Source organism: Prolixibacteraceae bacterium (assembly GCA_019856515.1).
Classification (GTDB): domain Bacteria; phylum Bacteroidota; class Bacteroidia; order Bacteroidales; family Prolixibacteraceae; genus Halosquirtibacter; species Halosquirtibacter xylanolyticus.
In genome coordinates this window covers 1,499,459-1,557,129 of sequence record CP082230.1, presented here as the reverse complement: position 1 = coordinate 1,557,129, position 57,671 = coordinate 1,499,459, and the positions used below count along the sequence as shown (strand labels likewise).

The 57,671-nt window shown below is 35.5% G+C and carries 38 protein-coding genes (2 of these 38 running past the window's edge); 18 read left to right on the top strand and 20 right to left on the bottom strand.

The window, feature by feature from the left end; all coding sequences use genetic code 11:
- Together K5X82_05295 and K5X82_05290 are read right to left on the bottom strand one after the other, a co-directional pair.
- On the bottom strand, window positions 1-1,344 hold the 5' portion of the coding sequence (locus tag K5X82_05295) for a DUF4954 family protein (protein ID QZT38319.1). The gene continues 648 nt to the left of window position 1, outside the view; the window shows 1,344 of its 1,992 coding nt (coding positions 1-1,344); it begins with the start codon at window positions 1,342-1,344; its stop codon lies off the left edge, out of view.
- A gap of 64 nt (window positions 1,345-1,408) precedes the next feature.
- Complete coding sequence (locus K5X82_05290; protein QZT38318.1) at window positions 1,409-2,047, bottom strand: HDIG domain-containing protein; 639 nt, start codon at window positions 2,045-2,047, stop codon at window positions 1,409-1,411.
- Window positions 2,048-2,083: 36 nt separating this feature from the next.
- Between K5X82_05290 and K5X82_05285 the strand changes: the two genes are divergently transcribed.
- Genes K5X82_05285 through K5X82_05275 form a run of 3 tightly spaced genes read left to right on the top strand, consistent with a single transcriptional unit; the run spans window position 2,084 to window position 3,480 of the window.
- Window positions 2,084-2,629, top strand: a complete 546-nt coding sequence (locus K5X82_05285; GenBank protein QZT38317.1) for a sigma-70 family RNA polymerase sigma factor — start codon at window positions 2,084-2,086, stop codon at window positions 2,627-2,629.
- A gap of 1 nt (window position 2,630) precedes the next feature.
- Window positions 2,631-3,017 carry a hypothetical protein gene (locus K5X82_05280; protein QZT38316.1) on the top strand — a complete coding sequence of 129 codons (387 nt, stop codon included), beginning with the start codon at window positions 2,631-2,633 and terminating at the stop codon, window positions 3,015-3,017.
- Window positions 2,983-3,480, top strand: coding sequence for a hypothetical protein (locus tag K5X82_05275; GenBank protein QZT38315.1), 498 nt, complete (start codon window positions 2,983-2,985; stop codon window positions 3,478-3,480). The genes K5X82_05280 and K5X82_05275 overlap by 35 nt, the downstream gene beginning before the upstream one ends.
- Window positions 3,481-3,659: 179 nt before the next feature.
- Here K5X82_05275 and K5X82_05270 read toward each other — a convergent pair whose 3' ends face one another.
- Together K5X82_05270 and K5X82_05265 are read right to left on the bottom strand one after the other, a co-directional pair.
- Entirely contained in the window at window positions 3,660-5,432 is a 1,773-nt protein-coding gene (locus tag K5X82_05270; protein ID QZT38314.1) for a leucine-rich repeat domain-containing protein, read from the bottom strand.
- 143 nt (window positions 5,433-5,575) lie between these two features.
- Complete coding sequence (locus K5X82_05265; GenBank protein ID QZT38313.1) at window positions 5,576-7,189, bottom strand: leucine-rich repeat domain-containing protein; 1,614 nt, start codon at window positions 7,187-7,189, stop codon at window positions 5,576-5,578.
- A gap of 76 nt (window positions 7,190-7,265) precedes the next feature.
- Between K5X82_05265 and K5X82_05260 the strand changes: the two genes are divergently transcribed.
- Window positions 7,266-7,571, top strand: coding sequence for a transposase (locus K5X82_05260; protein ID QZT38312.1), 306 nt, complete (start codon window positions 7,266-7,268; stop codon window positions 7,569-7,571).
- Window positions 7,529-8,443 carry an IS3 family transposase gene (locus tag K5X82_05255; GenBank protein QZT39085.1) on the top strand — a complete coding sequence of 305 codons (915 nt, stop codon included), beginning with the start codon at window positions 7,529-7,531 and terminating at the stop codon, window positions 8,441-8,443. Before K5X82_05260 ends, K5X82_05255 begins: the two co-directional genes overlap by 43 nt.
- Here K5X82_05255 and K5X82_05250 read toward each other — a convergent pair.
- Window positions 8,440-8,943 carry a winged helix-turn-helix domain-containing protein gene (locus K5X82_05250; protein ID QZT38311.1) on the bottom strand — a complete coding sequence of 168 codons (504 nt, stop codon included), beginning with the start codon at window positions 8,941-8,943 and terminating at the stop codon, window positions 8,440-8,442. The two genes, K5X82_05255 and K5X82_05250, sit on opposite strands and share 4 nt — an antisense overlap.
- Before the next feature lie 19 nt (window positions 8,944-8,962).
- Window positions 8,963-9,184, bottom strand: a complete 222-nt coding sequence (locus K5X82_05245) for a hypothetical protein (GenBank protein QZT38310.1) — start codon at window positions 9,182-9,184, stop codon at window positions 8,963-8,965.
- Window positions 9,185-11,518: 2,334 nt separating this feature from the next.
- Between K5X82_05245 and rpsA the strand changes: the two genes are divergently transcribed.
- Both rpsA and K5X82_05235 read left to right on the top strand, forming a co-directional pair.
- Complete coding sequence (rpsA, locus tag K5X82_05240) at window positions 11,519-13,345, top strand: 30S ribosomal protein S1 (protein ID QZT38309.1); 1,827 nt, start codon at window positions 11,519-11,521, stop codon at window positions 13,343-13,345.
- 95 nt (window positions 13,346-13,440) lie between these two features.
- Complete coding sequence (locus K5X82_05235; protein ID QZT38308.1) at window positions 13,441-14,361, top strand: ribonuclease Z; 921 nt, start codon at window positions 13,441-13,443, stop codon at window positions 14,359-14,361.
- A gap of 96 nt (window positions 14,362-14,457) precedes the next feature.
- Here the strand turns inward: K5X82_05235 and K5X82_05230 are convergent, their stop codons facing one another.
- Complete coding sequence (locus K5X82_05230) at window positions 14,458-16,248, bottom strand: hypothetical protein (GenBank protein ID QZT38307.1); 1,791 nt, start codon at window positions 16,246-16,248, stop codon at window positions 14,458-14,460.
- A gap of 166 nt (window positions 16,249-16,414) precedes the next feature.
- Between K5X82_05230 and K5X82_05225 the strand changes: the two genes are divergently transcribed.
- Together K5X82_05225 and K5X82_05220 are read left to right on the top strand one after the other, a co-directional pair.
- Window positions 16,415-17,032, top strand: coding sequence for a MarC family protein (locus K5X82_05225; GenBank protein ID QZT38306.1), 618 nt, complete (start codon window positions 16,415-16,417; stop codon window positions 17,030-17,032).
- Window positions 17,033-17,577: 545 nt separating this feature from the next.
- Complete coding sequence (locus tag K5X82_05220; protein ID QZT38305.1) at window positions 17,578-18,195, top strand: MarC family protein; 618 nt, start codon at window positions 17,578-17,580, stop codon at window positions 18,193-18,195.
- Window positions 18,196-18,265: 70 nt separating this feature from the next.
- Here K5X82_05220 and K5X82_05215 read toward each other — a convergent pair whose 3' ends face one another.
- Together K5X82_05215 and K5X82_05210 are read right to left on the bottom strand one after the other, a co-directional pair.
- On the bottom strand, window positions 18,266-18,796 hold the full coding sequence (locus K5X82_05215; GenBank protein ID QZT38304.1) for a carboxymuconolactone decarboxylase family protein: 531 nt from the start codon (window positions 18,794-18,796) through the stop codon (window positions 18,266-18,268).
- 22 nt (window positions 18,797-18,818) lie between these two features.
- Window positions 18,819-19,322 carry a sel1 repeat family protein gene (locus K5X82_05210; GenBank protein ID QZT38303.1) on the bottom strand — a complete coding sequence of 168 codons (504 nt, stop codon included), beginning with the start codon at window positions 19,320-19,322 and terminating at the stop codon, window positions 18,819-18,821.
- A gap of 62 nt (window positions 19,323-19,384) precedes the next feature.
- On the opposite strand from K5X82_05210, the gene K5X82_05205 reads away from it, so the two are divergent.
- Window positions 19,385-20,434 (top strand): DUF3810 domain-containing protein, encoded by a 1,050-nt coding sequence (locus K5X82_05205; GenBank protein QZT38302.1) that lies wholly within the window; start codon window positions 19,385-19,387, stop codon window positions 20,432-20,434.
- Between the two features lie 555 nt (window positions 20,435-20,989).
- Here the strand turns inward: K5X82_05205 and K5X82_05200 are convergent.
- From K5X82_05200 to K5X82_05185, 4 genes are all read right to left on the bottom strand, one after another.
- The gene (locus K5X82_05200) at window positions 20,990-22,132 is read right to left on the bottom strand and encodes a DUF418 domain-containing protein (protein QZT38301.1); all 1,143 of its coding nucleotides are present in this window, start codon (window positions 22,130-22,132) and stop codon (window positions 20,990-20,992) included.
- Entirely contained in the window at window positions 22,129-23,241 is a 1,113-nt protein-coding gene (locus K5X82_05195) for an acyltransferase (protein QZT38300.1), read from the bottom strand. The genes K5X82_05200 and K5X82_05195 overlap by 4 nt, the downstream gene beginning before the upstream one ends.
- 67 nt (window positions 23,242-23,308) lie before the next feature.
- Window positions 23,309-23,899: a Crp/Fnr family transcriptional regulator gene (locus K5X82_05190; GenBank protein ID QZT38299.1), complete on the bottom strand. Its 591-nt coding sequence runs from the start codon at window positions 23,897-23,899 to the stop codon at window positions 23,309-23,311.
- Window positions 23,900-23,973: 74 nt separating this feature from the next.
- A complete protein-coding gene (locus K5X82_05185) occupies window positions 23,974-25,986 on the bottom strand; it encodes an SGNH/GDSL hydrolase family protein (protein ID QZT38298.1) in 2,013 nt (670 codons plus the stop codon).
- A gap of 500 nt (window positions 25,987-26,486) precedes the next feature.
- Between K5X82_05185 and K5X82_05180 the strand changes: the two genes are divergently transcribed.
- Window positions 26,487-27,161 (top strand): Ig-like domain-containing protein, encoded by a 675-nt coding sequence (locus K5X82_05180; GenBank protein ID QZT38297.1) that lies wholly within the window; start codon window positions 26,487-26,489, stop codon window positions 27,159-27,161.
- Between the two features lie 136 nt (window positions 27,162-27,297).
- Window positions 27,298-27,972 (top strand): Ig-like domain-containing protein, encoded by a 675-nt coding sequence (locus tag K5X82_05175; protein ID QZT38296.1) that lies wholly within the window; start codon window positions 27,298-27,300, stop codon window positions 27,970-27,972.
- Window positions 27,973-28,022: 50 nt separating this feature from the next.
- On the opposite strand, the gene K5X82_05170 is transcribed toward K5X82_05175, so the two are convergent.
- The 3 genes from K5X82_05170 to K5X82_05160 are packed head-to-tail and all read right to left on the bottom strand — an operon-like array spanning window position 28,023 to window position 32,819.
- Window positions 28,023-29,237: a GTP-binding protein gene (locus K5X82_05170; protein ID QZT38295.1), complete on the bottom strand. Its 1,215-nt coding sequence runs from the start codon at window positions 29,235-29,237 to the stop codon at window positions 28,023-28,025.
- 49 nt (window positions 29,238-29,286) lie between these two features.
- Complete coding sequence (locus tag K5X82_05165) at window positions 29,287-30,495, bottom strand: T9SS type A sorting domain-containing protein (GenBank protein ID QZT38294.1); 1,209 nt, start codon at window positions 30,493-30,495, stop codon at window positions 29,287-29,289.
- A 50-nt stretch (window positions 30,496-30,545) separates the two neighbouring features.
- Complete coding sequence (locus K5X82_05160) at window positions 30,546-32,819, bottom strand: DUF1566 domain-containing protein (protein QZT38293.1); 2,274 nt, start codon at window positions 32,817-32,819, stop codon at window positions 30,546-30,548.
- Between the two features lie 210 nt (window positions 32,820-33,029).
- On the opposite strand from K5X82_05160, the gene K5X82_05155 reads away from it, so the two are divergent.
- Together K5X82_05155 and K5X82_05150 are read left to right on the top strand one after the other, a co-directional pair.
- Window positions 33,030-33,503 carry a hypothetical protein gene (locus tag K5X82_05155; protein ID QZT38292.1) on the top strand — a complete coding sequence of 158 codons (474 nt, stop codon included), beginning with the start codon at window positions 33,030-33,032 and terminating at the stop codon, window positions 33,501-33,503.
- A 101-nt stretch (window positions 33,504-33,604) separates the two neighbouring features.
- Window positions 33,605-34,288: a porin family protein gene (locus tag K5X82_05150; protein QZT38291.1), complete on the top strand. Its 684-nt coding sequence runs from the start codon at window positions 33,605-33,607 to the stop codon at window positions 34,286-34,288.
- Between the two features lie 110 nt (window positions 34,289-34,398).
- Here K5X82_05150 and K5X82_05145 read toward each other — a convergent pair whose 3' ends face one another.
- Window positions 34,399-37,341, bottom strand: coding sequence for an insulinase family protein (locus K5X82_05145; GenBank protein QZT38290.1), 2,943 nt, complete (start codon window positions 37,339-37,341; stop codon window positions 34,399-34,401).
- Between the two features lie 757 nt (window positions 37,342-38,098).
- On the opposite strand from K5X82_05145, the gene K5X82_05140 reads away from it, so the two are divergent.
- From K5X82_05140 to K5X82_05125, 4 genes are all read left to right on the top strand, one after another.
- Window positions 38,099-38,947: a porin family protein gene (locus K5X82_05140; protein QZT38289.1), complete on the top strand. Its 849-nt coding sequence runs from the start codon at window positions 38,099-38,101 to the stop codon at window positions 38,945-38,947.
- Window positions 38,948-39,298: 351 nt separating this feature from the next.
- On the top strand, window positions 39,299-40,507 hold the full coding sequence (locus K5X82_05135) for a glycoside hydrolase family 88 protein (GenBank protein QZT38288.1): 1,209 nt from the start codon (window positions 39,299-39,301) through the stop codon (window positions 40,505-40,507).
- 425 nt (window positions 40,508-40,932) lie between these two features.
- Complete coding sequence (locus K5X82_05130; GenBank protein ID QZT38287.1) at window positions 40,933-42,147, top strand: glycoside hydrolase family 88 protein; 1,215 nt, start codon at window positions 40,933-40,935, stop codon at window positions 42,145-42,147.
- Between the two features lie 139 nt (window positions 42,148-42,286).
- A complete protein-coding gene (locus tag K5X82_05125) occupies window positions 42,287-43,402 on the top strand; it encodes a 4-hydroxybutyrate dehydrogenase (protein ID QZT38286.1) in 1,116 nt (371 codons plus the stop codon).
- Between the two features lie 63 nt (window positions 43,403-43,465).
- Here the strand turns inward: K5X82_05125 and K5X82_05120 are convergent, their stop codons facing one another.
- From K5X82_05120 to K5X82_05110, 3 genes are all read right to left on the bottom strand, one after another.
- The gene (locus K5X82_05120; protein QZT38285.1) at window positions 43,466-47,572 is read right to left on the bottom strand and encodes a hypothetical protein; all 4,107 of its coding nucleotides are present in this window, start codon (window positions 47,570-47,572) and stop codon (window positions 43,466-43,468) included.
- Window positions 47,532-53,864: a hypothetical protein gene (locus K5X82_05115; protein QZT38284.1), complete on the bottom strand. Its 6,333-nt coding sequence runs from the start codon at window positions 53,862-53,864 to the stop codon at window positions 47,532-47,534. Before K5X82_05115 ends, K5X82_05120 begins: the two co-directional genes overlap by 41 nt.
- Before the next feature lie 280 nt (window positions 53,865-54,144).
- Window positions 54,145-57,671, bottom strand: partial view of a hypothetical protein gene (locus K5X82_05110; protein ID QZT38283.1) — the 3' portion only. It continues 3,037 nt past the right edge of the window; the window shows 3,527 of its 6,564 coding nt (coding positions 3,038-6,564); its start codon lies beyond the right edge, outside the window; its stop codon occupies window positions 54,145-54,147.

Here is a 57,671-nt window from a genome sequence, read left to right as displayed (position 1 = left end):
GCTCATATAATGGTAACTCTCACTTGTAACACCCGAGACGGTCTGCAACTGCTTAAGTATCGAACGACCATTGTACATCTTGTTGATAGTAAATGGACTTAAAAGATTACAGTTTATTAAATCTAATTTATTGGTATCTGTACGCTTATCCCTCTTCGGCCATTTAACTGCATCACGAATGGTTCCCACACTCATAATATTTACAGCAGGTGCTAAGTAACTTTCATCATTTTTCTCAATCAAGTAGCTAAAAGGAAGGTCACTTGTATCTGAGTTCTTATAGTGTCGTCCCATAACCAAGGTGAATGGTCCAATCTTTGCCGGCCATAGAATATAGGAATCAGAGGCCGTCTTAGATCCGCGTTGCATAATCCCTGCATGTATTGGTCCTAATTTATACATGTGATTACTTTGATTAGAACCACTACCAGCATTCATGAATGAGTATAGACCTGCAATTAACAAAGTGGATTTATGGTGTGTAACTGTATATGGTCCTGCAAAAATAGAACAAGCCTCGCCATGGTATCCCTGACAGTTTGCAAAGAATAATGAATTTTCTGCCGAATAGTGTTTGCTTAATTTACACCCTTGTCCAACAAAGCAGTGATCCAAAATCGCACTATCACTAATTTCTGACCCCGATGCTACGATGAAATTGCTCGCAATAACTCCAGAACCAATCTTAACAGGTGCTTTTTTAACACTATTAATCGACCCATTACATAATCTATGGGTATTATTAATGGTGGTATATTTGCCAATCTTAGTATTCTTAATCTCTTTGCAGTTTTCAATGACTGTCCATTCCCCAATCGTACCCACAGAAGCTCGTTGCTTTTCAGCGTACTTCTGGATCATCTCTTCTAATTCACGCACTGCTAGATCTCTATGGCGATAAAGTGCAATGATATAGGCTAAGTGAGCTGATAGCTGGTCAAAAATAGGAACTTGTCGTCCTCCTGTTTCATCTAAAACAGAAACTTTAACGCCGTTACCAAAAGTAGTGTCTCCCTCCACCTCTAGTGTGTTAAGAGACTCGATGCGAACATGACTTTCAATGGTATAGTTCGCAATATAATTTTGTATATTATTTATTCTACAGTTATCTCCAATAGTACAGTTTGAAAGGGTCGCATAGTATATTCCAGATGGCCTATTAATACCATTTTTTAGAATGAACTGATCTTCAAATACCCCTAAACGTATGTTGCCATGAAACTGCACATGCTTTATACGCTCGCAGTCAAGTGGCTGTTTAACAAGCACTCTTTTCCAATCGGAGGAGGTACACCCATTGTCCTCAAGGGTGTTGATTTGATCGACTGTTAGATTTTCGTACATTATTATTGTTCGTTTGTTTTCTCGGAATTTAAAAGTAATAAAAAAAAGCATCTTAGCAGTGCTATTAGGAGGATATAATGTGATATGTTTTTATCCAATCTCTGAATTTTACCCCATCTATAACATTATGCTTCTCAATTAATCGAATGATTTGATCTATACTTTTTTCTTTGTGTAGTGAACGAGGATTTTTACTGAAAAATTTATCTGCAATACAGACAATAATTTGTTCGTCTGTTTTAGGGATGTAGTCGTGACATGGAATAGGTATTTGTTGTGTCATAATTGACTCTTTTGACAGACCAACTCCAGTGTGATTTTCACTAAACTCGGCAAGATTATCTAACCCTTCATCTCTAAGTAATTGACCTCCTAAATATCCATGACATACGTATGGTGCTTGTCCATAACAACCTATTTCTGGGGCATCTGTCTTGAAAATACCTATATCATGTAACATTGCTCCTTGTTCAATGAGATCAAGGTCTAAATCAAGATGTGGGTTGCGTGATGCTATATCTAATGCCTTTTTACAAACTAATTTACTGTGTATTAATAGAATATTATGTGCAGTAGGTGTGGCATGATAGTATTTATTAATTATATTTAAAATATCAACCTTTTTCATTTTTTTTGTAATCTGATTAAACCTTCGTTCATAATCTATGTCTAATATAATAGATTTGGAATTAAGAATAATCATCGATGATTGAGATAGATAATAATATTTGATTTGGGAATGGCTAAAGAAGATGTAATTAAGCAGCAATTGAAGGTCCCAACTCAAAAGAAATATGCATTTCAGATGTTGGTACAATTGTATCAAGAGCGTCTATACTATTTTGCAAGAAAAATGGTTGTGACCCATGATGATGCAAACGATGTGCTGCAAGATAGCTTTTTGAAGGCTTGGAAAGCCATTGATCGCTATCGTGGGGATGCTTCGCTCTATACGTGGCTCTATCGTATTGTGATTAATGAGTCTATCTCTTTGATCGAGAAGCGTAAGAGAGAGGTGAAAATGTTCAACCAAGAATCCATCGATTATAGGGTTGCACACATAAAAACGGACCCTTATTTTAATGGTAGTGAGATTGAACGAAAATTGCATGAAGCTGTCTTGAAATTGCCTGAGAAGCAACAGATGGTTTTTAATATGAAATATTTTGACGAGCTAAAGTATGAACAGATATCTGAGATTCTAGAGACATCTGTAGGAGCATTAAAAGCATCCTATTTTCATGCAAAAAAGAAAGTTGAAGAAGAAATGTTAAGATTAGTTTGATATGTTAGATCTTGATAATATAAATAAAGATAATAAAGAGTGGAGAACTCCCGATGGGTATTTTGATCAACTTCCTTTTGATATAATGGAAAAGATTGAGGAATCTGAAATGGAGCGTGAAATCATTCAGAAGAGCACTACTCGCTTCTCATGGTGGGGGTATGTGGGAGTTGCAGCATCCATTGCTTTATTGGTGATGAATATCTTTTTGATGTCAGAAAATCGACAGATGATGGATAGAGTAGAGCAATATGTTTCTGAAAATAATCAGACCCCAGTTCTAGATGAAGAGTGGTTGTCTGAAGATGAAATTCAAGATATTCAAGAATATTTAGTGGACAATAAAATGATTTATGATGCAATATATAGCGAAGAAGTGGAAGAGTAAGGTTATCCCAATCTTCCTTATCTGTTTGGCCATAATGGCTATGGTGGCACCTCATGATGCTTGCGCTCAAAAATGTATGTCAGGAGACCTGAAAGCGGAAAAGATAGCTTATCTAACGGACTATCTATCTTTAACGCCTCAAGAGTCCCAAGAATTTTGGCCTCTTTATAATGAGTATCGTGACAAAAGACATGAGATACACGACCTTTTAAAGAGTTATTTTAAACAGATTAAGGAGATGCCAAAAGATGCTTCTGATAAAGAAGTGGATTCGTTATCTGAGAGTATACTAAAGACCGTAGAGAGAGAGAACACCCTACTTCGACTTTATCAAACAAAGTTTGCAAAAGTATTAGGTGGTCATAAAGCGCTTAGGCTCTATCTCGCAGAAAGGAATTATCGTATGTACCTCATGAAAAAATATCGTAGAGGTAGCGGAAAAGGAAGAGGACCAATGCATTGATTTCAATAAAGTAAAGTTTGTGTGAATAAAAAGAGAGCCTATTGATTTAGTCTCTCTTTTTTAAATGTTTACGATACCCTCTTTATCCATGTATTTTCATAGAAAACATACGAATTCAAGCAATCTATTATGAGGGAGGATTTTTTTATCCGAACTAAAGTGTTTTAGCCTCTCGTTCTCTAAATCAACTTTTCAGTGTATATAGTTTTATCTTTACATACGATCTTTACCACCACCATTTGATTTTGATAAGATTTAGTTGTAACAAACGTACTGTTCCCATTATCGATATGGATCAAACGACCTTGGATGTCGTAAAATCGTATCTCTTTGATCTTTGAGGTGTCTATAATACGTATGCCATGACGAGATGTTATCACCTGATATGGCTTCGTGATAAGTGACAGATCAACAGCTGTCGGAATAATTTCTTTAATCTTTGTAAACCTACTCCACAAAGGAGCTGCTCTGTAGACATCTACAAATCCCTTCGGTACAAAAAGTGTTGCGTTATCATATGCTTCGTCATCAAAAACAATAATTTCATCAGGTGTTTTTCTTCTTAATATATTGAAGCGTTTGTCTACCCACATCTTTACAATTGGAGGCATTTCAGCAGATATTGTAATCCTTTTTAATTGTTTCGTTGTACCGATAAAGGAACGTTCACTAATTTCATAAAAATTCTCTGGGAGTGTGATCGATTTTATTTCTCGTGCGCCATCTGCAGGATCTCCATTAAATGCAAAATAATCAATGAAATCTATTTTGTCAGGAATGATTAGATTTTGTCTATAAGCACTGCTATTTCTAAAACACTCTTCAGGTATGGTATATATGTTCTCTGGCATTAAGCTGCCTGGTTGAAAATTCTTACAATCATAGAATGTAAATCTACCAATATCCGATAAGTTATTGGGGATTTGTAACTCTCCAGTGAAGTTTGTATTTCTGAAAGCAGCATCACCAATTGATTTTAAATTCATTGGTAGAGTTAATGTTCCATTAAGACCCGAACAATTTAAAAATGCACTATTTCCGATGGCAGTTACTCTTGATGGAATAGTGACATCACCATTCAGATTAGTGCACCCAGAGAAAAGTCCAGTAGATATTTTTGTGATGTTTACCGGTAGAGTAAGCGTTCCATTCAAACCAGAGCATTTATTAAAGGCTGAATATTCAAGTTCTATAAGGGTATTTGGTAATACTAAATTTCCTGATAGACCACTACACTCCTCAAAAGCAAAATACCCGATGTGTGTCACTTCAGTAAGATGAAACTTTCCTACTAAATTGCCACATCCTGAAAAAGCTCGACTACCAACTTTTTTAATATGTGGGGAAACAAGATCTGAGAAATTGACATGTAAATTTTTACATTCAAAAAATGTTTCACTTTTAATTTCATCTACACTATCGGGTATCGAAGATACCCAAGATAGTTCTTCACAGTAAGCAAACGCGTGGTCTCCTAATGTCGTTAGAGACGATGGAAAGGTGAAGCTTGATATTTTTGACCCTACAAATGCATATCGTTCAATAACTTTTACGCTGTTGGGTAGTTGGACACTAAATGAGATGTTATTGCAATTATTGAATGTGGATGAGCCAATAACAAGTATTCCATTATCGTGAGCCTCAAAAGACCTGACTCTGGTATTGGGACTAGTGTTCTTTTGTCCAAATAGTCCTGCTGAACCACCTTTTTTATAACATAAAGCGATGATGTTTTTTCCATCTATCGATTTTGGTACTCTTACATGAGTCCCTTTTCCTTTATATAGATTTAAGCTAATGCCATTAATCCCGTCAATTGTGACCTCTGAAAATTCCCAATCTGTTTGTGTCTTTGATAGATCTTGTGCCGACAATAAGCTCGATGTCAATAATATTATTAACGTCAATAGATGATTGGCCAGAATTCTAATACTAAATATTTGACAATTCATGTATGTGATAATTATGCAATGTTTGTTGTTGTGTATTGTTTCATATAAGATTTTACCTAGACGACCTCTAGTCATCAGATAGAAATAACAAGATTATTTCTATCTGATTCTCTCTCTTACATCTAATATTTGTCCATCTTGGATTAGATAAGCTTTTCAGTGTATACCGTTTGATCTTTACATACGATCTTCACCAATACTATTTGATTCTGATATGCTTGAGTTGTGATAAACTCACTGTTTCCATTTTCAATATGAATCAAACGACCTTGGGTGTCGTAAAATCGTATCTCTTTGATCTTTGAGGGGTCTATAATACGTATACCATGACGAGAAGTTATCACCTGGTATGGCTTCGTGATACTTGACTGATCAACCGTTGTAGGAATAATTTCTTGAATTTTTGTAAACCTACTCCACAAAGGTGCTGCTCGGTAAACATCTACAAATCCTTTGGGTACATAAAGTGTTGTGTTATCATATACCACGTCATCAAAAACAATGATTTCATCAGGTGTTTTTCTTCGTAATCGATTAAATGGCTTATCTACCCACTTCTTTACAATTGGTGGTGTCTCCGCAAAAATAGTAACTCTCTTAAGTTTCTTTGTCGAACCTCGAAATGATAGTTCGCTGATTTCGTAGAAATTTTTAGGGAGAGTAATTGATTTTATCTCTCTGAAATCTTCTGTTGAATATGCCTTAAATGCTGAATAATCGATGAAGTCGATTTTTTCTGGAATATTTAGATTTTGTCTGTATGCCTTACTGTTTTTAAAACAATCTTCAGATATCATATAGAGATTGGTTGGAATAAAACTACCTGGTGCGAAATTTTGACAACCCTCAAAAGCGGATTTTCCGATAGTAGAGACTTGATTCGGGATACGGAGTTCTCCACTAAAATTGGTGTTTTGAAATGCGGAGTTTCCTATTGTCTTTAATCCATCAGGAAGTGTTAGTGTTCCATTAAGATTGTTACAGTCTACAAATGCAAATGACTCTATTGTTGTTATTTTATCTGGGATAGTGATATCTCCTGTTATATTTGTACATCGAGCAAAAGTACTAGAGTATATTGTGTTGAGATTCTCTGAAAGAGTTATGTTACCATTTAATCCTGTACAAGAATCAAAGGCGCTATGTCCGAGATAGGTGAGGGAGTTGGGTAAGACTAGATCTCCTGTTAATCCTGTGCAAGAGTCAAAAGCACTGTTCCCTAGATGGATAAGAGTGTTGGGTAGAGCTAAATTCCCTGATAAGCTTGAACAATTATAAAATGCATTATATTCAATGTGGGTTATCTCTTCGAGTTGTATGCTTCCTTTTAGATTAATACAACCTGAAAAAGCATGATCCTCGATCTTCTTTATATGGGGACGTACAAGATTAGAAATATGAACCTGTAGTTCATCACAATCTTGGAATGCGCCACTCGTAATCTCAGTAACTCCATCGGGAATAGTGGATGTCCATCCTAAATCACTACAGCCAGAAAATGCATGGTTGCTGATCGTTTCAAGTGATGTTGGAAAACTAAAGTTTACAATTTTGGAACCTGCAAAAGCATAACTGCCAATTTCTTTAACACTATTGGGCAGATCTACTTCAAATGACCTATTTATGCAAAAGTTAAATGTTGCGACACCAACAATAAGCAAATTAGCATTGTAACAGTTGACTGATCGGATTGTAAGATTATGTTTAAAATTTGTCTGTCCAAATAGACCTGCATATACTCCTTTCTTATGGCACAAGGCCAATATGGAATTGCTACATTTGACCGGAGATAAGGTTAAGTCCTTAGTAATCTATATTTTATATATTTGCATTATGACACAAGGTAAACAAAGACAAGGGTATGATAAGGAGTTTAAGCTGATGGTTGTCAATCAAGTATTGAGTGGCCGTAGTTCAACTCAAGTTGGAGAAGAGCATGGGCTAGATAGCTCTATGATTCGTCGTTGGGTTCGTCAGTTTAAAAAGTATGAGGATAATAGTTTTCAAGGAAATGGTAATATTGTTGAAACAGAGGATGAGAAGCGTATTCGCATTTTAGAACAAGAACTTAAGAGGGTTAAGATGGAGCGCGACATATTAAAAAAAGCGGTGGGCATATTCTCCTCGACAGACAGTTAATATATGAGTTCATCGTTAGTCATTCGATGGTATTTCCTGTTGAGATTATGTGTAAAGTATTAGGTGTTAGCAGCTCATCTTATTATGAATGGAAAAGTGGTCGTATATCTAAGAGAAAAGAAGCCTTACAACGAGATACAGGATTAATACTTGATATATATAATAAATCAAAACGGCGATATGGTAGCCATAAAATTAAGGCCCAGTTAGGCCGAATTGGTGTGAGTACATCAAGAAATAGAGTAGCAAGAATAATGCAAAGTCAAGGGATTAAGAGTTGTATTTGTAAATCCTATAAACCACAAACAACCACTTCCAATCATGGTAAAAGAGTAGCGTTGAATCATCTTAATAGAGAGTTTACGACTGGTGCACCGACAAAAGTTTGGGTCTCAGATCTAACCTACATCCCGACAGACCAAGGTTGGCTTTATTTAACGACCATCATGGACCTATTTGACCACTCTATTGTTGGATGGTCCATGTCAAAGGATATGACTGCGGAAAATACAATTATGAGGGCTTGGAATATGGCTAAGACAAATCGTCCTCCCCAAAAAGGAATGTTATTTCACTCTGATCAAGGAGTCCAATTTGTAGCAGATGTATTTCAAACAGATTTAAAGAAATATAAGGTGATTCAAAGTATGAGTAGAAAAGGGAACTGTTGGGATAATGCTGTGGCAGAAAACTTTTTTAAGATCATCAAATCAGAACTAATTGACCATAAGCACTATCACTCTTTCTCTCATGCTAAATCCGATATCTTTGATTTTATTGAGGTATGGTATAATAAGAAAAGATTGCACTCAGTTTTAGGTTACAGAACACCATCTGAGTTTATGGAAGAGTATATTAAAAATGTGGCTTAATATTTTATCCGGTAAAAAGTTGCATATCCATCTTCATCTAGCCACTTTTGAACAGCTACAGAGTTTTGCTCATAAGCTCTCTTTTTTGGCTTTTGTGGGGTAAATCCCCAACGACGTAGATAGTCGCCAGTAGTAGTTATTGCTATAACTATACCAAATTGATCTAGAATAAGTTCCTGTACAGCCTTTCTTGTCCATAAAGCAAAGTTTAGCTTTAACTGGTCGGGCATCTTATCAAGAATTAGACTCTGTATTAGTTTTTCTTGTTCTAGGGTAAGCAACTTTAAATCTTCTGATTTTACACCTTTCTTCTTTGATTGTAATCCTGAAAGACCATTAGCTTTGTTTTTCTTTACCCAAGAAGATATTGTAGTGGCTCGAACTCCAAGAAGTTTTGCTACATCTTGCTTCTTTTTACCCATTTTTATTAAACGAATCGCATTCTTTCTTTGAATGAGGCGTTCCGATTCAGGTAGTGTTCGATAGTCTATTTTTTCCATGGAATAAAGATAGTAAATATTATCGATATAATACCGTCGGGTTAATAAGAAACTCCCCTAAGGTCCCACGATGAATGATACCACTATACAAAAGATAGTAGTAGCCATAGTGACAAATTGTCCCAGTCAGAATAATATTTAAAATACCATTCGGAAGGTTGCGATATTTTTTTCGTAGAAGCGTAAGTTGTAACCCTACAATTTGAATACAACAAATAATGATAAAGAGTTGGATATTCATTGGTTTGTCTACTTTTGGTTCTTCTACAAAAATAGCTTTTTATCAAAAAAGTAGAATAAAGATAAACCTATAAGCAAGCCATCTTACCACCTTTTGAGTCAATTAAGAACGATAATGAATAAGGTGCTTTTCTTCCCTTCAATTGATAATCATGAATCGAGGTTGTTTTAATGAACGCAAATAATAAAACGTTTGAGAGTTTGACCTTTTGGTAAAATGAAGATAACCTGTTGCATTAAGACTCTATAATTTACACTATAGATGAAAAAAGAGTCCCTAAAAATAGAGACTCTTTTTTTATATGTTACGTCAGTAATGGTATTGAGTAAAACTCCTAATAACAGGATTTGAGTGCCTGATCGGTCAAACTTCCAATGAATCACCATGTGATTACTCCGAAGAGTTGAGGCCTGCTTTTGCAATCAATAAGCTTTCTCGTTTAAATTGTAAATGTTAGTTTACCAAAAACGTATTACCAACGTAAAAATCTTAATATTCTAAGAGTAGCTATCATAAGATAACCTAACTCTTTAAATGTTGCGTTAGCACTCTATTGAGTAAAACTCCTAATAACAGGATTTGAGTGCTTGACCGGTCAAACTTCCAATGAACCACAATATGATTACTCCTAAAGAGTTGAGGCCTGTCTTTGCGGTCAATAAGCTTTCTCGTTTAAATTGTAAATGTTAGTTTACCAAAAAGACGAAATGCCAACGCAATTAATATTAATATGGGAGAGAGGTCTTTTCTGAAGGCTTCTCTCCTTATTGGGTCGCGTCAGCACTGTATTGAGTAAAACTCCTAATAACAGGATTTGAGTGCCTGATCGGTCAGACTTCCACTGAATCACAGTGTGATTTCTCCGAAGAGCTGAGGCCTGTCTTTGCAATCAATAAGCTTTCTCGTTTAAATTGTAAATGTTAGTTTACCAAAAAGACGAAATGCTAACGCGATTAATATTAATATGAGAGAGATGTCTTTTCTGAAGGCTTCTCTCCGTAATGGGTCGCGCTAGTAAAGGTATTGAGTAAAACTCCTAATAACAGGATTTGAGTGCCTGGCCGGTCAGACTTCCACTGAATCACCATGTGATTACTCCGAAGAGTTTGAGGCCTGTCTTTGCAGTCATAAGCTTTCTCGTTTAAATTGTAAATGTTAGTTTACCAAAAAACGTATTACCAACGCGATGTATTTTAAAGAACTTTTTTGCTTTGCTTGTAATACAAATGTATGTTTTTTTTACTTACGTGATACTCGAATTATGAAAAAAAATAAAAAAAAAGTGTTTTAACACCTTCCCATATAATGGGAAGCTTTTGTAATACAATGATTTCAAGTAACTCTTTATTTTTATAAACAAATGTCCTTATGAAATGTTTCTGTCATTATTGTTAAATTTAGTTTTTACCTGATTTGTGTAAATGAATAAAATTACTGGAAGATATATTTTAGAAGAAGTGAGTCAATATCGTAAGTGTCTCAATAAAATCTCCCTGCTCTCACTACTTATTTATAACGAAGCTTGATTTTTGATCTATATCAAACTCCTTACCCCCACGCATCCTAGTCCTCTAAAATTATACGAAACTTGATTTTAGATGTGAACAGGATATATTAGTTGAATGTCTACACTCCCAATTGTCTATCTACTCCACTCTCTCGGTATTCTCAATTCAATCCCCTTTATTCTCCTCCTTGCAGCTACTTTACCAATGATAAGAAGCTACTTTCCCAAGCTTTAACTCGATCTTAAATCGGTTTCAATACGGTTCCAATACGGTGATAGTTCATAGTTGCTTCATGGTTCATTCGAAGTTCATTCGAAGATTTGGCTTTTTTTATGAGCCAATGGTGAATGAAGTTTGAGCTGTTTTTGAAAGTGCACCGTATTGGAATCGTTTTGGGTCCGTATTAAGCCCCTGTTTGTTTGCTGTTTGTTTGCTGCTTGATTACTGTTTGATTGCTTTTTAATTTTTGGTTGGTGGCAGGTTAGTCGTTGTTTGATTGTTGGGATGCATATTGACTTAGTGGCTTTGTGTTTTTAGTCGGTGTTAAGGTTGATTCGCTGTGTTTTGATGTAATTTTGTTAGTTAATATGTCTATGTGTTAGTTGTTTGTGGTCGTTTTTGTGTGCTTGTTTGTTCTGGGGGATGTGTTGCATTGAAGTTGTATTTGGTCGGTGGTGTGTAGGTTGCTATTGAATTTTTAGAGATAAAAGCGGTTTTGGGTCAAAAATAAGAGAATAAAAGTTGTGAGGTTTGGGATAAATGCGTAATTTTGCCGCGATTTAACACTATATAAAGTCTAATTTATTAATAGAATTAAGAAAATTAAATGAGCGAAAATTTAGAAAACAAGGCTGTTGAGGCAACTGAGGAAGTTAAGACTCAGGTTGTTGCTCACGAGGAGTTTGATTGGGATGCGTATGAAGCTGGTGAAGTAGTAGTTGCTGATAAGGAACTAGAAGCTATGTACGATAATACTTTGTCTGCACTACAAGAAAAAGAAGTAGTTGACGGTAAAGTTATCGCAATGAACAAACGTGAGGTTGTTGTAAACATTGGCTACAAGTCTGATGGTATCGTTTCTTTGAACGAATTCCGTTATAACCCAGAATTAACTGTGGGTGACGAAGTAGAGGTTTACGTTGAGAGCCTTGAAGACAAGAAGGGCCAATTGGTTCTTTCTCATAAAAAAGCACGTTCTCTACGTAGCTGGGATCGTGTAAATGCTGCTCTAGAAAACGACGAGATCATTAAAGGTTTCATCAAATGTCGTACAAAAGGTGGTATGATCGTTGACGTATTCGGAATTGAGGCATTCTTGCCAGGTTCTCAAATCGACGTGAAGCCTATCCGTGACTACGATATCTACGTAGGTAAAACAATGGAGTTCAAAGTTGTTAAAATCAACCACGAGTTCCGTAACGTTGTTGTATCTCACAAAGCACTTATCGAAGCTGAGCTTGAACAACAGAAGAAAGAGATCATCTCTAAGCTTGAAAAAGGACAGGTTCTTGAAGGAACTGTTAAGAACATCACTTCTTACGGTGTATTCATCGACCTTGGTGGCGTAGACGGACTTATCCACATCACTGACCTTTCATGGGGTCGCGTGAACCACCCAAGCGAGATCGTAGAGCTTGATCAGAAGATTAACGTTGTTATCCTTGACTTCGATGATGACAAGAAACGTATTGCTCTTGGATTGAAACAATTGACTGCTCACCCATGGGATCAACTAGATACTGAATTGAAAGTTGGTGACCGTGTTAAAGGTAAAGTAGTTGTTATGGCAGACTATGGTGCATTCGTAGAGATTGCTCCAGGTGTAGAAGGTTTGATCCACGTATCAGAAATGAGCTGGAGCCAACACCTACGTTCTGCTCAAGACTTCATGAAAGTTGGAGACGAAGTAGAAGCACAAATTTTGACTCTAGATCGCGACGAGCGTAAGATGTCTCTAGGTATCAAACAACTTAGAAACGATCCTTGGGCTCAAATCGAAGAGAAGTATAGTGTTGGTACTAAGCACGCAGCGAAAGTACGTAACTTCACTAACTTCGGTGTATTCGTAGAGATCGAAGAGGGAGTTGATGGATTGATCCACATCTCAGACCTAAGCTGGACTAAGAAGATCAAGCATCCATCTGAGTTCACTTCAATTGGAGCTGAAATCGAGGTTGTAGTATTGGATATCGACAAAGATAACCGTCGTCTAAGCCTAGGACACAAGCAACTAGAAGAGAATCCATGGGATGTATTCGAAACTATCTTTACTGTTGATTCAGTACATGAAGGAACTGTAATCGATATCTTCGATAAAGGTGCTGTTATCGCATTGCCTTACGGAGTTGAAGGATTCGCTACACCACGTCACCTTGTAAAAGAGGACGGATCACAGGTGACAGTTGATGAGAAATTAGAATTCAAAGTAATCGAGTTCTCTAAATCAGCTAAGCGTATCATCCTTTCTCACTCACGTGTATTCGAAGATGTTAAGCGTGCAGAAGATCGTGCTAAGAAATCAGCAGCAGCAAAAACAGCTAAGAAAGGTATGCAACAAGTGAAAGATAACTTAGAGAAAACAACTCTAGGTGATATCACTGATCTAGCAGCTCTTAAATCTCAAATGGAACAAGACGAAAAAGGAGATAAGTAATCCTTTGACTTCTATGTCCGACTGGATTTATAGATAATATTAATAGGTTGTTTCTTTCGAGAGGCAACCTATTTTTTTTGATTAAAAAGTAGATTATGAGAGAACCCATTACGGTTACGATTTTAGGCTCAGGTTCTGCGGTTCCTACGCCTCGTAGAAATACTTCGGCACAGATTCTTTCGGTAAATGAAGTGCCATATTTGATAGATTGTGGGGAAGGAACACAGACACAGATGTTACGCTATGGAATAAAGCAGTCGAGAATAACTGCCGTGTTTATTTCTCACCATCATGGAGATCATATTTTAGGTCTGTATGGAATGCTGTCAACGTTTAATTTGATTGGTCGAACGAAACCTTTGCATATCTATGCTCCTTCGGAAGTTCATCGCTATTTTGTGCTGCAGAAAGAGTTTTTTGGTGAGGTGTTTGATTATGAGATAGTGTTTCATCCATTGAGTTTTAAAGGGGTAAAGAAAATTTATGAGGATAAGCGTATTGAGGTTCGATCCTTTCCATTAAAACATAAGGTAGGGTGTTGTGGTTTTCTTTTTGAAGAGAAGGGTAAGGAGGCTAACATTAAGAAATCGGCTATCGAGACCTATGAGTTGTCTATCGCAGATATTGTAGCGGTCAAAGCTGGTGCCGATCATGTTTTGGGAGATGGTCGTGTGATCCCTAATGAGCGAATGGTTGTTCAGCCAGAAGCATCTAGACGTTATGTGTATTGTACGGATACAGCCCCATGTTTGGATCAATTTGACGAATTGAAAGGAGTCGATTTGTTGTATCATGAGGCTACGTTTGATAAAAAACAGGCTCTTTTGGCCAAGAAGACGGGGCATAGTACAACGACTCAAGCAGCGACGGTTGCTCGTAATTTGGAGGTGAAGAGGTTGATTTTAGGGCATTTCTCAAGTCGTTATAAAGATCTTGCACCACTATTAGCAGAGGCAAAATCTGTATTTTCTGAGTGTTCTTTAGTTCAAGATGGTGAGACCTATCTTATTGATTGAGTGTTTACTACTTTCTGATTATTAGATCAAACTAAATAAATTGCATCTTAATACTTTGATGATGTTAAGATGCAGTTTATTTAGATTTATTTGTGGTTACTGATCGGTTAGAAATATCTTTTCAAGTAGGTAGCTGGCATTCATCTTTTCTGTTGCTCCTTTTCTTAGGATATAGTCGAATATGATCTTCTCGTCTTGGTATTCAAATTCGAAACAGAAGTTTTTAAAATGAGTTGGAAAGGTCTCCTCTAATTTTTTTAACTCCAAATCGTGTGTCGCAACTATTCCAGAGGCAGGGTATTCAAGAATTTTCTCCAATACAATTTCAGATCCTTTAAGTTTATCTTTAGAGTTTGTTCCTTTCAAAATTTCATCCAAAAGAATGAATGTGTTTGAGTGGGTTTGCATATGCTGCTTCATCTGCTTAAGACGAAGTAGTTCGGCATGAAAAAATGATATCCCCTCGGATAGCTGATCTGAACTTCTCATGCTTGAGAATAATGCAGACGGTTTGAAGGTCATGTAGGAAGCAAAGACGGGAGCTCCTACGGAAGCAAATATAAGATTTGCGCCAACTGTTCGTAGATAGGTGCTTTTCCCAGCCATATTTGCACCGGTAATAATATGTATTAAATGATCTTGTTTGATGTGAAGAGGGTTTCCTATTGCTTTGGTTTTGAATATAAGTGGGTGAATCATCTCTTCTGTATCCATAATTGTGCTACTAGATGGTGTAGGGTAGGCTGTTTCTGGATAGTGGTATGCAATATGAGATAGGGCACAAAGTGCATCTAATTCGGCTAAGTTTTTTGACCATATCTCAATCTGATGTTTGTTTTTCTTGAACCAACGATCGGTGCGATGGGTTACCCAAAAATCTCTTAAGTATAGTCCATTTAATAGAATATTAACAACAAGGTTACTTCTTTGGTCAAGCGCTGAGAGAATTTTATTTAGCTCTTTCACTTCGGTGATAAAGCTATTGTTATCATTACATAACGGTTCCGTAATTCGCTTGAGCTTATGTGATTTGAAGAGTGGTGCTTGATGGTGAATAAGCATTAAGATCTTGTGTATACTCATCATGGATTTATATGTCCCATCGATAAATAGCAATCGTTTGTTCATTTGGGCTGTAATTAGGCCCGTTGCAAGCAATAGGGAAAGTACAGTGATAATGGCAAAGGCTGGATTGATTAGAGAGAAGCTGGATAAAAGAATGATGGTTATGTTTGTGGTCGTTAGGAAGGTGGCTGCAATGATTTGCCAACGGTGTTGTATTATGCTTTCGTATTTGTTGGCTGATTCGATCATTGGAGTGAGTGCAACCTCTTTTTTCCAGCTAGGGATACGAAGTTGATGTCTCCACTCGATCAAAGGCGAAAGCTCTCTATTAGCTTCCTGAAGTTCTATGATCTCTTCTTCACTTCTTAATGTGGTTTCAAGAAGTTTTGCTAGGTTTTCAGCCCCTTCTTTGGTTGCAGTTCTATTGATAAATTGGAACAGGGAATTGGGACCAAATATTTCTAGATCGTGACTGTATTCGTGTTTGTGGTCAGTGAATTCTTTACCATCATAATGATTAGAAAGGTCTCCGTCTAAAGAGTTGATCTCTGTCTTTAGTATATCGATGAGTGTGTCTAGATCATCACTATAGGCTTGAAATTTGATGTCAAATAGATGTAGGGCAATATAGGGGATTATCGAGAATAATATGATCCAAGGGCTTGTTTCGTTAGCTATCAGGTATATGCTGTAGCAAAAGAATAAGAATAGTAGCATTCTTATCACTCCAATCCATCTGCTTACTTTCCGTGCTTTATTCGATTTTTGCTCATTGGATCTAAGTGTGTTTGTGTAATACTCTCTTGGGTTATGCTGTTTCATATTATTAATCGAATGAGATATGGTTTGTGATTTAATGGTAAAGATATTTAGCTTTTGTTATATATTAAAGAAAAGTGGATGAATTGTCTCTGTTTTTATGAATGTATCGAACTTAATCATTGGTTTTCTGTTAATGATAAGAAAGTATAAGTATAAAAAAAACACTATGGCACATCCTGAACTTACGTATATAGTCTCTGTATTTACTGGTTTTTTTGCAATCATGAATCCTATTGCCAATACCACTATTTTTTTAAGTTTAACTGATGGAATTAGTGATAAGGATAAGAAGTTGATCGCTTACAGATCAACATTCATTGCATTCTTGATTACTAGTTGTTTTGTTGTAATGGGAAATCTAATCTTTCGTGTTTTTGATATCACTATACCTGCTTTTAAGATTACAGGAGGGGTACTGCTATTTTATGTCGGCTTTGGGATGTTGGAATCAAAAAGTAGTTATGGAAGTAGTACTGTAGCTTCTGATGATGTGACAAGTATTGCTGTTTCTCCTTTAGCAATCCCAATTTTGGCTGGACCTGGTACTTTGGTGACAGGTATAAACTTTGTGAGTGATGGAAGTTGGATTCACATATTGTTGACCATCTCGGTATATGCATTTATTTGTTGGGTAACTTATTTGTGTTTTCAAGGAGCAGATAAGATTGTCTCTTATTTGGGAAAGAACTTAATATCTGTTTTTGGTAAGATTATGGGATTAATCCTAGCTGTAATGGGAGTAGATATGGTGATAAATGGGATTAAATTGGCTTTCCTTAAGTAGTGTTCATGAACTAATGGTGTTGGGAAGAATATAGTTGTTTATCGCTGGTGCTTGGTGTTATAAAATGAGAGTGTTATTCATTACCCTTGTAGCGTAAATCTATTGATCTTATTTTACTTATGTTTTGTGTGGGGTGTATGGTACCAAAACTACTTTATTTAAAGTAATATGTGTGTAGAGTAAGAGATGCTTGGTCACACGTCTATCTATTAATAATGTGGGTTCGAACTTTTATCCTATATCATTGTCTTTCCATTAAGTTTCAACTCTTCAAACGGAGTTGTACAATGTAGTGTTCTTCGATTTGTTGCACTTCTCTGTAGCCAACTATGGTCTGTTTTTGTGATCTATACAAAAACAGGGTGTTATATCTCTTTGTGCTTAGGAAGAAGATTAGTGTTGTCCGTTTAAGTTCACGGGTATAAATTATGTGTTAATTTTATTTATGTATATACTTGCTGTTGTTATAAAAATGATATTCATTTGTTTATGATAAGGTAGGAGTAAAAATGTAATTGCCTAATTACGATAAATACAATAAATAAATGATACACGAATTAGTTACTTTTGGTATAAGTGTTTTGACTGGTTTCTTTGCGATAATGAATCCGATAGCCAATACGCCAATATTCATGGGTATTACAGATGGCTTAGGAGATATAGATAAAAAACGAGCAGCAAGGAAGTCAACTTTTATTGCATTTATAATCACGAGTTGTTTTGTACTAACTGGACATTTTATTTTTAAGATCTTCGGAATAACAATACCTGCTTTTAAGATTACCGGTGGGATTTTACTCTTTTATGTCGGGTTTGAAATGTTAGAGTCAAAAAAGAGTAAAGTTCACCATAGCATGACAGAAGATGATGTGTCAAGTGTTGCTGTTTCACCTTTGGCTATTCCGATTCTAGCAGGTCCTGGAACTTTAGTTACAGGAATTAATTTTGTCAGTGATGGTAATATGCTACACATGCCCATTGTAATCATAGGGTTTGGAGTAATGTGTTTTATTTCATATTTATGTTTTAGTGGAGCAAATAAAATAGTTGCTTATCTGGGGAGTAACATGATTGCTGTACTAGGTAAGATCATGGGGCTTATTTTGGCTGTGATGGGAGTTGGAATGGTTGTTGAAGGAGTAAAGTTGGCTTTTCTGAAATAGAATGTATAAGGCTGCCTTTCATAAAGACAGCCTTATATCAGTATTTTGTTTTAAAATTGAGATGACTTGTTTATGGTATTGGAAAGTCAATATCAATATCTGTCATGTTGTGTACGTAATTCGTTACGGTCATACCCAATATGATTCCAATGAAATCCATTAGATCTTTAAGATCATATCCTAATGAAAAGAATACGTTGACATCATCTTTATCTAGATGGCCTCCGTTTTTAGCTGCAGTTGCAGCCAAACAACTTAATGGACCTAGTTTCTTATCTGTCGAACTACAGTGTCTTGCTTCTAAGATCTCTTCGTCTGTCATTCTAATGACATTTTTAGCAATATAACTATGTGCTGCAATGCAGTATGTACACCGGTTGGTTTCCGCTACAGATAGCTTGATGTACTCCTGCTCTTTGGCTGTAAATTTACTTTGTTTCCCTACTGCATCCATCTTGAAATAGGCTTCAAGTAAAGCAGGAGATGTTGCAATCGTTAAGATAATAGCAGGTATGCGACCCATCTTTTTTTTCAATGGTTCAAGCATGTCTTGTGAAGCTTTTGGAAGTGCTTCAAATGCAGGAGCATAAATTTTTTCCATAATATAAATAGGTATAATTTGTTTATTGTATTTGAGAAGACTTTTCGTATTCCCATAATTTATTTTTTTGCCAGAAAATCATAGCATCTTCATTTCCGTAGTTGTACGCTCTTTCAATATAGTAAAGGGCTTTTTTAGAGTCTTTGTCTGTCCCAATTCCATCTAAATACATTCTTCCTAAATAGAACATCGCTTCGGCATGGTTGTTAAGGGCTGCTTTTTCACACCATTGAAAGCTTTTTGTAATATTTTTATTAATACCATTCCCTTTGTAGTAGAGCATGGATAATAAGAATTGCGAGTTACTATCTCCTTGTTTTGCAGCTTCAAGACACCAAAAGAAGGCTTTATGAGTGTTCCTTAATACTGTTTGGTTGCCATAGTAGTACCAACGCGTAAGTTCTATCTGCGCATTGAGATCACCTGATTGTGCTTTATGGATCATTGAGTCTAGATGGTTCTTTTTGGCAGAAAGCTTTAGTCCGCAACATAATAGTAGAAATATATAAATGATTCGTATTTTCATTATCACAAGTTTTATTACATTAGTAAAACAGTTAATCTATCGTGATTGTTTATTTTAGAGATATGAAGTTATTTATTAAGCGTAATCGAATATATTTTGGGTTACTCAGCCTCCTTTTAATACAGGTATTGTTTTCGATAATGAATAGTGCCAATGTGGTTTCATTTTTTTATTTACCGTATGTATACCATTGGATTGGGAATGTTATGGCGTGGGTAAGTGGATTTATAACTGTCTCTTTGTGGGATATCTTTTGGCTTCTATTGGTGGTGTACCTTGTTTTTGGATCTATTGGTGTACTCTTTTTCCGACGTTATAGAAAACGTTATGTTCGTACTCTATTGTTAGTTGTTTTGATTGCAGCCAATTGGTTCTATATCTCATGGGGATACTGTTATGGAAGATCGCCGATCGATAAAGAGTTAAATATTGAAGTTGAAGGTCTACAAAATGAGGATTTTGTTGCTGCTTATAATAAAATTGTATCAGATATCTCTAATATGGATAGTGTGGATTGGAATACCATGTCAAATGATTCATTAATTAGAGTATATAGAGATGGCTTGTCTCGTTTGTCCATACCGTTATTTGTTACTCCTCGTAGGATTAAAACGATGACCTTTAGTCGACTCTATATTCAAAGTGGTGTGTTAGGTTATTTTGGACCTTTCTTTAATGAAGTACATATTAATGGATATCTTTATGAGAAGGATTATCCTTTTGTTGTGTTTCATGAATTATCTCATCAACAAGGGGTCGGATCTGAGAGGGATTGTAATTTTATTGCATTTGCTTTATCCTGTGATCATCCAGATCCATCCATTCGTTATAGTGCCTATTTGAATATCCTTCCCTTTTTTATTAATTACTTCTATTCTTTTCCGAAAGAACAACGGAGAGGTCTATTTGATCAGCTCCCTAAATATGTAATTGAAGATTTGAAATCGAGACGAAAATGGTATAATGAGCAGAGTAATGAGGTTGCAAGTACAATACAATCGAAAGCCAATGATGTATACTTGAAGTCAAATGGAGTTACGGATGGAGTAATGGATTATGGTCGTTACTTTGGAATGGTTGTGAGTTGGATAAACAGATATAAACACCAATAGTGTGGTTTTGTTTAGACTAGATAAATATATCTGAGTTAAAAAATGTATATCGCACATAATGATTACCATAATATTTGCATAATATTATCTCTATGTTAACTTTGTATCAACGAAAATCGAAATGTCCATTTGGACATCGATGTTTTAAGTTGAAAACTAGTATCCGCCGTAATGACTTGGTTTTGGGGGAAGTCTGATTTTTCAGATATTTAGTCTTACGGCAATAGAGCAGAGATCAATTATATAGTGAACTTATTCAGCGGAATCTAGGTAGCAATTGTCTCATACTAAGATCGCTCTTTGGGGGAAGAGTTAAACAGAGTTTTGGAAGTTGTATTGTTCATGGGCAACTTCTTATTTTGAGTGGTTCTCTGTTGATCTGACTTTTATAGTATGGGTGTCCAAAGAATTTTTCATGGATCTCGCTCTATTTTTTTTATATAACAAACAAGGAGTAAAAAGACACAGCATGGTAAGGTTTTTGACTTAGCTACTGTGTCTTTTTTATGTTCCCATCTCACTGAGTCATTCTCATTTCTTCATTGTCAAAATAACCTATTTAAAAAACATATAAGTCATTCGATGCCATATAAACTCAAATGGTCCGTACTTGTGTCTTTTGAGCCATTGATAGCTAAATATGATTTGTGATAAAGCAATTAGAGTTGCGATGACAACGCTTCCAGTTGTGCCGATTCTTGTAGATAGGTTTAATCCATACGGGTAAAAAATGAATGTTCCGATGATTGACTGAAAGATGAAATTCGTTAGACTCATTCTACCATATATCTGTAATGCCTGAGATTGTCTATTGAAAAAAAAGGTTCTATACAGTAGTATGAAGCTTGAGATCCACATAAATGTAAATGATAAATTATACCACATTTTAAGTGTGATCATCATCGCTTCGATGCCAATTGTAATATTTGATATAAAATAAAGAGTCGGTGTGATGATTAAATTGATAATGAATAGACGCTTCCAAAATCTTGTTGTGATATCTGAGAATTTATTGTTTCGGTATAAAAGCAACCCGACAATATATAATCCGAGTGTTTGTGATGCTCTGCCATATTCTATGGCCCAACTTAAACAGGCTTTTATTCCTGTTGTGATATTCGATTGAACCATTGCTAAGAAATCTCCATTTGTTGTCGTTACTTCTAACTGCTTGTATAGTGCTGCTATATTATTTGAGAATGTAATTTCAGAATTAAAACATTGTGTTAGCCCTTTAAATAGTTCGATTGGCTGTAAGAAAAGCACAATAGATATTGCTATTAGAGATTTTGACCTAAGGTGAGCAATAAATGGTAGAACTAGGGCTACTATAGACATAAATATTAATGGATCTCCACCTGAAAAGAAAGCAGCATTCATAAGGCCAAAGCTGGCTAATATCATCCATCTCCAAAGGAAGAAAAGCTGGTATGTGTCGGTTTGCTTTTTAACTTTGTTGTATTGTATCCCAAAAGTAAAACCAAATAGGACTGCAAATATACCATAAGCTTTCCCTTCAAAAAGAAAATATAAGATATTCCTTAGTATTTGATCTATCTCATAAAGCCATGAGAACTGTGTGGGGTATATAGGTTGAATATCATATAAGAAATGATTTGAGCTATGTATTAGAAAGATGGAAATAATGGCAAATCCACGTAAGGAATCAACTGCTTCTATTCGTTTCGTTGCTATCATCCTATGATGTATTCTGATTTCGGTAAGTAAGATAATGCTTTAACGATAAGATAGGAACCGAAAAAAACCAGTAGAGCCATTAGAGGTTGTTGTATCCATGAGTTTAGGATTCCATTCATCTCATATGTTTTTAGACAATGTATCATCCATATGGTGATAAAATAGTGTACAAGGAAAATGCCATAACTGTATTTTGAAAACTCTCTGACTACTTTGTAGAAGAATCCTGTTAAAGTGATCTTCTGAAGTATCATAAATAATCCAGCAGTCATCATAATGACATTTATAGAAAGATTATTGATGAAGAATTCAACTTTTTGTCCTTCTGTTAGAATCCAAGTCATTCTCTCTGGTTGGGATAGGGAGAAGAGTAACCCTTTGTATGTAAAATAGGCTCCAGTTAACCAAAGTGCTGAGCCGAATAGTATGGACCTTACTTTTGTTAGTGTATTGTATTTATGTAGAAAAAAACCAAGAACAAGATAACCTAGGTAACCACTAAAGTTGTATAACATTCCATATTCGTTCCAATCACAAACCCCATGAATCTGAGGGAACCATATTTTTGCGTAATATAGAATAGTTGTGAGTACCCATATGAATAAAAAATAGGACAACCCTTTGGATGTCGTTTTTTCAAACCAAGGAGAGATTATTGGCATAAATAGATACAGTCCAATAATAGTGTAAATGAACCAAAAATGTACATTGACCCACGTGAAGTTGATTGGGATCATTAAAAGGCTTTTAATCCAGGGGGCAAGTGCACTTGCTGTCAGTGTGTTCTCTAGTCCACCGAAATTTATTTTTGAAGGCGTTGGAAGGAATACATATAATATCGACCAAATTAGGAAAGGGATAACTACCCGGGATACTCTTCTTCTTAAAAAAATAGAGGTTGTGTCTTTTAAGGGTAAAAGAAGTATGGCAGAGATCATGATAAATAGAGGAACACACGGGCGTAAGGTGGCAATAAAAAATTGAGTTGCACTATCTGTTTTTAGATCAAAGGCGGAACGAACATGAATCATCATGACCATAAAACAAGCCAACACTCGAATTAGATCTAGATAATGAATTCTTTGTCTTTTTGATAAATATTGAACCATAAATAAGTTGTAGTTTTTCAGTGTAGTCAAACTTATATAAATTCAATCATTAAAAATTTAATGTAGATTAAAAAATAGGATTTATATCGTTAGACGATGTGTCGGCTCTCATTTTACTTAGATGTTGTGGTGTCATTCCTAGATATGATGCGAGATAGCCTAGTTTTACGCGAGAGAATAAATCCGATTGCTCTTCTAGAAGAATCTCATAGCGAGCTTTTGCCGATTTTTGTAGTCGTTCGATACGACGTATTTGTAAACTCAATACACATTCTTGATGAGCGATTCTTGACCAATTTGCAATTTCTATATTGGTCGTATACAATTGGTTCAGATCATCAATATTAATTGCATACATCGTTGTGGGTTCTAATGTTTCGACATATTCGAAACCTGATTTGTTACGATACAATGTGAGTAGGGCAAAGGTAATATCTCCTTCTCGACTAAACCATGTTGTCACTTCTTTATCATCAACAATACAATAGGATCTGCAAAGACCTTTTTCAATGAAATAGAGATAATTATTCATCTTTCCCGCCTCGATAAAGAGATGGTTTGCTGGAAGTTTTATTTCGGTGAATAGATCCGTCAATTCTTTGATTGATTGATCTGAAGTTGGGTAAAAACGACGAATGCTATCTATTGTGTTCTTCATTATAATGGCTGTTCTTTGAGGTGTAGTTTACTAGCTTATAGTCAGAGGAATCTCCAACTATAAGCCTTTTCATATTATTGATTTGTAATAAAGTATCTTATTCTACAAGCATGTCCTTTACTTGCTTCATTCTTCTCTTTGGAAACTCTTAGATAGAGTGTATGGTTCGTATTCTCTAATTCTGGTTCTAGTACAAGATACCATGGAAGGTGTATGTGGGAACTCCAACGAGTGAAGAGATCCACTTTCTTCCAGTTCTTGTTGTCTACTGCATACTCTAATACTCCAGCATCAGGACCTGCGGCAATGGTAATTCCAATAGCTTTTCCTTTGAATTTGTATTTAAGGATAGCATTTGGAGTTTCAGAAATAAGCATTGGAACATGGTGGTAGTTATCTCTCGTTCTTTTTCCATCTTTAGGAACCCAAGATTCCTCCCGTTTCCATCCTTTAGGTATTCTTTTTAGCGCTGTAGTGTTTAATTTACCACCTTCATAACTGTATGTATCCATGGCCTTAGGAAGCAGATGTGTCGTAATTTTATCATCTTCAGCAACTCCACTACTCCATGCTTGATCTAAGAACTCTAGCATAGAATGGGCATAGATTCCTTGACCAAAAGGAGAGGGATGCAAATTCTTAAAGTCTTTCTCCCAAGTGAATTCTTTGTGATTAATTCGTTCTGTAACCTCTAAAGCTAGATTCAGAGATGGAATGTTGTAGTGTTTTGCTACTGCTTCATGATTAAGTATTACTTCGGGGGTGTTGCCGTTATTATAGGTTTCAATTTTATTCGGGTCCACAAAATGCATAAGAACAATGTCCATCTCTGGGTTTTTCTTTCGAAGGTGTCTAACGATTCCTTCCATTGCTCTTTTTTGTTCGATATTGGTCCTGCCATTAGATGCATCATTGACTGCCGCCTCTTCAAATAGAAGATCTATGTTTTCTAAATTTGGTATATCCCTCTCGATTCGGAATGATGCAGGAGTACTCCCCATTGAAGGTATTCCAGCTTTGATAAATTCGAATTGGGTTTGAGGAAAACGAATCTCAAGATACTGACAGATACTATCTCTCCATCCATGGTTATAGGTGATCGATCCACCTAGAAAAGCAACTCTCGCTTTTTTATTTCTTGTAAATTTTATTAAGCTGTTCTTAATGCCTCCTCTTTGTTGGTGATAATTGTTGGCATTAAGATTCTTTTTAATTTTAGGTGTATGGTATATAATAAAATCAGCACCAATTTGTGGCGTTTCAATAGGGAAGTGGTGTCCCCATAGATCTTGTTTGCCTTTTGTGCAAGGAATAATTGTTGCTGGACCTCCATGTTTAATATATTTGTCAACTAGTAGAAATGTGTTTTCTGTAGGTGGTACCACACGATCATTTAGACCTATCATGTGAAGAATAGGGATTTTAGCACTAGCTAATTCTTCAATGCCATTTAGTGGAATATCTTTATAAGCTAAAGCTTCTGTATCATTTTTAAAGCCATACTCCTTTTTTAATTTTTCCCATGTTTCTTTGTGCCCTTTTCCTTTTCCTTGCCCTAAAGGCCAGCTCTTAAAATCACATACAGGTGCTTCTGCATATATTGAGTTTACTTTATCTACGTTGTTCTTAGCCCAATTATAGACAAAAAGACCACCTCTACTCACAGCTTCTAAGGATGTTTTAGCAGACAGGTGATAGTTTGTTGTGATGTGTTTGTAAAAATTATCCCAAATTTTCATTGCTCTAGGTGATCCAAGCATACCATTGGTGTTGATAAATGCAATATGATATCCCTTTTCAAGTAGAATACTGTCCATCTCTGTATGCCAATTAGGAAATCGAGCCCTCCAAACCCATGGGTTTCCTGGAAGTGGGGTGTTGGGTATTACGATATGTCCTTGTATCGGTTGTTCTGAAATGCTTACCGGAACGATAAGTTCAAGTTGAATTTTTTTATGCCCTTTCCATTGGCTCTGGTCTTTTATATTTAGTTTCTCAGTAGGGGTTGATGCTACGGTGATAAAAGTAGATATAAAGAACAGTGTGGTGCATAGCCACATTTTCACTGTTTTTGTGAAGTACATCATTCTTATGGTTTTGTGTTTATTTATTAGTAAAGTTATTCTGAAATATAATGCTTTAGAAGATATCGGTCAAGTTTATTATGGTTTATTCTAAGAAGGAGGTTTACTGTGTTTAAAAATGTGAAATGTTCAATATAAAAAAGAGGTTGTCTATTCGTTTTAATCCGAATTATCTATTCTAAAGCTGCTTGCAGGTATTTGTTCCATACCTGTAGAGTCGTGTCTATTTTAAGATTATAATGGACATAACTGTTTTTTATGCTTTGATTATCTACTCATTTTAAAGATGTGTCCATACGATATATCATCCAATGGATTTTGAAATTCTATTTCAGTGTTTATCACTATTCTATTCTAGGATGGAATTTAATCCCTAAAATGATTGATGAAGAAAGGAAATATGTTACCATAGTGTTATAAATGTAGTTATATGTGAATATATATAATGATATGTTGTTTTAAGTTTGTGGTAATATATTCGTTTAATAATTAATAATAGTACTATGAAAATAAGAGATTTTTTGACCTTTACATTTTTTTTGCTGTTAATCATTTCTTGCAAAGATTCTGATGATGATATTAGATTTGATGTGACAACAAAAAAAATAGAGTTCTACTCAAGAGAGAAAGCAAAGATTTTTGCCGATGGGCCTACTTCAATCGAGTATAAAGTAAAGAATCATGAGGTAGCAGTTGTTAATAAATTTGGAGAAGTAACTGCAGTTAAGGTTGGCAAGACTGAAATTGAGGTGACTGATGGAGTAAACACTTTTTTAGTTCCTGTTGAGGTGAAAGCAAAGTATGCAATATGGGACTTCCCCATTGGGATAAAGAAGGGTATTAGTACAAAAGAGCTTGAAGAGCTAAGAGGAGCTCCTATTAATAAACGGGTGATAAAAGAAGAGCCATTTATGGTTCTCTATGAGTACCATTCAGATGATCCAAGAGTTGAGAAACTATATTTCATTTTTAAAGAGGATAAGTTGTCCTCTATGTCACTATCATATGTAGAGCATCTTTGTCCAAATATAAAAGATGCTTTTTGGGAACGTTATTTTAGATTGAATAAATCTATAAAAGATTCTTATGTTTTTAGGGATCGAAGTAAGCAAGAACTCTCGACATGTGTTTTTATTTTTAGTAAGAGTACCAACTCAATTTCTTACAGACCATTATAAACATATCTATATGAATTTTATCGCATTGGATTAATGAAAATATCCTTTTTATAACTGATATAGATATGAGGTTATGTTTGTTTATTATTTTCAAATAAATATATTTGTTAGTTATTGTTAACCAATAAAGCAAATTATGAAAATAAGAGCACTTTCAATTTTTATGTTTCTGGGACTTTTTGCCGCTAGTTGCAGTAAAGATTCAAAAGAGGATGCAGGATTTAGTGTTACGACAAAGAGCATTGAATTTCTTTCAGGCGAAAAAGCACAAATTGTGGCTGATGGTCCTACATCAATTTACTATAAAGTAAGAAACATTGAGGTTGCTATCGCAAATAATCTGGGAGAAGTGACTGCACAAAAGGTCGGTAAAACGGAAATTGTGGTTACTGATGGGACTCACTCCTCTACAGTTCCTGTTGAGGTTAAGGCAAAGTATTCACTTTGGGATGCTCCTATAGGTAACGTTACAGGAAGTAGTGTTTCTGATCTTATTGATTTAAGAGGAAAACCAACACGTACGAGTAGTAATAGTACAAACCCTAATATTACCTATGTCATTTATGAAAGTGATAATCCAAAAATATTATTCTTAAGTTATGTGTTTGATCAGGATAAACTTAAGACTGTCGATTTAAGGTATGTTCCATATTTATGTCCAAATGTAAAAGACGCATTTAAAGAGCGTTACTTTGAGAAAAAACAGAGTAAATATGATTTGGAATTATATAATAGAAGTAAGTCTTCAGAAGCGACTATGAGATATGTATTTAATGATAAGTATAATTCTATCTTATATTATTCGAGATAAATAAATAATAACAGTAAGGTATTTTTTTATTAATGCCTTACTGTTGTTTATTATAGCCAAGGTTTCATAACACGATCGAGTGCATTCATTCCTTTTGCCCAAGAAAGAAAGATCCCATAATTGGTAATCGGGATATTGAATTCCTCTAAGTCAAGAACTCTACGGTTTAGTTTTTGTGAGGATATCATACATCCTCCGCAGTGAATGACTAAGTCATACTCTTCAATATTTTTATCTTCAAATTCTCTTCCAAAGCTAAAATCAATATGGATATCTGGTTTCTGTTTTTTTAGAATTTTTGGAATTTGTACTGTTCCAATATCTTCTTGTATTCGAGAGTGATTACATGCTTCACATATTAAGATATTACCATCGGACTTAACCTGTTGCCACTGCTTTATACCATCATAAAAAAGCGGAAGTTTTTGTGTGGCATGTTGTATCATCATAATGGAAAAGGTTGTTAACGATATCGAATCCGGCAACCAATCGTGGACGATATCCATGGCTTGTGAATCTGTAATAACAACATCAAGAAATGGGATTTGGCTAACAAAAGAGGTAAAGCGTTCTTTTTCTGTACTGTCATTACCTCGTGCTTTATTTAGGTCTAATCGATAGGTTATAGCATATGCCCAACTCCTAGTAATCTCTTCTAAAGCCATGTTTTGAGGTCTTAATAGTCGCTTTTCAGGAGTCTCCTCGTCCATTGGAATTATGAGTAGATAACTGTGTCCTTTCTTAAGAAAGGGGAGAAGTGAAGTACTTTCTTTATTGGTTTTAAGGTGTCTCTTAATAAATGATATTAACTCATTACGGACATCTTTTTGAAGTAAGTTTTTTGAGATAAAATGATCTTCTGAAATAAAGTGTGTCAGCTGCCCCGTAGATCTGTTTTCGTTAATTTGATTCTCGACTATTACAAAAGGTTTATTGTATTTTGTTGCTAAAGAGATAAGTTCCTCTTCGACCGTTTTGTCTTGTACATCTGTTGGAGTTGTGATGACAACTAAATCACACTCTTTAAGCGTTTGTATTACTTTATTTCGTTTCTTTTGACCTAATATTGAGGTTTCGTCAATTCCAGGTGTGTCAAATATTTTACATGGACCAATTCCATGTAGTTCAAAAAGAGTTATTTTGTGATCTGCAGTTGTTCCAGGAGTTGAATCAACAATGGATGTTTCTTGTTGTGTGAGTAGATTCATCAGGGTGCTTTTCCCTGCATTCATTCTGCCAAAAATACCTATCTCTACGCGTTTCATTATCTAAACATATTAATGATGCGCTAAAGATAAGTATATTTCGATAAACTTACTGAATTGTAATCTTACGACTAATCGTCTTTTTACTAAAATAAATTTTATAAAAATAGACACCCTTTGGGAATTTTGAAAAGTTAAACTTGAATATCCCACGTTCGGTTACACCAGACAAAATGCGTTGGCCGTAAATGTTGTAAAACTCATACTGCATGTTTTTATCGTTAGGATTATCAATTTTAATAGAGAAGTGACCATCATTGGGATTTGGGAATACAATTACATCAGAGAAAGTTGCACTCCTCATATCTCCAGCAGTGAATGCCATCATTTGTCCTTTTGCGGTGACATAGAATCGATTCTGTTGGTCATCTACTTTCTCAAGGGTATTGAATGGCATCAAGAAGCCCTCATCTTGTTTCAGTTCAATTCCTTCAAAAGTTTTTTCAACCTCTTCGGAAGCTACATCCGCTTGATCGTAGTAAAATGATAGATGATATTTTGTCTCTGTTGAGATATCCGTATTTTCAATCTCCCAATACCTGTTAAGAAAATTACCATCTGTAGGCATCGTGGTGTGCCTCTTGCCATTTGCTTTAAAACGTATATGGGCATTGTCATTCTCAGGATTAAGGTCTTCAAAACGTATAGATACTGGAGAGTATTGATTGTTAGCACCGATAGGAAGGTTGAAGACTAATGCTGGATCTGCACCAAAAGCAAAAAACTTTTTTATTGAGCCAAGATTATTTGTGTTGAAAAAACAACCTGCACCATCGACCGAACGAATAACCGTTGCATTTTCTTTCAGTGAAATATCTTCATCTCCTATATCAACGATACCTGAAGAGAGTTTTACTTCTTTACTTATTTCAAGTGGTGCTTCAATAAATAATTTAGGTTTTTCAGTTGGATCGGTCGGAGCTTTATTGACCTCTAGATTTGACATCCTTATAGGTCCTTCTCCTTTTACATATTGCTCTTGATTTCCAATGAAGGTAAAGAATCCCGATGAAAATTCATCAAATAGAGGAAAACTATTGTTTTGTATGTCTCCACTGATGGTGAAATTTCCATCCATTCGAATATAGGATTGATCTTTACTTTTTTCTCCTTTGCTTTCGAAATCACCATGAATGATAACATTCACATCTTTGGTGAGATTTATTGTTGCTCCTTTGATCGATACATAAGACTTTTGCGCATACACAGAGCATACGAAAAGACTTAGTAATATCCATATATGTAATCTTTTGTTCATGATAATTCTTTCCTTAAATTACTAGATCAAAGTCGCTTGGCCTTTTGTTTTTAATACTTTTGTGAACGTACTTTTTTGTATCTACAAGCATTAACCTTTTTCTTTAATGCAAAGCTATTTGAGCTCACTGTAAAAAATAGAGCATCTGTGAGTGTTCCTCCAGCAGTTGAGTCTACCCAATATTCACCATTTGTACCGAAGGATGCTTTATAATTATCAAAAAGTGATTGAAGTTCTGTTTGGTTTGGAAGTCTCCAATCAGAGTATCCAGAAAATGGCTCTTGAGCTTTTGCTACAGAGGTTGTATAGTCCGTATACTCTTCTGAAGCTTCAGAAACTATTAATACTTCTCTTTTACCAGAATTCACAGAGAAGACGATACCTCCCCATAAGCGATCACCTACCACTACGTCCATAGGTCTTCCTCCATATGTCATCCAACGGCTACCGTTAAAAAATACCGGGATGTGTTGGGTGAGATTATATACGACAAGCCCTTCAGCAGGATTTTTGATATCTTTGATCTCATTTGATGTCATTCGTGGAAATAAGAAACCTCTTGTGGTACTGTTTACTTCCATTGCAGCAGAAGGTGATTTTTCATCATTGCTTCCTACAACAATTTTGTTATAGCCCTTGACATCTTTGTTATTGTCTGCAACAATTCCTTTTTGCGCTTCAACAACTCCTTCAGCCCCAAACTTATTATTATAACTATCACTAAGATCTTTGATTGCTACGTCTAACTTTTTGTCAGCATCTGCTAAGCTTGTAGCAGTATTCGTATAACTCCCTGTAAGATCTGCTGCGTATGAGCCATCAGCATTAAGACCAGCCCCAGTTATGATATTGTTGGTCTTGTTTTGTAAGTCCGTTTGGGTGTTTTCTATGTTATTTGTTTTTGTTGTTAAATCACCAATCTGAGTTGTGTGATCATTTACGGATGTCTCTAAGGCTGTCGTTCTGTTTTCAACTCCTTCAATACGGGCAGTATGGTCTCCAATTTGGAGTTTTACCTCTCGTACTTTTCCATCTAGAATAAAGCTTTCATTCTGTAGAGAAGCAGCCGTGTTAATATAACTTGCAGCTGCAATAGGTGCGTAGCTTCCATCAGCTTGTAGACCACTACCAGCTTGCGTAGCATCAAGCTCTTTTTGTAAGTTACTGGTCGTTGTGATTATGTTGGTTACTTTGGTGCTATTCTCTTTTACTTTTTGATCAATAATTAGATCTGCATTTTGTAAAGATGTTGATCCGTTTAAATAGTTTGATGACGTTGGTTTAGAATAGTCCCCATCTTTTGTGAAGCCTGCTGCTGCAATCGTATTGTCTACTTTGGATTGTAGATCTGTAATGTTTGTTTCGTTTTGAGCAATCTTTACTTGGATGGCCGTATTGTCATTATCGATACGCGTAACAAGATTTCTATTTACGGCTAGTTCAGTGTCTGTTGCATGTAGTGCTTTATCTAAAAGAAAAACCTCTTCTTGTGCAAATTTCGCGGTGCTTACATAATGAGCAGATGTAATTGGTTTGTACTCTCCACCTTTTCCTAAACCGAGTGATCTTTGTGTTCTATCAAGTTCATCTTGAGTACCTGTAGATCCACCACCAATTGTTCCTAAGGTTTTATTGATCTCATCGATCTTAGTGATATTACGATTCACTGCCATCGAGTTTGATGCCGATCGAGCATCAACTGCATTTAATGTATTGTCTAATCTTATTGTGGCATCATGAATAGAAGTGGCAGACGAAATATAATTTCCATCAGCTTTCACTACATAATTTCCAGAAGGTACATCCAAACCTGCGCCTGTTCTTGTCGCATTGATTGATTTTAGTACTTGTGCAGGTGACCCTGCCGTTGTAGAAATTTTATCTAAATCGGATTGTAAATTAACACAAACTTGATCTAACAAGTAATCTGCATTACTAGCACTCGTTGCTGTACCAATATAGTGTGCTCTAGCATCAATCTCGTAGATATCCTGTCCTAGTGGCATCCAATCTGTTCCTTTCCAAAAATAGAAACCTTCTACTTTATAGGTTGCGGATGCTACTGTGTTGTATACCAAAAGACCATTTGGTTTTACCCCAGAAATAGGGTCGTTGGGTCCTTTAAGCTCAACTCGAGGAACAAGTACCCCTTTGTCGTTAGAATAGATATCAAGAACTGCAGTTGCTTCAGCAGGTGCATTTTTTATATCGCTAATAGAAACATTCTGCGCTTCTAGTTTAGTGTTCCATGAGAAAACTAGAATAAATAAGAATAACAGAACTGTTCCTTTGTTCTTTCTTTTGTTAAACAGATGACTTTTCATATACTATGGCTTTTCCATGTTCAATACAACGAGTGTAGAATATACTTAAGATAAATATACTTAAAAAAAATATTATGAAAAAGTATTATTACCCTTTATTGAGTTTCATCGCTAATTTATTATGATTAATTATATCAAATATTTCTATAAGAAAAATGAACACTTAGTGTATTTGATTTGTTCTACAAAGAAATTAAAAAATACAATATTATGGTTAATAAATTCGGATTAATATTCTTTTCTTTTCTATTATTCACATCTATCAACTTAAGAGCACAGGTATCTAAAGGTGAATTGGAGATTATAAAAAGTGAGTTAAAGACTGAGAAAAAGGAGCTTGTACGTCGTAATATGAATTTGATTTCAGATGAAGCGGATATATTTTGGCCTATCTATAATGATTATCAGCAAGAAAAGTCTGCGATAATGGATGAGCGAATCAAGGTTCTTCAACATTATGCGGATCAGTATTTGGTGATTTCTGAAGAGGATGCTAAAAAAGTTGCACTAGACCAGTTCAAGTTTAGGAAGAAAAGTATAATGTTACGTCAAAAGTATTTTAAAATTCTGTCTAAGAAGATGTCCCCAGTTTATGGAATTCGTTTTATTCAGATTGATCGTCAAATAGATCTTTTGATTGAAATGAAAATTTTTGAAAGCATGCCTTTGATGCAATATCGTTAGTAAACTTAATTTTACGATAAATAGAAATGAAAATTTAGCTTGTATGGTAATTGAACCATTACAAGCTTTTTTTTGTTTAATAGGTTAAAAGATTTATTATTATGAAGAAAATATTTTTTAGCCTCATGTTGGTTTTCACTTTCACTATTAATGTTTGTGGACAGGGGGTGTACTCTGTAAGAACCTACGCTGATACCGATATAGATAAAGAACAACGTGATCATCTATTTGAGATTATGCCAATGGTAGGATTTCAGTTTGGTGGTAAGATCAATTTTGTTCAAGGTAAGTTAGATATTAAAAATGATATGATGTATGGTATCTCATGTGGAATGCAGATATATTCTGATGCAGATGTCGAATTTGCCTATTCGAGAATGGATACTCGTGCTAATTTTAATAGTAGTGGTGTCTTAAAGAGTGGTAGTTATAACTTGAGTGTTGATTATTTTCAGCTAGGGTATTTGCATTATCTTAAGAGTGGTCAGTTACGACCTTTTGGATTAATTAGTGTAGGGGCTACACTATTAAATTCGAAGGATGATACCGTAAGTGACACCTCTCTTTTTTCTATGGCACTTGGGGGTGGGATCAAGTACTATATTAATGATAAGTTTGGCTTACGTTTACAGGGACGTTTGTTGATGCCAATGTATTTTAATGGAGCTGGATTTATGGTTGGATTTAATGGAGCAGGGTCTTTCACATCTGTAGGAGTAAGTGCGACAGAAGTATTAGTGCAAGGAGATTTGAGTGTCGGAGTTATTTATCGATTTGGAAGCTAATGTTTAGTATAGCATCTGTTTGTGAAAAAATAATGACACGTTTAGAGATCATAAAAAAGGTTGCATCATATAGTAATGATGCAGCCTTTTTTATTTAGTATGACTGATGTTTAGTAATTGAAAATCTCTTCTAGAGAAAGTTCTTCTACTTTACCAAACTTGGAAAGTCTTTTGGGTGTAAGTTTTGATCTATTTCCTTCCACAATAATAGTGTAGTGGTCCGATTTTACTCTGTTGTTAAAGAAGTCATTAATATCTTTTAGTGTTGCAACTTTTGCATATTCATAAACATCTTTACGAAGATCATGAGTATATCCCATCTTTTCGTTCTCTAGGTATGTGAACAGGAGATTATTGCCCGTAATGCGCTCTGATTCAATTTTACGACGGATAGACTCTTTCGCTGTATCAAAGGAAACCTGAGAAAGAGGCATGTCTGTAAGAATCTCATCCATTGCTTTCAATGCATTATCAAACTTATCTGCTTGTGTTGATATATTGGCATAAAGAAGTGATGGCATATTCTTCTCATATGGTTTTGTGTAATAAGACCATGCTGAATAAGCTAAAGCTCTAGATTCACGAATTTCTTGGAAAACAATAGATCCCATTCCTCCACCATAGTATTCATTGAATAGAGAAAGTTTTGGGAAATCTTTTACTTCAGTTTTACCTTTATTGTTGATCATACGAACGAATGCTTGAACCATGTCGTAATGAACAAAATAGACTTTATTTTCTTCAGTTTTCTCGTATGTGTAATCTTTCATTGCAGGTTTTGGAAGGTAGTTGTCTGCCCAATAGTGCGTTTTTTTCAGATTACTAACTACATCATTGGCATCTTTAGGACCGTAATAGATGATCTTATGTGGGTATGATGTCAAGTTTTTGATGTATGTAACCAGCTCTTCCGCTTTTAGTTTTTTCATCTCTTCTGCAGAAATGATATCTGTCACTTTGTTATGCTTTCCATGAAGTGCATATTGAAGAAGGTTACTGCGGAAAATTGTGTTTTTATCATTCTTTGCTTCTTCTCTAATTTTTAGATCATCTTTAACCATGTTATCTAGTGCCTCTTGGTTTGAGGTGACATTTTTAAGGAAATCTTCTACCAATTCCTCTCCTTTTGTCATATTCTCACTAAGTCCACTAATTGTGATATCAAAATATTTTGATCTAGCTTGAGCTTGGAAATCAATACCTTCTTTATAAAGTTCTTTCTTGAACTCTTCTGCAGTCTTATTCTTCGTTCCTAGGTACTCTATTAAGTTCGCTGTATACTCTAATTTTTTGTCTGCTAGTTTACCAACTTCAAAACGGAACGTTAGATTGAAAAGATCATTTTCACTGTTCTTTGCAGCATAGAAAGTTACATTGTCGTTCATCTTCTCTTTATGGATTGCATTCTTGTAATCAATAAAGACTGGCGATAATCTTGGTGCATCTTCATTTGCAATCATCTTTACGAATTCAGATTGAGCAGTTCTGTTAATTGGAACAGAAGTGATCGCCGGCTTATCTACTTTGGTAATATTCTGAAGTTTTCCTTTTCTTTTGTAAACTATAGCATAGTTTTTATAGTTCTCATTGGCGAACTTCATGATGTCTTCTTTGGTTAATTTAGCCATTTCATCATAAAGATCAACACATTTGTTCCATGAACGCTCTGCTATAAAAGAGTCAACAAATTTGTCTGCTGTAGCGCCCTTTGCTCTGGCAGCAATATCATCTTTTTTAAGATTGTTGATTACAGCTTGAATTAACCATGTGTCAAATTCCCCTTTTTTTATCTTCTCAACTTCTTGGTTGATTAAAGATTCTGCCTCTTCTAGTGTTTGCCCTGGTTTAGGAACTGCATAGAAACAATGAGCTCCGAACTCTTGCATGAATTGAGTAAAAGAACCAGAAGCCATCATCTTCTGTTGCTGGTTGATATCTAAATCTAGAAGGCCTGCAACGGAATTACTCATTAGCATATCAATAAGCTTAACTTTTGGATAGTCTGTTGAAGCTTCTCCATTAAAGCGATAGGCCATATAAAGCATCTCCATCTGTGGACCATATACATCTGCTTTTTCTATCTTACTTAGGGCAGGTGTCTCAGGATATGTCATTGGAGCCACCGGTTTCTTTTCCATCTGCCCCCAGTACTTATCAATCAATTTGACTGTCTCTTCCATATCTATATCTCCAGCCAAGCAGATCGCCATATTGTTTGGCACATAGTACTTGTCATGATACTTGTTGATATTGATCATGGAAGGATTCTTTAGATGTGCAGCCTCTCCAATGGTTGTTTGAGTTCCGTAAGGGTGATTTGGATACAACATACGGAAAAGGTTATTCCATACCTGTGTTCCTTCTCTATCTTGACTCATATTGAACTCTTCATAAACAGCTTCAATCTCAGTGTGAAAAAGACGTAGTGTAAGTTCAGAGAATCTTTCACTCTCAATTTGTAACCATCTTTCTAATTCATTCGATGGAATATTGTTTACATATACCGTACGGTCTGTTGATGTATATGCATTGGTTCCTTTTGCCCCAATTAGACTCATCAACTTATCGTACTCATTTGCAATTGCATATTTAGATGCTTGTTGTGAAACTTCATCAATTTGCTTATAGATAGCAGCTTTCACATCAAGATCCTCTGTGTTTTTGTGCTTTTCATAAAGGTCAGAGATCTTCTGGATTAGAGCCTTTTCTTTTGGCCAATCGATCGTTCCGATCTTAGATGTACCCTTAAACATCATATGCTCAAGGTAGTGAGCTAGTCCTGTCGTCTCTTTAGGATCATAAGAGGACCCTGCACGTACTGGAATATAGGTCTGGATTCTTGGCTTTTCTTTGTTTACAGAAAGATAAATCTTAAGTCCATTCTCAAGTTGGTAAATTCTTGTATGGGTTGGATCATTTGTTACTTCTGTATACGAGTAACCATTTGCGTCTTTTTGTGTAATTGTTTCGTATTTCTGTTTTGGCGTGCATGATGCCAAAAGTACAACTACAATCAAAGACAAGATAGAGATGTTGCTCATTATCTTTTTCATTGTAAAGAATTTAATGTTGAATAGATAAACTTCGACTAGAATATTAATGTAAATATAAGTTAAAAATGTCGATTGTTAGATAATGTTTGTCATTAATATTAATGAAATGAGAATATTAATGACACCATAATTATGTATATCATGGTGTGTCATAATGGTATATACTATCTCTTGAGATAAATAATGTCCTTAGTTCACTATTTATGTGAGATCTTAAAATAACTGGTATAGGCTAATTGTTCTAATTGGAATGATTGATGATTATAGTGACTCTCTGTCTCTTTATTTCTGCTAGACTCGCCTGCTTAGTGGAGTATAACTTAATAATAGAAGCATCTTATATTTATCTGTTTTTGAGACTCTATCTTAAATTGTAGAATTAGATCAGCTATTTAATATTCAATAATAGAAGAGTTCTGTTCAATTTAGGATTAGTTTCATCGCAAAGTGATAAAGAGACAGGAAAAATAGATGATATAAAAAAAGTTAAAGCTTGCCTATTTTGATTTTACATAAATAAAATGGACCTATTAACCTCTTCTCTAAAAGGCTTTCTAATAAGCTTATATCATACGTTTTATAGAATCGAATAATAGACTAATATAACATATAGGTCTATGGTACGGATAGTCGTTTGATTTTGCTAGGAAAACAGTAATCTTCCTCTTAGTTTTGCCAATCAAATTATATGAGTAATGCTTTGTATCTCAGATTATTGTGTGAGATGTTCTGGCATATCATTTATATCTATATGAATATGAAGAAAGTATTTATTGCTGCTGTTGCAGCACTATTAATGATAGGTTCTACCTTTCAAGCCGACGCACAAGAAAACTACAACACAAGAAAAATCCAATCTACTTACTTTAAAGTAAAAGGTGGATATGGATGGGGTGTAGCCAAAGATGGTTACTATATTGATATGGGTCAAGGAAGTTCTGTTGATGGAGTCCAAGAACAAATCTTCACCTCTTTGGGAGGAGGAGCCATTGCAGGAATCGCAGTAGGACACTTCTTTACAGATCATTTTGGAGCAGAACTTGATTTTACCTACTTAAAAGGAACGAAACAGAATGTTCAGAATGTTTCTGTAGGTGGTGTGACTTATCAGTCTGCTGATGCATATACCAATCAATATCGATTGGCTCCAACAATTATTATGAGTACAGGTAATAGCAAAACATTTAGTTTGTATACTAAAGTAGGTTTTGTATTGCCGATGGGTGGATATGCTATGGTCGAATCTAGTGCTGTTGATCCTAATACATCCGCAAAGATGGAAATTGACCAGAAGATTAATGGTGATTTTTCAATCGGTTTTACTGGAGTACTAGGTGTTCAATATCGAATTAATGATCGTTTTGCAGCATTCGTTGAATTGGAAGGGGTTTATTTAAATATCAAACGTCAAAAATCTACCATTGAAAAATTTCATGTTAATGGTAATGACCAATTGGATAACTTTACTGCAATTACAGGAAAGCCTATAGAGGTAGAGTATGTTGATTCCGTTGATTCAAACAATCCGGATCCTTCAAAAGCATTAAAGACAACATCACCATATAGTAAACAAGGTTTCAATATTGGTATTACTTACTTTTTGTAAGAATCTTTTTTGTTCTACGTATACAAAAGGATATGGAGTTTATTAATACTCTATATCCTTTTTTTATGTGTTGACCTTTCTATTGCTATATAGTCGATAGAAAGGTCAACAATATATTTAATCTAGTTGTGCTATTATTGTACGGAGAGGTTATTTAGTCCTGAATTTCAGTTTTAGATTTCAGAAGGTAATAGTTTGTTTCACAGGGATTTTTTCTGTTTAGAGTGTCCCACTTTGTTTTTATTTGATTATTCAATCGATATAATTACCTATTTTTATCATACGATTTAGTGGAAATATTGTACTCTAGATCAATGATTAAATTAACCATAAGACAAACTGTTACAAATTATGAAAAGAGCATTAGGCTTTTTAGTTCTTGCAGTGATTGCATTGACAGCTTGCCAAAGCAAAAAGGCAGAAACAAACTTCATTGAAGAGAATACTCAATTTGCGGCCGATCAAATAAACTTAGAGTTTAAGAAGATGGATAGCCTTGGAGTAATCTTAAATCCTCGTACACTACATCGTGACGGTACGGTAAGGTATAATAAGCCAAGGTTGTGGACAAGTGGATTTTTCCCTGGTTCTCTTTGGTATTTATATGAACTGACTGGAGATGAGAAATGGAAGCAGAGAGCGGAGAAGCTAACTAAGACTATCGAAAGTCAACAGTTTACAACGAGTAATCATGATGTTGGATTTATCATCTACTGCAGTTTCGGTAATGGATATCGTCTGGCCAATATCCCAGAATATAAGCAAGTAATTATTAATGCAGCAAAATCATTATCTACTAGATTTCGTCCTCAAGTAGGATGTATTCAATCTTGGGGTGTAACGAATGGCTGGCCTTCAAAGCGTGGATGGCAATGTCCCGTAATCATCGATAATATGATGAACTTAGAGCTGCTTTTTGAAGCATCAAAACTCTCTGGTGACGATAGTTTCCGAGATATTGCAATTAAGCATGCTGATACTACAATTAAGAATCACTATCGTAAAGACTATAGTTCATTCCATGTTGTCGATTATGATAGCATCACGGGTGCTGCTCGTAATGGTGTAACTGCTCAGGGATTTGCTGATGAATCGGCATGGGCTCGTGGTCAGGCATGGGGACTATATGGTTACACAATGTGTTATCGTGAAACAAAAGATCCTAAATATCTGGAACAAGCTGAACGTATTGCCGAGTTTATGTTGAACCATCCACGTCTACCGAAAGATATGGTTCCTTATTGGGATTACGATTGTACTGATATTCCAAACACATATAGAGATGCTTCTGCAGCAGCAGTGACAACTTCTGCTTTATATGAACTATGTACATATGTTGAAGGTGTAGATGCTAAGAAATATAAGGATGCTGCAAATAAGATTCTATCGAGTCTGGCATCACCAAGTTACAGAGCAAAGTTAGGAGAAAACCACAATTTTATTTTGATGCATTCAGTTGGAAGTATTCCTCATAATAATGAGATTGATGTTCCATTAAATTATGCTGATTACTATTTCTTAGAGGCATTGGTTCGTAAAAGAGAACTTGATAAGAAATAAACAATCATTCTAATATAACGTTAGATCGTACTGTTTTAAATAAAGGCTAATAGTGTATTCATGTGATACTTCTATTGGCCTTTTTTATGTCATTTAATGTAACAATACTTGATCTGCTTGGGGACTAAACCATGTTTGTTTCGAATATTGGCTTATAATATTATTAAATTATTTTCTCTACCACTGAATCTGTTTTTCCTATCTGTATCCACAATCTAGACTACTATTATCCACTATTTTCATCTATTGTGTATACCTTTAGAATTACTATATGTGAGTAAGTGTTTGTTTTTTAATGGTTTGTGTTTTTTTGTTGGTTCCGATTTTGATCCCTTTATATTATGGTATTCTGTTTCGACTTAATTTTGATCATATCGTTTTAACGTTGTGTTATAATCGAATAATTAAATAAATAGAAACTAGTTATGAAAAAGGTACTGGGCATTATAGCATTATGCTTGATGGTTTTATCATCATGTCAAACTAAAAAATCTGACAAAGATTTTATTAAAGAAAACACGGACTTTTCTGCCAAGCAAATCTCATTGGAATTTAAAAAAATGGATAGTCTAGGTGTTATTCTTAATCCAAGAACAATACATCATGATGGTACTGTTAGATATAATAAACCAGCACTTTGGACAAGTGGTTTTTTCCCTGGATCACTTTGGTATTTATATGAACTTACAGGTGACAATATTTGGAAACTTAGGGCTGAAAAATTGACTAAGACGATTGAAAATATGCAGTATTCTACGCGAACTCATGATGTGGGATTTGTAATATATTGTAGCTTTGGTAATGGTTATCGTTTGGTGCATACTCCAGAATATAAGCAGGTTATTATCAATGCTGCAAAATCTCTTACAACAAGATTTCGTCCTAGAGTGGGTTGTATTCAATCTTGGAGTACAAAAAAAGGTTGGCAAGCAGAGAGAGGATGGCAGTGTCCTGTAATTATCGATAACATGATGAACCTAGAACTTCTTTTTGAAGCTTCTAAGATCTCTGGTGATGACACGTTTAGAGATATTGCGATTAAACATGCTGATACAACCCTTAAGAATCATTATCGTAAAGATTATAGTTCATTTCATGTGATAGATTATGATAGTATCACAGGTGCTTTTCGAAAGGGCTGTACTGCACAAGGATTTGCAGACTACTCAGCATGGGCTAGAGGACAAGCATGGGGGCTATATGGATATACGATGTGCTATCGCGAGACCAAAGATCCTAAGTATTTAGAGCAAGCAAAACATATAGCGTCGTTTATTCTAAATCATCCGCGTCTTCCTAAGGATATGGTGCCTTATTGGGATTTTGATTGTACTGATATTCCTGATACTTACAGAGATGCTTCTGCTGCTTCTGTAACCTCTTCCGCTTTGTATGAACTGTCCACATTTGTTGAAGGAGATGAATCTAAGAATTTTAAAACTGCTGCAGATAATATCATGGCAAGTTTGGCATCACCAAGCTATAAAGCAAAATTGGGAGAAAACCATAATTTCCTTTTGATGCACTCTGTAGGGAGTATTCCTCATAATAATGAAATTGATGTACCACTAAATTATGCTGATTACTACTTTCTTGAGTCGTTGGTTCGTAAAAGAGAAATAGAAAAAAATTTAAACTAAATACCAGTATATTTGATTTATTGTTCAAGGGTGTCCACTGGTTGGGCACTCTTTTGTTTGTAATAAATAATCTATTTACATCTCTATTTTTACGGATAACAACTATCTTCACAAGAATAATTGTAATTAGTCCAACACAATGCAACAACTCAAGTTAAAAACCACGATTGAAGAATATGTGCTGTTCAAAGATTTTGCAGACTCGTATAAGTTAGGGCCTAAAGATTTGATCCTAACTAATCAATCCCTTTATAAAGCATTTTTATCTCCTTTAGAGATCCCATGTATTGTGATCTTTAGAGAACAATTTGGTCGTGGAGAACCCAATGATGAGATGATCAATGCCATCATATTAGAAATAGAACAGTATGATTTTGAAAGAGTGGTTGCGATAGGAGGTGGCTCCATTGTGGATATTGCGAAGCTACTGGTGCTAGAGGGTGTCAATGATATAGTTAATGTTTTCGAACAGAAGCAATCGTGTAACAAAAATAAAGAGCTTATAGTGGTTCCAACCACTTGTGGCACGGGGAGCGAAGTGACTAATATTTCCATTGTTGAGATTAAATCGAAACACACCAAGATGGGGTTAGCCAACGATGCTATTCTTCCTGATCATGCCATTCTTATTCCAGAACTATTACGTGGACTTCCATTTAAATATTTTATGACGAGTGCCATTGACGCTCTAATTCATGCAACCGAAGCACTGGTGTCCCCTAAGGCCTCTCCCTATACAGATCTTTTTAGCCGGGCTGCCATTCAATCTATTGTGACTATCTTTCAGGGTATCGTGAGCCATGGAGAGGACTATCGCATGGATTACCTCGCTGAAATGCTTCGAGCAAGTAACCAAGCAGGGATAGCATTCGGGAATGCTGGCGTAGGAGCAGTTCATGCGCTCTCTTATCCGTTAGGTGCTGCTTATCATGTTCCTCATGGAGAGGCTAACTTCCAATTTTTTACTCCTGTTTTAGACTTATACCATAAATATCATCCTGAAGGAAAGATTCAAGAGTTGTGCCTTCTTCTTGCCTCTATACTTGATGTGAAGCCTTCGGAGGCAATAGATTCTCTAGATGACCTTCTAAAGCGATTGATTCCTAAGCCTAAATTACATGAATATGGAATGAAAGAAGAGGAGATAGTATGTTTTGTGGATAATGTCATCTTAAGCCAACAACGTCTTCTGAAGAATAACTACACAGCTCTCACTAGATCAGATATGGAAGCCATATATCGTAATCTATATTGAAACAGGGATCTATAGCAAATCCGAATAGGGGTGCTATAGATCCCTGTTGGATTGTGTGATTCCTTACTCTAGTGGCTTCTTCAGTTCATTGACTTCTATATCTGTATGCTCTCTCGTTTTAGCTATTACCTTATATTTAAGGGTATAGCCAATTGGAGGAATTTTAAATTCCCATGTGACCGTTTGACTGCCTTTCGCACGGATTACAAAAGAGTGTTCGGGGTTTAGATGGACCGTTTTGGGCTGAATAGGGGATTTGAATGATGAATCATAAATATGGAGCGAGACAGTCCCTTTTTGTCGTCTATTGGTCAAATTGTCGATGGTTGCACATATTTTGATACGTTTTCTCTCTTTGTCGATACTCGGCTCTATCTGTCGAATATGTACACTCTTTTTGACTATAATGGAGAGTCTCTTTTGTATGCTATCCGCATCTTTTTGATGGGTGAATAATGTTAGTTTCCATTGAGATATGGGCTTTGGTGTATCGAAATTAAATGAGGGTGTTCCAGATTTATTCTCTTGTCGTTTGACTGATAGTCGTGTTGTCCTTTTGGTGCCTTTATGGGAGATCGGCTTGTCTAGTTTATCCCATGTTCTATTTTTATCTAAAATCTCCTTATGATGATCTTCCATTATATCAGTGGTGACAAGGATGCTATCTGCTACCAATGATGTGTCTTTAGGGGAGATGGCGTAATGATTTTTTCCCTTACTCTTATAGGTTATGGGTATCCAATTATAGGTTATATTTTTGGGGTAGTAATAGTAATCTATTTCTTGAACTGATAGATCATCCTCATAGACTAGAGGGGCGACTACAACTGGGAGGTCATCATAGATCACTCTGAAGGACGGAATAGATTGGAATACAAGAGAGGGGAGTGTAACATCAAACTGATCGCTGGTTATATGCTCAAATATATTGGATGTAGATATATATTGATCAGAATGGAACAGTTCTAGATAGGAGTCTATATCGCAGGTATTGGTCGAATCCGTCGGATTTAGGTAGATGTTTCTTAGTCCTTTGTTGCTCAGTCTTATCTCTTTGGTTTCATATCCATATCGACTTAGTTTTAAATGATTATTTTTATCATAAGGAATAATATAAAATCCGTTGCTATAAGTTTTATACACACTGTTTTCTCCTTCGAAATGGATAAATACATTGGATAATGGTTTATATTTTTGATCATATACATAACCATAGATAAATGGTTCATTCTTTTTCCTATAAGAACCTTTAATATTAAGATATTCTCCAACCCCTTTCACTGTGGTTGTATCCTTTAGTATTCCACTGTAATACCAATAGTTTGGAAGTGGAGTATAAAAGAGATTGTAGTGAGATTTATTAAGGGATTTGTTGTTGAAGGAGGTCATAGAGTAGATTTCAGGGGCGTAATAATTGGAATAGTGATGTTTATTTGGATGATTGGAAAACAACAGATTTAAGAGGTTGTGACTTGACGTGCTGGTGCGATCTTTTTGTTTATGGGGACTGCCCTCCATCACCCGAAAACTCCATTGTTCTTTCTCGGTATCATTTCTAAAACTAACAGTCTCCAGATATAGTGTATTTTTTCTTCTTAACTGAGGCGTGATACTATACCTTTTCCTTATGGTACGACCATATTTAGTATAGTGAAAATCTAGAGTATATGTAGGTACATTGGGTTTAATGGGAATGTGAATTTTTCTCTTTCCCTTTTTCATTGCAATATTCTTTTGCATGATTATTTTTCCATTGTCATAAACATTCATCTGGACAGACAGTTGCTTCTCTTCGGAATAGAGCTGTGCTAGAATCGTATGTTCATTTAGTTCTTTTACTTCGATGGTCAATGGCATGGTTAGGTTTGTGGTATACTCTTTTGTGGTTTCAATACTAAAGGTACCTTGGGTTGTTACGGTGTCCTTATGACTCGTAATTGCTTCGATGGTTGTTTTGTAGTTTCCTGGAGGCCAATTTTTAGCATCATTGATGGTAATGATGTGTTGGTCAGCATATGGAAAGTTGTGAGCCCAAAGCGTCTTTTCTCTGTATCCCGATAGGGAGATATCTTGTTTGCTGTAGGCAAATTGAGGAAATGTCTGTGTAAAGGTCTGCTTAGTGATAATGGTTGTATCTGGTGCAGACCATTCTCTCGGAATATGCGTTTTTAGAGAGTTTGGTGTTCTCTGGATTTTGATGTTCAGTTGGGTTGGAATGGTTTGTCCATTCGGTCGTTTTGCTTGATAGTTAATCTTAAGGGGTTGAGCTATAGATTGTATGCTTGGAAGAACCATCTCTGTTTCTAGGTTGTTATGATTCTGTCGAATAGAATCACAGGTTCTGTCGTAATTGGAACTTTGGGAAAATAAAGTACGTGGGAAGTCATTTAAATAAGAGAGCTGAGAGTGATAAGACCAAAATGTACGACCTAGATTAAAAGTGGCAATTAAAGATAAAATAGTATCGTTATGGTGAGATATTTGAGCAAGCATGTGACAATCTGACTTTTTAAGATTCGAAATCATCCATAAGCCCTTATTGTTCGTTTTTCCTTCCATCAGAACCTCCCTTTTCGTCGTTATTTCTTTTTTTAGATGATCCCATCCACACTTAAAATATGCTTTTAATTCGATGGTCGCATCTGATATCGGAGCTCCAGTGTATCGATCTGTAACTTGGAAACATGAACCTTCGGTACTATAGAGAAGAGTCGAAGAAAGATGAGTGGAATAGATCTGTTTATAAGAGAGGATATCCTCCCATGATGTTGGATCTTTTGAAGTCGAAGCCATGACAAGGTAATTTCCTTTATCTAGGGCTGGAAGCATTATTTCGCAACGAAGAGTAGAATCACTCTTGTTTTTGGGCAGTGCATATCGTTGGATATACATGGGGTTATTCTGATTGATAACTTTAAATAGATGATACAAAGATTCATCGTTCTGCACATCTATAGGATAGCGGTAGAATGAGAAATAGATGGTGTCGATGTTATGATATGAAATACTACATAGAGACGGTCGGTTTGGATAGACCGAAGGTTCTATGTTGAATGAAAATATTTTGTTCTCCCCAATCTCTTGTTTTAAAGCCGTGGCTTTATATCTTTTCATTGGGTCATGGGTTGTTTGGATAATGTGGTTACATAAGTCTAGAGCTTTTTCCCGCTGTGCTGGCGAAAGTTTGGGAACTTTTGAAAGAAGACATGCTTGAAGATAGGCAATCTGATTTCGTTGTTCTCCTTTCGTGTTTTGTGCCAACTTATCTATTTCGGTCAGTGTCTGTTCAGATCCACATAAGATACGCTGAGCAAGCTTACAGCGTTCTATGCAGAGCTCTACTTTCTGTCCTGGGCTGAGATTTGGGGCTTTGTAGAAGTTCTTAAAGACCACAAAGGTTTTTAAAATTGGATATTGTAGGGTGTCTTGAGCAAAATCTGTGTCTAAAAACAATTGGTCCGAGCCTAGTAAACTTGAGCGATATTTGTCTGATATCACCTCATCAGAAGTATAGTTCTCGAGGTAAAAATAGATGGCATTGAGTGCCAGTAGATGATATAAAGAGGTGCAACTAACAGGTAGCTTATCTTCAATTTTTAATTGGTCTTTATATTGGGAAATAGGGATATTTAAAAGACGTTCTGCAGGCTCTAAAGAAGCCTCAATATGATGTGCACTCATTTGTCGATCTTTGTCCCAATATGTATTTGTTGAGTCGTTGTGAATTAGGTAGTTGCTGTATAATATACTACTGTAGACATAGTGTAATAATTGTCGATTAGGAAACGAAGCTGTTTCAATCACAGATTCAGGACTCCATATATCGGGGGCATCAAAGGGTTTTAATCTCATAGTACCAGCTAAAAGAGTAAATGCCCTAATATAATGCTGGGTATTGTTTTCTGATTTTGCTGTAGTAAGAATATGGAATGCCAATGAATCAGCCTCATAATAACGACTATTCATATATAAATCAGCTTCTCTATTCCAAAGTGCAGTGTATTTATTCTGTGCGGTAGTAGGGATCACAGCAGAGAGTAAAATTAGTAAAGTGGTGATCGTTCTCATTTTACCTGATGTTGGTAGATGGAAGCATGCTCTTATTAAAAGCATGCTTCCATTTTTGTTCTTATTGGATGCTAATTGTTTCACTTCTAGAAGTATTGCCATATTCTGGGGCATACATACTCTGTATCGTGGCATTGCCACCGGTGTAATCTCCTTTGTTGTTGGCTCTTACTTCATATTCAAAGGTGTATTTCCCTTTGTATAGGTGATCGAAATAGAAGTGTGTTGCCACATCTTTGGTGGATTGATAGTAACTAGCACTATATCTGTAATGGTGTTTCGAGATGACATCTATTGGCTCAAATCCAGAGGCTCTAAGATCTTTAAGGTGAACAAACTCTAGGTTCTCTTTAGACTCGACATTCAGTTGTACTTTTACTTTATCTCCCAAATGAATGATATGGTGTTGATCTACAGGCACCCATTTTAAAGTGTTACCATCTGCTTCTTGTTTATATAGCTTCTTCTGAATGAACACTGGTGCATCGGGATTAGATTGTATATCGTTAAGCTCTTGCCAATATTGCCAATATGCAGCTCCTGTACCAATGGTGGTTCCTCTATTTTCAATGGTAATGGTTGCATCTTTGTCTGTTACTTCTTTAGGAGTCCATGTAACTTGAATATTTCCTGTGGTCTTCACTTCGCTTTTCATGACACCTTGAATCTGATCGATTGCTCTGTCTCCAATCTTTATGGTATAATCCATCTTTATTGCATCCATCGATGTCCCAGTCATCAATAAGGTATAGATCGCTTCTGTGGTAGCCTTAGTGGTTGCCCAATGTTGATTCTTCTTCATATATAGTAGGGCCTGTTTCATTCGTGCGCTTTTTGGAGAATCACCCTCCACCTGCTGATAAGCATCCATTATCATGGTGTGGGTCTCTAGTTGAGAATTATTCCAAAACCAACCATAGGAGTCCCTTTTCCAATACATCCCTTTTTCTACAGCGTATATCGCATATTGATCAAACGATTTGAGAATCTGTTTAGCCGCTTTGTGTTCTCCCATGTTTTGTAAGCATATTGCAGTCATCGCTTGTGCATACATGGAGCCTAGAACCCAGTTCTCTTTAATAACTTGAATCTGTTTGTTTACTATCTTTTTCAGTTCAGAGGATATGGGTACTTCTTTGATAAAGTGACTTCTAATATAGAGATAGTGTATATCTATTGGCTTTAGGTCGGTATACCTTAAAGTATTGTCTTTAATTCTGTTGAATCGCCCTAAGAACTGTCGGTCTAGATATCCAATGGCATTTTTGGCAATGGCATCCAATGTAGTTCTGTTCGCTTTGTCGGCATCAAGCTTTTTAATATGAGATAACGTAACTAGAATATGCTGTGTTATATACTCGTTGGGTCTTCCACCGGCAAACCAAGGAAATGCTCCTGAAGATAGTTGCATGGTGCGTACTCTTTCTAAGGCTTTTCTTTGCGCTTCTAGTAATGTGGTACTATCCAATAGCCTGGCTAATTTAGCCTTTTTCTTAGTGTCATTGTCGAGTTGATCTATCCAAGGAGTTGCTTCTAACAAAGAGGTGCGAAGGGAAGGATTCATTGCCTCTATAGTCATCGCTGGATTGTTTTTCCATTTTTTTAATAGCGCTTTAATTTTAGGATTTTTCTCTAATATGTGATGTGCAATAGCATTGGCATAATACTTAGAGAAAGTCTGTTCAGCACATCCATGTGGATACTCCATAAGATAGGGTAGGGACTCTACCACATTCCACAGGGTGTTGGGTGTGTATTCCAATATCATCCTATGGTCAGAAGCACTCTTCTGTTTCCCCTTAAGATTTTCAAACGTAATCTGTTCAGTGCTGTGTGGATTAACCCATATCGGCATACTCTCAGTGACTAGTACTTTTTTAGATAGTACAGGCAGTACATTTGCTTCTCCATCACTATGTTTCAGAGTTTTTGCGATCATCTTATATTTTAGTGAGTAGATATCACTAGGCACGGTAAACTCCCAAGATATGGCTTGACTGTTTTTAGCCTTTATCTCGAAGGGTTTAGTGGCATCCAACCCCACCTCTTTATGAAATATCTCTTTATCATTTGCAGCATCATAAAGAACCAACATGGCTGTCCCTATCTGTTTTACGTCAGTAAGATTATCGATCTTTGCCCCGAATACCACGCGATCTCCTTCTCTTAGAAAACGGGGTGCATTGGGTGTGATAAATACCTCTTTCTGTGTCACAGTGGTTAAGGTCTTTTGTCCAAAATCAAAATTTTTATTGTGTGCAAACAACATCAACTTCCAGCGCGTCATTGCTTCGGGTGAGTTGAACTCAAAAGATACTACCCCATCTTTGTCAGTATGTAATTCCGGATAAAAGAAGGCCGTCTCTTTAAGATTCTCCCTTATGGGAATATTAATAGGATTAGAACTATTTCTTTGATCAATCATTTCATTACTTCTGGTTATACTTGAAATATATTCAGGAGGACTAGGGGGAGGAGGACTAGGGATATTAGATCCCATTGATAAGGGTATTTCGTCCTCGATATATTGTATTTTATCGTCAAAAAATGCGACTTTATTTTGCTTCAGTACCTCATGATAATAAAGACGCATGTATACATCTAAAAATACTGCACGACTATATTGTTCAAAATAATTTGTATGGTCCTTCGGAACTTCATTTTTGACCTTAAGAAGAATCAGGTTACAGCCCCCTTTATGTTTTACTACATGATCACGTGATTGAAAACCGGATCTAGAGATATGTATTTGCATTCCTTTCACAAAAGGTAGCATATAAAAACCATTGTCAAATGTTTTATATATTGCAGTATCACCTTTAATCTGTATTAAGGTATTGGGTAAAGGGTTATTATACTCATCTAATATAAAACCAAAGGCTTTATCGTTTCGAATTTTGTTCTTGTTTTTCTGTGCCTCAAGAAATTCTATATGAGATTGTTGTGTCCATCCTGTATTCATTCCAAACCAATTGAATGTCCATCGATTAGAGGTGTGATAGAAATACATATTTCGATGTATACTAAAGTGATAAAAATACGGATATAGTAGTTGGATATTCGGATTGTAATAATACGACGTCTTCTCTTTAATTGGAGACCATTGATGTCGTATAAATTTATCAAGAGAGCAATCATACATTGAAGCTAAAACTTCAAAAGTATCGGAAACAGAGTCTGTATTTTTAATACGAAAACTCCACTTCTCTTTAACCCCAGGTTCGATCTTATTTCTAAAACTAACTGTTTCAATGATTGGTTTAAACATCTTCGGTTCATAAGTAACTGATGTTCTCTTTGATAAATCTTTTCCATATTGGATAACATGAAAATGAAAGTCTATCTCTGTTTTACGATTAGTGTGAAATGGAATATCGATATTCTTTACTCTTTTGTTTATTAGTATGTTGCGACTGTCAATATCTTTACCATTCATAAATGCTTGCATATAAACCATCAGCTTTTTCTGAGAGGTTCTTAGCTTTATAGTAACTGTAGTGTCGTTTTTAATTTTTACACTGTAGTCGAAAAATGTAGGAATATTTGCTTTTTTCTTAACATCCTCAATCACCTTAAATTTTTTAGACGTCACAATGGTGTCTTGCAGTTGATTGATTGCAGTAACAGTCATCTCATAATTACCAGGCTTCCATTTTTTAATATCATTTAATTTAAAAGTATAGTTCCCATTACTCTTTATATTCTGATTACATACACATTTACCTATGGGCCAATACTCTTCTGTTTCATTTTTATTATAGGCATACTGAGGGAAGAGACGAGTGAATGTTTTCTTTGGGATAATAGAGGTGTCAGGGAATAACCAATTTCTCTCGAGAAATGCTTTTGTTGGACGAGTATATTGATGTATTTGGATATTTAATTGCGAAGGAATGAAACTTTCATTACAGTTTTTGGTCTCGATAGTTGTTTCGAAAGATTGATTTTTATGAAAAGATTCTTCTAGATGTATAGTGGCTTGTAGGTCTACTGAGCTAACATTGAGCATTATATGTTTACTTTGTGTCTCTCCATTTTTATCCGTAACCTCTATATTTATATCAAATGTTTCACATACATGATAATCAATAAAACTATCAGATACCTCTGTAATAAAGTTGAAAGAGAATTTTCCCTGTGCATTGGTTGTTGTTTTTCCAGATGTTATAAGTTTCGTTTCTTTATCATATTCATAAGCCGACCAATCAAATTGTCTATCTCGTTCTACTTCATATTTTACTGTAGCATTACTTATCGCAGTACCAACATATGAGTTAACTTTTCCTGTGATTTTCACTGAATCATTCTCAACGATTGCTCTATTAATTGGATCAAATGTAAGTTGAAATGTAGGGCGTTTATATTCTTCTAATGATAGAGGTACTGTTTCCGATATCGCGTAAGGTTTGTTATGAGTCGAATCAGCTTCAAGTTCATTTTCTATTTTTAACCTTAAATATCCTGTTCGAATATTTGAAGGGATTGAAATACTGTCATGGATGCTTCCATATGCATTGGTCTTAAGATGAAGTTTCTTAATATCTTCTCCATTGTGTTCAAGTGATATCGTTACAGATTCATTGGGTATGACATGCATTCTCCTATCTTTCGTAGAGCCTAGTCTGTGTACCGTCCCTTTAAAAAGGATCTTTTGACCTGGACGGTATATTGACCTGTCTGTAAAAAGATTTAGTACTATATTGTTTGGTTGGTCAGTCTGTTTTCTAAGAAAATTATTAGTAGTGTACTCATTAATCGTATGAGTAATCGTGTCATCTTGATATGTGATATATACGGTATTATCAGTAGCATGGTTACTTGCCAATAGTTGACTTTTCCATATCCCATTTTTATTTGTCTTTCCACCCTCGTGTTTTGTTTGGTTCCCAAAGCTACTTTCAATATCTATTCCTACGTTTTCTAGTGATCTACCATCCATACAATCAGATACCATAATATATATGCTATCACTTTTATTTAATAATGTAGACGATAGTCTAGTTGCATTAATGTTTTTATAGCAAAGGATTTGATCCTCAAAAATAGGTTCTCGTACCTTCGATACTACAATCAGGTATTTACCACTATTAAGAGGTGGAATAATAATCTCAGTTGATGTTTCGTAATAATTATTTGAATTCGGTAATGAGTACTCTTTGACAAATAATGGAACTGAACGAACGTATCTTTCAAAAACAATAGAATCTGAAAGCTCCTTATTTGATTGTATGGATAGTGGGTAAAATAATAAATATATTGAATCTAAGTTGTTGTATCTAATATAGGATAACGTAGCTTTGTTGGGATAGCAGAAACCATCAATGTAAACAGAGACAGTGGAAGTTGTAATCTCTTGTTTTAAAATAATTGCTTTTGATTTTAAAGGAGTGTCACTCTCAATAATGTCGTTGCATAACCCCACAGCTTGCTTTCGCATAATCTTTTTAGTGTCAATATAACCATAATCGCTAAGTTTCTTGGCAAGGTTGTATTTGATAAGATCTTGTGCATCAGATGAATATTGATTAATGAGTGATTCTAATCCTTCTAAATATATACCTTCATCTTGAAATATTTGATTGGCTAGCTTAAGTCGTCCAATAGAGTATTCTGCTTGTTGATGTGATGTTGAATTGGGTGTATATAAACTTTGATAGACAATAAAAGCATTAAAGACAGGGTACTGTATTGCAATTTTTTCGAATGATACATTAAGGAATTTCTTATCTGTTCCATAGAGTAGCGGGATATATTTTTCTTTTAATACAGCAGTACGTGGAGGATAATGTGTTAAATAAAAATCTATGATATTCATTGCAAAGAAATCGTATAATGAACCTGACACATTTTCAATAGAACCTTCTATATTTAATAGCTCACTATAGTCCTTCATTGTTTCTTTTTCTAAGCTAACTCTAGGTGTTAAAGTTCTTTGGAAATGATACTTAATCTTCTTCAGAAAGAATGCTTTACTCCATAAATCAATATTATCTATAGTTAATGCCTCTTCAGTACATTTATTGTACTCAATCTGATATGTATTTCTTCTAAAGTACTGTTGTAGCATATTTCCATAAACATAGTGCAACAGTTGTTTTGTTGGAAATGTTGAGATAGAGATTTCTTTCTTTAGTTCTTTAAATATATCCTGAAAATTATCCTCACTAGTTAATAAAGAGAATTTAGACTTATATATAAAGGCTTTGACAATTTGATCTGTTTGTTGGTCTTGTCTTGCTGTGACCAAGATTTTTTCCACTAATTTATTGGCATCTTTAAGCTGCCCTGACTGTTCGTAACCTTCTACTTGTTTCCATCTTGGTGTCAATGAATTCTGAGCATCAGCAGGTGAATAGTAAAAGAGTATAATTAAGAAGAAAATAAATTGTCTCATATAAATGGTGTTTTATATTATGGTCGAGTTGAATCTATAAAATAACGATATTTCTGATGAATATCTATATTTAAGTTAAAAAATGTTAGTTAATTCTTGTTGAGGAGGATTAATCTGTTCTTGATGCAATTGATTTGAAGGAGTGGTCGTGAATCTTAAACTGTACGTTAAGGGGGAGAAGAGATTTGATTCGTTAAACTTCTGGGTATCATTTGATACTTTTTTTGGAAGGAGAAATCACTCTAGAATAAACTGAAAGTTTATTCTAGAGTGATTATAATTATTTGATTGTCACTTGTCTACTTTTTGACGTATTGCCATATTCTGGGGCATACATACTCTGTATGGTGGCATTGCCACCGGTGTAATCTCCTTTGTTGTTGGCTCTTACTTCATATTCAAAGGTACATTTCCCTTTGTGTAAGTAGTCGAAATAGAAGTGTGTTGCCACATCTTTGGTGGATTTATAGTAGTATCCAATAGAACTGTAATGGTATTTAGAGATGACATCTATTGGCTCAAATCCAGAGGCTCTAAGATCTTTAAGGTGAACAAATTCTAGGTTCTCTTTAGACTCGACATTCAGTTGTACTTTTACCTTATCTCCCAAATGAATGATATGGTGTTGATCTACAGGCACCCATTTTAAAGTGTTACCATCTGCTTCTTGTTTATAAAGCTTCTTCTGAATGAACACTGGTGCATTGGGATTAGATTGTATATCATTAAGCTCTTGCCAATATTGCCAATATGCAGCTCCTGTACCAATGGTCGTTCCTCTATTTTCGATGGTAATGGTAGCATCTTTGTCTGTTACTTTTTTAGGAGTCCATGTAACTTGAATATTACCTGTTATCTCCTCTTCAGATTTTTCCAGGTTCTCCATGGAATCGAATGTTCTGTCACCAATCTTAATGGTATAATCCACAGATGCTTCTTCCAATGTATTTCCTGTGGATAGAAGGGCATATATGGCTTCTGTCGTAGTTTTGGTCGTTGGCCAATGTTGGTTCTTCTTATAATATAACAAGCCCTGCTTCATCTTCTCAATCTTGTTATCTAGATTCCCTTCTACTTGTTGATAGGCATCCATAATCATGACATGTGTCTCTATTTTCGCTCGATACCAGAACCAATTATAGCTGTTTTTATGCCAATACATCCCTTTTTCTGCAGAGTATATCGCATATTGATCAAACGATTTGATAATCTGTTTTGCTGCATTATATTCTCCCATGTTTTGGAAGCATATTGCTGTCATCGCTTGTTCATACATGGTGCCTATAATCCAATTCTCCTTAATGATCTGTAGTTGTTTGTTTACGATCTTTTTCAGTTCAGAGGACATGGGCACTTCTTTGATAAAGTGACTTCTAATATAGAGATAGTGTATATCTATTGGCTTTAGGTCGGTATACCTTAAAGTATTGTCTTTAATCCTGTTGAATCGCCCTAAGAACTGTCGGTCTAGGTATCCAATGGCATTTTTGGCAATGGCATCCAATGTGGTTCTGTTCGCTTTATCGGCATCAAGCTTTTTGATATGAGATAATGTAACTAAGATATGCTGTGTTATATACTCGTTGGGTCTTCCACCGGCAAACCAAGGAAAAGCTCCTGAGGGTAGTTGCATGGTGCGTACTCTTTCTAAGGCCTTTCTTTGCTCTTTTAGTAATGTGGTACGATCCAATAGCCTGGCTAATTTTGCCTTTTTCGTTGTGTCATTATCGAGTTGATTTATCCAAGGCGTTGCTTCTAATAAAGAGGAGCGAAGCTCAGGATTCATCATTTCTATGGTCATCGCTGGATTGTCTTTCCATTTCTCAAATAGTGTTTTGATTTTAGGATTCTTCTCCAATAAGTGAAGGGCCATAGCATTGGCATAATATTTAGAAAAGGTCTGTTCAGTACATCCATATGGATACTCAATAAGATAGGGCAGGGCTTCTATCACATTCCATAGGGTGTTGGGAGTGTATTCTAACATCAACCTGTGGTCGGATGCACGATGCTGTTTGTCCTGAAGGTTTTTAAACGTAATACCTTCTGTGGACTGTGGGTTGACCCATATCGGCATACTTTCAGTTACGAGTACTTTTTTAGATAGCACTGGTAATACGTTGGCTTCACCATCGCTATGTTTTTTTGCTTTAGCAATCATCTTATATTTTAGCGAGTATATATCACTAGGCACGGTAAACTCCCAAGATATGGCTTGACTGTTTTTAGCCTTTATCTTGAAGGGTTTGGTGGCATCCAACCCCACCTCTTTACTAGATATCTCTTTTCCGTTGGTCGCATCATAAAGAACCAACATGGCTGTCCCCATCTGTTTTTCGTCAGAAAGATTATCGATCTTTGCCCCGAATACCACACGATCTCCTTCTCTTAGAAAACGGGGTGCATTGGGCGTGATAGATACCTCTTTCTGAGTCACCGTGGTTAAGGTCTTTTGTCCAAAGTCAAAGTTTTTGTTGTGTGCAAACAACATCAACTTCCAGCGGGTTATTGCTTCCGGTGAGGTGAACTCAAAAGATACCACTCCGTCTTTGTCGGTATGTAATTCAGGATAGAAGAAAGCTGTCTCTTTAAGATTCTCTCTAACGGTTACCTTCATTAGCTCTGTTAGCCCATCTTTGGTGGTGACAATAACCACTCCTTGTGTTGCTTTGCTTCCATATATGGCTGTGGCTTTACTTCCATCAAGAACCTTCACCTCCGCAATGTCCTTAGGGAGAATACTTTCAAAATCTTGCTTTGTTGCAGGCTCACCATCAATAATATATATGAGATTGGCTTGAGTTAAAGAGGAGGCTCCTTTAACTTTTACACCTTCTTCTTCAACACATTGCAAAATCGTTGATGTTCCATCATCGACTTCTTCATCATCTAGTATCTCTTCATCATCATCTACAATTGTAATAACCTTAGAAATTTTTGCATCTGCTGGTGATCCAGGAACTCTAAACGCAAGGTCTCTTATTTTAATTTTCTCATCTAATAGTTTTGCACATTTGAGTTGATCCATAAATTCGATAATAGATAACCCTCTGTAATTAGCAGATTTAGTGAGTCTCAAATTCTTTATTCCATCTTGATCAGTTGTGCAGTTTAACGTTTTATACCCGTATTTTGAGACTTTAAATCTGATATTCTTATCTGCAGGTAAGATATAAAATCCATTATCATATGTCTTATATGCAGAATTGTCTCCATCAATATGGATCAATGCATTGGCCACTGGTTTATTTTGTTGGTCTAATACAAAACCATAGACATATCGACGGGTTCCCTCCTTTAACTGCCTCTTGAGAATTAACTGTTTGAGATATGTTTTGTTATTAGATCTATAGCTATAGGGATTCAGACATAGGCCAAACCAGTTAAATGACCAAACAGTCGTTGAAGGCAAATAGAAAAAACTCTTTTTATAAAATTCATTCGATTGGATATTTTCGTGCTTTAGATGATGGATAGATGGAATGTAGTAATTATAACTTGGGTAACTCAATGATGGAGACCATCTATGAGATCGAAAGATATCCAATGAAGCATCATACATGGATGCAAGTAATTCAGCACCGTTCACCGTTTGGGTACTATCTACAATTCGAAAGCTCCATTTCTCTTTGGTCCCAGGCTCCATCTTATCTCTAAAACTAAGGGTCTCTATCTGTAGCTGGTTTCTTTTAGTAGGAGCATAGGTCACATTCGTTTTATGAGAAACAAAATGTCCATATTTCATGTAATAAAATTGGAAATTTATTTTTGCTATTTTATTTCCATGATAAGGAATCTCTATTCGCT

What these genes read in the sequence shown, in the direction of transcription:
- K5X82_05290 (QZT38318.1), bottom strand. Translation starts at nt 2,047, where the DNA reads ATGATTATTCTTAATTCCAAATCTATTATATTAGACATAGATTATGAA.
- K5X82_05285 (QZT38317.1), top strand. Translation starts at nt 2,084, where the DNA reads ATGGCTAAAGAAGATGTAATTAAGCAGCAATTGAAGGTCCCAACTCAA.
- K5X82_05280 (QZT38316.1), top strand. Translation starts at nt 2,631, where the DNA reads ATGTTAGATCTTGATAATATAAATAAAGATAATAAAGAGTGGAGAACT.
- K5X82_05275 (QZT38315.1), top strand. Translation starts at nt 2,983, where the DNA reads ATGATGCAATATATAGCGAAGAAGTGGAAGAGTAAGGTTATCCCAATC.
- K5X82_05270 (QZT38314.1), bottom strand. Translation starts at nt 5,432, where the DNA reads ATGAATTGTCAAATATTTAGTATTAGAATTCTGGCCAATCATCTATTG.
- K5X82_05260 (QZT38312.1), top strand. Translation starts at nt 7,266, where the DNA reads ATGACACAAGGTAAACAAAGACAAGGGTATGATAAGGAGTTTAAGCTG.
- K5X82_05250 (QZT38311.1), bottom strand. Translation starts at nt 8,943, where the DNA reads ATGGAAAAAATAGACTATCGAACACTACCTGAATCGGAACGCCTCATT.
- K5X82_05245 (QZT38310.1), bottom strand. Translation starts at nt 9,184, where the DNA reads ATGAATATCCAACTCTTTATCATTATTTGTTGTATTCAAATTGTAGGG.
- rpsA (QZT38309.1), top strand. Translation starts at nt 11,519, where the DNA reads ATGAGCGAAAATTTAGAAAACAAGGCTGTTGAGGCAACTGAGGAAGTT.
- K5X82_05235 (QZT38308.1), top strand. Translation starts at nt 13,441, where the DNA reads ATGAGAGAACCCATTACGGTTACGATTTTAGGCTCAGGTTCTGCGGTT.
- K5X82_05230 (QZT38307.1), bottom strand. Translation starts at nt 16,248, where the DNA reads ATGAAACAGCATAACCCAAGAGAGTATTACACAAACACACTTAGATCC.
- K5X82_05225 (QZT38306.1), top strand. Translation starts at nt 16,415, where the DNA reads ATGGCACATCCTGAACTTACGTATATAGTCTCTGTATTTACTGGTTTT.
- K5X82_05220 (QZT38305.1), top strand. Translation starts at nt 17,578, where the DNA reads ATGATACACGAATTAGTTACTTTTGGTATAAGTGTTTTGACTGGTTTC.
- K5X82_05215 (QZT38304.1), bottom strand. Translation starts at nt 18,796, where the DNA reads ATGGAAAAAATTTATGCTCCTGCATTTGAAGCACTTCCAAAAGCTTCA.
- K5X82_05210 (QZT38303.1), bottom strand. Translation starts at nt 19,322, where the DNA reads ATGAAAATACGAATCATTTATATATTTCTACTATTATGTTGCGGACTA.
- K5X82_05205 (QZT38302.1), top strand. Translation starts at nt 19,385, where the DNA reads ATGAAGTTATTTATTAAGCGTAATCGAATATATTTTGGGTTACTCAGC.
- K5X82_05200 (QZT38301.1), bottom strand. Translation starts at nt 22,132, where the DNA reads ATGATAGCAACGAAACGAATAGAAGCAGTTGATTCCTTACGTGGATTT.
- K5X82_05195 (QZT38300.1), bottom strand. Translation starts at nt 23,241, where the DNA reads ATGGTTCAATATTTATCAAAAAGACAAAGAATTCATTATCTAGATCTA.
- K5X82_05190 (QZT38299.1), bottom strand. Translation starts at nt 23,899, where the DNA reads ATGAAGAACACAATAGATAGCATTCGTCGTTTTTACCCAACTTCAGAT.
- K5X82_05185 (QZT38298.1), bottom strand. Translation starts at nt 25,986, where the DNA reads ATGATGTACTTCACAAAAACAGTGAAAATGTGGCTATGCACCACACTG.
- K5X82_05180 (QZT38297.1), top strand. Translation starts at nt 26,487, where the DNA reads ATGAAAATAAGAGATTTTTTGACCTTTACATTTTTTTTGCTGTTAATC.
- K5X82_05175 (QZT38296.1), top strand. Translation starts at nt 27,298, where the DNA reads ATGAAAATAAGAGCACTTTCAATTTTTATGTTTCTGGGACTTTTTGCC.
- K5X82_05170 (QZT38295.1), bottom strand. Translation starts at nt 29,237, where the DNA reads ATGAAACGCGTAGAGATAGGTATTTTTGGCAGAATGAATGCAGGGAAA.
- K5X82_05165 (QZT38294.1), bottom strand. Translation starts at nt 30,495, where the DNA reads ATGAACAAAAGATTACATATATGGATATTACTAAGTCTTTTCGTATGC.
- K5X82_05160 (QZT38293.1), bottom strand. Translation starts at nt 32,819, where the DNA reads ATGAAAAGTCATCTGTTTAACAAAAGAAAGAACAAAGGAACAGTTCTG.
- K5X82_05155 (QZT38292.1), top strand. Translation starts at nt 33,030, where the DNA reads ATGGTTAATAAATTCGGATTAATATTCTTTTCTTTTCTATTATTCACA.
- K5X82_05150 (QZT38291.1), top strand. Translation starts at nt 33,605, where the DNA reads ATGAAGAAAATATTTTTTAGCCTCATGTTGGTTTTCACTTTCACTATT.
- K5X82_05145 (QZT38290.1), bottom strand. Translation starts at nt 37,341, where the DNA reads ATGAAAAAGATAATGAGCAACATCTCTATCTTGTCTTTGATTGTAGTT.
- K5X82_05140 (QZT38289.1), top strand. Translation starts at nt 38,099, where the DNA reads ATGAAGAAAGTATTTATTGCTGCTGTTGCAGCACTATTAATGATAGGT.
- K5X82_05135 (QZT38288.1), top strand. Translation starts at nt 39,299, where the DNA reads ATGAAAAGAGCATTAGGCTTTTTAGTTCTTGCAGTGATTGCATTGACA.
- K5X82_05130 (QZT38287.1), top strand. Translation starts at nt 40,933, where the DNA reads ATGAAAAAGGTACTGGGCATTATAGCATTATGCTTGATGGTTTTATCA.
- K5X82_05125 (QZT38286.1), top strand. Translation starts at nt 42,287, where the DNA reads ATGCAACAACTCAAGTTAAAAACCACGATTGAAGAATATGTGCTGTTC.
- K5X82_05120 (QZT38285.1), bottom strand. Translation starts at nt 47,572, where the DNA reads ATGGCAATACTTCTAGAAGTGAAACAATTAGCATCCAATAAGAACAAA.
- K5X82_05115 (QZT38284.1), bottom strand. Translation starts at nt 53,864, where the DNA reads ATGAGACAATTTATTTTCTTCTTAATTATACTCTTTTACTATTCACCT.